General features: G+C 32.0%; 43 protein-coding genes, 4 tRNA genes and 2 pseudogenes. 28 read left to right on the top strand and 21 right to left on the bottom strand.

Features of this window, described 5'->3' with window-relative positions:
• Positions 1 to 36: 36 nt before the first annotated feature.
• A tRNA-Arg gene (locus tag WOO_RS00255) sits at positions 37 to 113 on the top strand.
• Between the two features lie 954 nt (positions 114 to 1,067).
• Here the strand turns inward: WOO_RS00255 and WOO_RS00250 are convergent.
• On the bottom strand, positions 1,068 to 1,385 hold the full coding sequence (locus WOO_RS00250; protein ID WP_014868716.1) for an NADH-ubiquinone oxidoreductase subunit NDUFA12 family protein: 318 nt from the start codon (positions 1,383 to 1,385) through the stop codon (positions 1,068 to 1,070).
• A gap of 53 nt (positions 1,386 to 1,438) precedes the next feature.
• Between WOO_RS00250 and WOO_RS00245 the strand changes: the two genes are divergently transcribed.
• The 3 genes from WOO_RS00245 to dapD all read left to right on the top strand — a co-directional run bounded on the left by WOO_RS00245 (position 1,439) and on the right by dapD (position 6,076).
• The gene (locus WOO_RS00245) at positions 1,439 to 2,914 is read left to right on the top strand and encodes a proton-conducting transporter transmembrane domain-containing protein (protein WP_014868715.1); all 1,476 of its coding nucleotides are present in this window, start codon (positions 1,439 to 1,441) and stop codon (positions 2,912 to 2,914) included.
• Between the two features lie 53 nt (positions 2,915 to 2,967).
• Positions 2,968 to 4,068, top strand: a complete 1,101-nt coding sequence (rodA, locus tag WOO_RS00240) for a rod shape-determining protein RodA (RefSeq protein ID WP_014868714.1) — start codon at positions 2,968 to 2,970, stop codon at positions 4,066 to 4,068.
• A 1,177-nt stretch (positions 4,069 to 5,245) separates the two neighbouring features.
• Positions 5,246 to 6,076 carry a 2,3,4,5-tetrahydropyridine-2,6-dicarboxylate N-succinyltransferase gene (gene dapD / locus WOO_RS00235; RefSeq protein ID WP_014868713.1) on the top strand — a complete coding sequence of 277 codons (831 nt, stop codon included), beginning with the start codon at positions 5,246 to 5,248 and terminating at the stop codon, positions 6,074 to 6,076.
• A gap of 1,113 nt (positions 6,077 to 7,189) precedes the next feature.
• On the opposite strand, the gene WOO_RS00230 is transcribed toward dapD, so the two are convergent.
• Complete coding sequence (locus WOO_RS00230) at positions 7,190 to 7,474, bottom strand: DUF2610 domain-containing protein (RefSeq protein ID WP_014868712.1); 285 nt, start codon at positions 7,472 to 7,474, stop codon at positions 7,190 to 7,192.
• Positions 7,475 to 7,849, bottom strand: a complete 375-nt coding sequence (locus WOO_RS00225) for a hypothetical protein (protein ID WP_014868711.1) — start codon at positions 7,847 to 7,849, stop codon at positions 7,475 to 7,477.
• 103 nt (positions 7,850 to 7,952) lie between these two features.
• Between WOO_RS00225 and WOO_RS00220 the strand changes: the two genes are divergently transcribed.
• Positions 7,953 to 8,996, top strand: a complete 1,044-nt coding sequence (locus tag WOO_RS00220; protein ID WP_014868710.1) for a class I SAM-dependent methyltransferase — start codon at positions 7,953 to 7,955, stop codon at positions 8,994 to 8,996.
• 30 nt (positions 8,997 to 9,026) lie between these two features.
• Here WOO_RS00220 and gltX read toward each other — a convergent pair whose 3' ends face one another.
• Complete coding sequence (gltX, locus tag WOO_RS00215) at positions 9,027 to 10,391, bottom strand: glutamate--tRNA ligase (protein ID WP_014868709.1); 1,365 nt, start codon at positions 10,389 to 10,391, stop codon at positions 9,027 to 9,029.
• 764 nt (positions 10,392 to 11,155) lie between these two features.
• On the opposite strand from gltX, the gene WOO_RS04075 reads away from it, so the two are divergent.
• On the top strand, positions 11,156 to 13,438 hold the full coding sequence (locus tag WOO_RS04075; RefSeq protein WP_014868708.1) for an ATP-binding protein: 2,283 nt from the start codon (positions 11,156 to 11,158) through the stop codon (positions 13,436 to 13,438).
• Here the strand turns inward: WOO_RS04075 and WOO_RS04070 are convergent.
• The 5 genes from WOO_RS04070 to WOO_RS00185 all read right to left on the bottom strand — a co-directional run bounded on the left by WOO_RS04070 (position 13,387) and on the right by WOO_RS00185 (position 18,163).
• Entirely contained in the window at positions 13,387 to 14,607 is a 1,221-nt protein-coding gene (locus WOO_RS04070; protein WP_014868707.1) for a COX15/CtaA family protein, read from the bottom strand. The two genes, WOO_RS04075 and WOO_RS04070, sit on opposite strands and share 52 nt — an antisense overlap.
• A gap of 1,575 nt (positions 14,608 to 16,182) precedes the next feature.
• Positions 16,183 to 16,659: a F0F1-type ATP synthase subunit B gene (locus WOO_RS00200; protein ID WP_014868706.1), complete on the bottom strand. Its 477-nt coding sequence runs from the start codon at positions 16,657 to 16,659 to the stop codon at positions 16,183 to 16,185.
• 8 nt (positions 16,660 to 16,667) lie between these two features.
• Positions 16,668 to 17,147, bottom strand: a complete 480-nt coding sequence (locus tag WOO_RS00195; RefSeq protein ID WP_014868705.1) for a F0F1 ATP synthase subunit B family protein — start codon at positions 17,145 to 17,147, stop codon at positions 16,668 to 16,670.
• Position 17,148: 1 nt separating this feature from the next.
• Positions 17,149 to 17,376 (bottom strand): F0F1 ATP synthase subunit C, encoded by a 228-nt coding sequence (locus WOO_RS00190; protein WP_014868704.1) that lies wholly within the window; start codon positions 17,374 to 17,376, stop codon positions 17,149 to 17,151.
• Between the two features lie 61 nt (positions 17,377 to 17,437).
• Positions 17,438 to 18,163, bottom strand: coding sequence for a F0F1 ATP synthase subunit A (locus WOO_RS00185; RefSeq protein ID WP_014868703.1), 726 nt, complete (start codon positions 18,161 to 18,163; stop codon positions 17,438 to 17,440).
• 991 nt (positions 18,164 to 19,154) lie between these two features.
• On the opposite strand from WOO_RS00185, the gene WOO_RS00180 reads away from it, so the two are divergent.
• Positions 19,155 to 19,228 (top strand) — tRNA-Thr (locus WOO_RS00180).
• A gap of 1,771 nt (positions 19,229 to 20,999) precedes the next feature.
• Here WOO_RS00180 and leuS read toward each other — a convergent pair.
• The 5 genes from leuS to ftsA form a co-directional block, all read right to left on the bottom strand.
• Positions 21,000 to 23,540 carry a leucine--tRNA ligase gene (gene leuS / locus WOO_RS00175; protein ID WP_014868702.1) on the bottom strand — a complete coding sequence of 847 codons (2,541 nt, stop codon included), beginning with the start codon at positions 23,538 to 23,540 and terminating at the stop codon, positions 21,000 to 21,002.
• A 12-nt stretch (positions 23,541 to 23,552) separates the two neighbouring features.
• The gene (locus WOO_RS00170; RefSeq protein WP_014868701.1) at positions 23,553 to 24,164 is read right to left on the bottom strand and encodes a murein hydrolase activator EnvC family protein; all 612 of its coding nucleotides are present in this window, start codon (positions 24,162 to 24,164) and stop codon (positions 23,553 to 23,555) included.
• Positions 24,165 to 24,412: 248 nt separating this feature from the next.
• Positions 24,413 to 24,901, bottom strand: coding sequence for a disulfide bond formation protein B (locus WOO_RS00165; protein ID WP_014868700.1), 489 nt, complete (start codon positions 24,899 to 24,901; stop codon positions 24,413 to 24,415).
• A 50-nt stretch (positions 24,902 to 24,951) separates the two neighbouring features.
• Positions 24,952 to 26,277, bottom strand: a complete 1,326-nt coding sequence (gene der, locus WOO_RS00160; protein ID WP_014868699.1) for a ribosome biogenesis GTPase Der — start codon at positions 26,275 to 26,277, stop codon at positions 24,952 to 24,954.
• Positions 26,278 to 26,698: 421 nt separating this feature from the next.
• On the bottom strand, positions 26,699 to 27,937 hold the full coding sequence (gene ftsA / locus WOO_RS00155) for a cell division protein FtsA (RefSeq protein ID WP_014868698.1): 1,239 nt from the start codon (positions 27,935 to 27,937) through the stop codon (positions 26,699 to 26,701).
• A gap of 145 nt (positions 27,938 to 28,082) precedes the next feature.
• On the opposite strand from ftsA, the gene def reads away from it, so the two are divergent.
• A complete protein-coding gene (gene def, locus WOO_RS00150) occupies positions 28,083 to 28,619 on the top strand; it encodes a peptide deformylase (protein WP_014868697.1) in 537 nt (178 codons plus the stop codon).
• Positions 28,612 to 29,397, top strand: a complete 786-nt coding sequence (locus tag WOO_RS00145; protein ID WP_014868696.1) for a uracil-DNA glycosylase — start codon at positions 28,612 to 28,614, stop codon at positions 29,395 to 29,397. The genes def and WOO_RS00145 overlap by 8 nt, the downstream gene beginning before the upstream one ends.
• 424 nt (positions 29,398 to 29,821) lie before the next feature.
• On the opposite strand, the gene guaB is transcribed toward WOO_RS00145, so the two are convergent.
• Positions 29,822 to 31,315 (bottom strand): IMP dehydrogenase, encoded by a 1,494-nt coding sequence (gene guaB / locus WOO_RS00140; protein ID WP_014868695.1) that lies wholly within the window; start codon positions 31,313 to 31,315, stop codon positions 29,822 to 29,824.
• A 947-nt stretch (positions 31,316 to 32,262) separates the two neighbouring features.
• Between guaB and WOO_RS00130 the strand changes: the two genes are divergently transcribed.
• Genes WOO_RS00130 through nuoH form a run of 3 tightly spaced genes read left to right on the top strand, consistent with a single transcriptional unit; the run spans position 32,263 to position 35,549 of the window.
• Positions 32,263 to 32,475 carry a hypothetical protein gene (locus WOO_RS00130; protein WP_014868693.1) on the top strand — a complete coding sequence of 71 codons (213 nt, stop codon included), beginning with the start codon at positions 32,263 to 32,265 and terminating at the stop codon, positions 32,473 to 32,475.
• A 13-nt stretch (positions 32,476 to 32,488) separates the two neighbouring features.
• Complete coding sequence (gene nuoG, locus WOO_RS00125; RefSeq protein WP_014868692.1) at positions 32,489 to 34,540, top strand: NADH-quinone oxidoreductase subunit NuoG; 2,052 nt, start codon at positions 32,489 to 32,491, stop codon at positions 34,538 to 34,540.
• Positions 34,524 to 35,549 carry an NADH-quinone oxidoreductase subunit NuoH gene (gene nuoH / locus WOO_RS00120; RefSeq protein WP_014868691.1) on the top strand — a complete coding sequence of 342 codons (1,026 nt, stop codon included), beginning with the start codon at positions 34,524 to 34,526 and terminating at the stop codon, positions 35,547 to 35,549. Before nuoG ends, nuoH begins: the two co-directional genes overlap by 17 nt.
• 546 nt (positions 35,550 to 36,095) lie before the next feature.
• On the opposite strand, the gene WOO_RS00115 is transcribed toward nuoH, so the two are convergent.
• Positions 36,096 to 36,167 (bottom strand) — tRNA-Asn (locus WOO_RS00115).
• Between the two features lie 167 nt (positions 36,168 to 36,334).
• On the opposite strand from WOO_RS00115, the gene WOO_RS00110 reads away from it, so the two are divergent.
• Complete coding sequence (locus WOO_RS00110; protein WP_014868690.1) at positions 36,335 to 37,534, top strand: ribonuclease D; 1,200 nt, start codon at positions 36,335 to 36,337, stop codon at positions 37,532 to 37,534.
• Here WOO_RS00110 and coaE read toward each other — a convergent pair.
• Positions 37,517 to 38,104 (bottom strand): annotated as a pseudogene (gene coaE / locus WOO_RS00105) (dephospho-CoA kinase). The gene WOO_RS00110 and the pseudogene coaE sit on opposite strands and share 18 nt — an antisense overlap.
• Before the next feature lie 167 nt (positions 38,105 to 38,271).
• On the opposite strand from coaE, the gene WOO_RS00100 reads away from it, so the two are divergent.
• From WOO_RS00100 to gmk, 8 genes are all read left to right on the top strand, one after another.
• Positions 38,272 to 39,675, top strand: coding sequence for an NAD(P)H-dependent flavin oxidoreductase (locus WOO_RS00100; protein ID WP_044135370.1), 1,404 nt, complete (start codon positions 38,272 to 38,274; stop codon positions 39,673 to 39,675).
• A 1,667-nt stretch (positions 39,676 to 41,342) separates the two neighbouring features.
• Positions 41,343 to 41,822 (top strand): demethoxyubiquinone hydroxylase family protein, encoded by a 480-nt coding sequence (locus WOO_RS00095; RefSeq protein ID WP_044135368.1) that lies wholly within the window; start codon positions 41,343 to 41,345, stop codon positions 41,820 to 41,822.
• A gap of 96 nt (positions 41,823 to 41,918) precedes the next feature.
• Complete coding sequence (gene ppa, locus WOO_RS00090; protein ID WP_014868687.1) at positions 41,919 to 42,425, top strand: inorganic diphosphatase; 507 nt, start codon at positions 41,919 to 41,921, stop codon at positions 42,423 to 42,425.
• A gap of 119 nt (positions 42,426 to 42,544) precedes the next feature.
• Positions 42,545 to 42,635 (top strand) — tRNA-Ser (locus tag WOO_RS00085).
• Between the two features lie 348 nt (positions 42,636 to 42,983).
• On the top strand, positions 42,984 to 43,238 hold the full coding sequence (locus tag WOO_RS03935; RefSeq protein WP_158309951.1) for a hypothetical protein: 255 nt from the start codon (positions 42,984 to 42,986) through the stop codon (positions 43,236 to 43,238).
• Between the two features lie 237 nt (positions 43,239 to 43,475).
• Positions 43,476 to 44,630, top strand: a complete 1,155-nt coding sequence (locus tag WOO_RS00075; RefSeq protein WP_014868684.1) for an ankyrin repeat domain-containing protein — start codon at positions 43,476 to 43,478, stop codon at positions 44,628 to 44,630.
• 80 nt (positions 44,631 to 44,710) lie between these two features.
• Positions 44,711 to 46,297 carry a pentapeptide repeat-containing protein gene (locus WOO_RS00070; RefSeq protein WP_044135453.1) on the top strand — a complete coding sequence of 529 codons (1,587 nt, stop codon included), beginning with the start codon at positions 44,711 to 44,713 and terminating at the stop codon, positions 46,295 to 46,297.
• Positions 46,298 to 46,323: 26 nt separating this feature from the next.
• Positions 46,324 to 46,914 carry a guanylate kinase gene (gene gmk / locus WOO_RS00065; RefSeq protein ID WP_014868682.1) on the top strand — a complete coding sequence of 197 codons (591 nt, stop codon included), beginning with the start codon at positions 46,324 to 46,326 and terminating at the stop codon, positions 46,912 to 46,914.
• A 30-nt stretch (positions 46,915 to 46,944) separates the two neighbouring features.
• Here gmk and WOO_RS00060 read toward each other — a convergent pair whose 3' ends face one another.
• The gene (locus WOO_RS00060) at positions 46,945 to 47,328 is read right to left on the bottom strand and encodes a TraR/DksA family transcriptional regulator (RefSeq protein WP_014868681.1); all 384 of its coding nucleotides are present in this window, start codon (positions 47,326 to 47,328) and stop codon (positions 46,945 to 46,947) included.
• Positions 47,329 to 47,434: 106 nt separating this feature from the next.
• Between WOO_RS00060 and WOO_RS00055 the strand changes: the two genes are divergently transcribed.
• Positions 47,435 to 48,082 carry a heme exporter protein CcmB gene (locus WOO_RS00055; RefSeq protein ID WP_025264222.1) on the top strand — a complete coding sequence of 216 codons (648 nt, stop codon included), beginning with the start codon at positions 47,435 to 47,437 and terminating at the stop codon, positions 48,080 to 48,082.
• An 11-nt stretch (positions 48,083 to 48,093) separates the two neighbouring features.
• Here the strand turns inward: WOO_RS00055 and WOO_RS00050 are convergent, their stop codons facing one another.
• Positions 48,094 to 48,687 carry an RlmE family RNA methyltransferase gene (locus tag WOO_RS00050; protein ID WP_014868679.1) on the bottom strand — a complete coding sequence of 198 codons (594 nt, stop codon included), beginning with the start codon at positions 48,685 to 48,687 and terminating at the stop codon, positions 48,094 to 48,096.
• A 682-nt stretch (positions 48,688 to 49,369) separates the two neighbouring features.
• Complete coding sequence (locus WOO_RS00045; RefSeq protein WP_044135452.1) at positions 49,370 to 50,605, bottom strand: TolC family protein; 1,236 nt, start codon at positions 50,603 to 50,605, stop codon at positions 49,370 to 49,372.
• Between the two features lie 130 nt (positions 50,606 to 50,735).
• On the opposite strand from WOO_RS00045, the gene rplM reads away from it, so the two are divergent.
• The 3 genes from rplM to WOO_RS00030 all read left to right on the top strand — a co-directional run bounded on the left by rplM (position 50,736) and on the right by WOO_RS00030 (position 52,115).
• A complete protein-coding gene (rplM, locus tag WOO_RS00040; RefSeq protein WP_044135449.1) occupies positions 50,736 to 51,194 on the top strand; it encodes a 50S ribosomal protein L13 in 459 nt (152 codons plus the stop codon).
• Positions 51,195 to 51,204: 10 nt separating this feature from the next.
• Entirely contained in the window at positions 51,205 to 51,651 is a 447-nt protein-coding gene (rpsI, locus tag WOO_RS00035) for a 30S ribosomal protein S9 (protein ID WP_014868676.1), read from the top strand.
• A 152-nt stretch (positions 51,652 to 51,803) separates the two neighbouring features.
• Positions 51,804 to 52,115, top strand: a complete 312-nt coding sequence (locus WOO_RS00030) for an HU family DNA-binding protein (RefSeq protein WP_014868675.1) — start codon at positions 51,804 to 51,806, stop codon at positions 52,113 to 52,115.
• Here WOO_RS00030 and WOO_RS03655 read toward each other — a convergent pair.
• A pseudogene (locus WOO_RS03655) lies at positions 52,112 to 52,815 on the bottom strand (pyridoxine 5'-phosphate synthase). The gene WOO_RS00030 and the pseudogene WOO_RS03655 sit on opposite strands and share 4 nt — an antisense overlap.
• Before the next feature lie 676 nt (positions 52,816 to 53,491).
• Here WOO_RS03655 and WOO_RS00015 point away from each other — a divergent pair.
• From WOO_RS00015 to WOO_RS04060, 3 genes are all read left to right on the top strand, one after another.
• Positions 53,492 to 54,601, top strand: a complete 1,110-nt coding sequence (locus tag WOO_RS00015; protein ID WP_014868674.1) for an outer membrane protein assembly factor BamB family protein — start codon at positions 53,492 to 53,494, stop codon at positions 54,599 to 54,601.
• Positions 54,594 to 55,982 carry a dihydrolipoyl dehydrogenase gene (gene lpdA / locus WOO_RS00010; RefSeq protein ID WP_014868673.1) on the top strand — a complete coding sequence of 463 codons (1,389 nt, stop codon included), beginning with the start codon at positions 54,594 to 54,596 and terminating at the stop codon, positions 55,980 to 55,982. Before WOO_RS00015 ends, lpdA begins: the two co-directional genes overlap by 8 nt.
• 668 nt (positions 55,983 to 56,650) lie before the next feature.
• Positions 56,651 to 56,803: a tyrosine-type recombinase/integrase gene (locus tag WOO_RS04060; RefSeq protein ID WP_410543189.1), complete on the top strand. Its 153-nt coding sequence runs from the start codon at positions 56,651 to 56,653 to the stop codon at positions 56,801 to 56,803.
• Positions 56,804 to 57,671 lie beyond the last annotated feature (868 nt).

Genomic DNA, 57,671 nt, shown 5'->3' with positions numbered 1-57,671 from the left:
GTTTTTTACTATGACCATTTGTAAGTGATAGGGAATGGGACTATAGCTCAGTAGGATAGAGCATTGGATTCCTAATCCAAAGGTCGTGCGTTCGAATCGCACTAGTCCCACCATAGTACTCTATTGATTTATTATACTATTTTACGTTTTTGGAGAAAATTATAGTCAAACCTATGGCTATATAAAGATTGCAACTTATAGGTGCAGTATAAGTGGTATTATCCAAGTGGCAGAGCTGAGATCCAAGAAAATAGATTCTAGCATTACATTCTGGAATTACGCTATTTTTTGTAAAAGCAAATGTCCATTTATAATTGGCTAATTACCACTATCTATCTCACTTATATGTTGGTATTTTAAGAGCTTTTAAGCACTTAAATAGGTACTATTTTATAGCGCTTATAGCTAGTAGATGTTAGGTCGTAATGTGAAAGACATATAGTGCACATAGTACAGAAAATTAAATATAACATGCATCAAATACATTAGTTTTTTGTCATTAGTTCACTACAGAGATTTTGCTAAGATCAATAAGTAGCTTCACTGCCATAGCAAGAAGGTTAGCAAAGTTTGTCAAGTAGTTTTTATTATTACAAGTCAAACTGTTTTGAAAATATATCAGGAATTTTATCTATTATTTCACTCATGTTCACTTCAGATTGAAGTATACTCTGTTTTACCACTTTTTAAAATTGATTTAGCACCTAATCTAAGTAATATGTTGACAAATTTGCTGTTAACCACAACTCTACTGCTGGTTGTTAGGGTTCTGAGCCATCAAACTGACAATTTTATGTCTTACTTATGCACACATATTAATCCATGTTACATAGGTACTTTTATCAAGTAAATATGCTAGTTATGTTTTTAATATTTACTCTACAAACCTTGATATTACTGTTCACTCCTATACCCATTAGTATCAGTAAAAAATCTATATATTCTATAGTAATCCTTATAGTTTTTTATATCAGATAGTTTATCAACAGCAAGGCAAATCAAAAAAATAGTAAGAATTAGTACAAACAACCTGACAGGTATTTCAAGTATACTTGATCTTCGCGTCTTTAGTTATTATTAGGATTCCAGCTTTTGTAATAATTTTTTGCTTTTTGGTTAGAATGATGTACATCTTTTGTGCTCGTCAAATTAGATGTATGTTTCACCTTTATTTTTTTGTCATTAACTGGTACTACATTATCAGTATAATGAATCCATGTGTGCCACTCTTGAGGTATTATTGTAGGTTCGGGAACACTACTATATATAACCCACCTTTTTCCTGTATCCGATTCATAGTAAAAGTTTTCACTCTTATCTCTTCCTACAAATTTACCTTTTCTTTGTAGTAAACATTTTATTGCATTAAAAATTTTAGATAACATAAAGCTATTAAAATAAAGAGTATTATATATACTAATACTTTAACAAAAATTTAATGCAATTACCAATCTTACAAGTTATTATACCAATAATTGCATCGATGTTTTGTTCTCTAGCAAGAGAACATAAGTTATCCTGGTTTATCTCTTTTACTACAACAGTAGCTACTTTTTTTATTTCATTAATACTACTTATGAAAGCTTATAATGGTGAAGTTGTAATTTATTACCTTGGAGATTGGGCTCCTACCTACGGAATAGAATTAAGGATTGATATGTTGAATTCCTTAGTTTTAACTTTAGTAAATTTTGTAGCTCTGATAAGTGTTCTTTATAGTTTTTGTGTTAACAAAAAAGAGATTAGCAAAAATAAGATAACTGATTTCTACTCTTTGTTTCTGTTATGCTTAAGTGGATTGCTTGGGATTTTGGTAACAAACGACATATTCAATCTCTATGTTTTTTTAGAAATTTCGTCTCTTTCTTCTTACGTGCTAGTTTCAATGGGAAGAGATAAGAAAGCTCTAGTTGCAGCGTTAGAATATCTGATTAGTGGAACGATAGGTGCAACGTTTTATTTGTTTGGTATTGGGCTTTTATATTCTATGACAGGTACGCTCAATATGTCTGACATGGCTGAGAGAATAGTACCGCTATATGATAATAACATCGTAAAGCTTGGCACATTATTTGTTTTTGTTGCTCTTTCAATCAAGATGGCACTATTTCCATTGGGTAAGTGGCTAGTTAATTCATACAGTGAGGCGCCAAGTTTCATTAGTATATTTTTTTCAGGCACAGTAACCAAAGTTATGATATATGTTTTTATCAGGATCTTTTATACTGTTTTTCATCAAAATTTTTTTTTATTTAAACCGCCATTAGACAACGTAATAGTTACACTTGCGCTTTGTGCTATTGTATTTGGTTCGATATTTGCAATAACTGCGAAAGACATGAAAAGGTTGCTTGCTAATTCCAGTATTAGCCAGATTGGCTATATAATTTTAATGCTGAGTTTAAACTCGAAAGCAGGTTTGTTTGCAGCAATTCTCCATACAATAAATCACAGTATAATAAAGACGTCTTTATTCATGACAGCTGGATGTATTTCTTATAAATTTGACTCAACAAAAGTAGAAAATTTGTCAGGACTTGAAAAATCAATGCCCTATATGACGTTTGCGTCTACTCTGCTTGGGTTAGCGTTAATTGGTGTGCCTTTAACAAGTGGCTTTATAAGTAAGTGGTATATGATGAAAGCAATTATTGAGTCTCATGCATGGGTTTCTCTTATAGTTTTTACTGTAAGTTCTTTTCTTGCACTAATATATGTATGGCAGATGGTAGAGAAAATGTATTTTGGAAATGATGCCACATCACGCGTTAGAATGATGCCTGGTAAGGCTAATGAGGTGCCATTACCTATGCTTTTTTGCCTGTTTTTCATGGCTATTTTAACAATAGTAATTGGGATATATAGTAATCCAATTCGTTTAGTAGGTTTAGTAGTTGAAAAATTGGTTTTTTGATTTTTACCTTTACTTTATATTTTACTATACTATAAGGTACTGGAGCTTTTGCTATGGATAGGTTGAAGAAGGTTCATTGGTTGCTGGTCATTAACGTAATAGCTCTATTTTGTATTGGCATTATTGTTCAATATTCTTCTGCTGGAAGAAAGTGGATGCCATTCGCAATTCATCAATTAGTTGTATTCTCTTCTTTTTTTTTACTGGCTATAGCTATGTCGTTCATAGAGCTGAATTTTTATTTAAAGCATGCTTATTTTTTTTATATAGCAGCAGTGATTGCATTATTAGTAGTTAATTTTTCTGGTTCGTTTATAATGGGTTCAGCAAGGTGGATAAGAATTGGGTCAGTTAGTTTACAGCCATCAGAATTTGCGAAAGTGGGATTAGTGCTTGCACTTGCTCGCTATTTTAGTAAGCAAAGTGTATATAAAATGATGGAATTTCAAAAACTATTTAAGGCGCTTATAATTATTTTTTTGCCTGTGTTCTTGGTATTAAAACAACCAAATTTAGGCACAGCTGTAATAATGTTATTTATAGGGACATCAATTATATTTACATCAATAATAAAAGGGTCACATTTAATAATTTTTGGAATATTTAGTATTTTTGTGATGCCAGTCATTTGTTTTTTTTTACGCCCTTATCACAAACAAAGGATACTATCGTTTTTGGATTCATCAACGGATCCGCTTGGAATAGGTTATAATGCACAGCAGTCTCAAATAGCTATTGGTTCAGGAGGTTTGCTTGGTAAGGGCTTTGCTAATGGAAGTCAAACTCAGCTTGGATTTTTACCGGAAAGGCGTACAGATTTTGCTTTTGCAGTACTTAGCGAAGAGTGGGGGTTTTTAGGTAGCATAGTTTTGATTCTCCTTTATACTACGTTACTTGCTATAATATTCTCTGTTGCCTACAGATCAAAAGTTTACTTTTCTAAGTTATTATCTATCGGAATTTTTGCTTTTTTTGGTGTTCATTTCTTCATAAATATTGGAATGACAATAGGTCTTTTACCTATAATAGGAGATCCATTACCATTTTTATCCTATGGAGGAAGCATAACTGCTTCAAGCTTGATATGTATAGGATTGCTACTCAATTGTATAACTTCTGAAGAAGATTTAAGGCTAAGCTCTCGATTTTATTAGTAGGAGGGCTCGTAGAGTCTAAGATATGATGATATATATTCTTGTTTTATGGGTCATTTATAGCTAACCTTTAATTATTCTTCACTGGTATAGGCTTTTGTATAATTTTTGGCAACGCTCCTAGGCATATATAACAAGTTAGAAACGAAAAATTATCGGACAAACTTTGCTAACTCCGTTACCGTAATGCGCAAAGGTATTCAGTTATCTTTAACTTGTGTAGGTTGAGTGACAGGATTATTACGTAATTGATATCTTATATTTGATTTTTTACACTATGTATACCTTGTGTCTTTATTATTTTATCTGAACTTTTAACTTTTCAAGCTGAAATACCCTTATAAGTTGTTTAATGTAGCATAAAATATCGATTTGCAAGGTTAGAGAGAGTGAAAAGCTCTACCTATCAGTTCTTTTCCCTTTTTCTGCTTAGTAAGTTTCTTGGCATTTAAGCTAAAAAGTCTATTGCAAGTTTAAGAGTCTTTAAATTGCAGTGTTTAAGACTTTTAAAAACGCTAAATTGAAAATAGATACTGATTGAGGTTTCTTTTGTCTTTTTTATCAGGTAAATTTCTTAAATATTTATAATTAAAACAATTTAAAAATTCAAAAAAATGTTATTCTAGTGCATAACGCTTGAGTCTACTGGTTTTTTAATTGATGAAATTGAAAGATTAAGTTCAGCTTAACTAGATCTTAGAGGTAAAAAAGGTAATTTTGATAAAACTTTTTTGTAGTGTAAGCCTTTTTATGCTCGAACTGTCAGTTTGCTTTTTTTATATCCTAATTTAGGACTTATTGAATCCTTATATGAACTGATTTGTTTTTATATTTTTTGTTTACTTCCTTAGGAGAGGTTAGCTGCTGCAATATATACCCTTATTACTACAACAAAAGCTCTAAAGTGGTAAACTAAACACTAGAAAATTCCTTTGTTAACTTTTTTTCTTGTGTAATAAATGGTAGCATGCACCTTACCTGGCTCTTATAAAGATTCACACCATGCGTGGTTGCAGTTTGTATGCTTTATTTTCTTCCTTCTGAATTTACTTGTTTGTCCGGAGGTAGTAAGTAAGTTTTAGTGCAGTTATTACATTGTAACTTTACATCACTTAGTGTAAAGTGGTAACAAACCTATATTATGTGAAGCTATAAACTTATTATCAATATATAATAAATGGAAAACTTGCAACTAGATAAAATGCAGAATGATGTAGAAAATATTTGGAGAAATAGAAATGAACTTATTGACTGTAATGTAAAAATAACAGCAAGAGCTCTAGTTGAAGAGATAGTTAATCTTCTTGATTGTGGTAAAATTAGAGTAGCAGAGAAGCTATCAAACGGAAAGTGGGTGGTACATATGTGGGTAAAGCAGGCAATATTATTATACTTTCTTACTGAGGAAAGTAAAGTAGTAGGCAATAACAATTGGTGGTTTGACAAGACTAACAATAAGTTTAATGGATGGAATGAGGAAAAATTTCGCCAATCAAAAATTAGAGTAGTTCCTGGATGTTTTGTTCGTCAGTCTGCTTATATAGATACAAATGTTGTTCTTATGCCAAGCTTTATTAACGTTGGTGCTTATATCGGTTCGGGTACAATGATAGATACTTGGTCAACAGTTGGTAGCTGTGCGCAAATAGGAAAGGATTGTCATATTTCTGGAGGGGTGGGAATTGGTGGAGTTTTAGAACCTATTCAAGCTTTTCCAGTTATTATAGAGGATAATTGTTTTATAGGAGCGCGTAGCGAGGTGGCTGAAAGTGTTATAATAAGAGAAGGATCAGTTTTAGGTATGGGAGTTTTTATTGGAGCATCAACAAAAATTATTGATAGAGAAACCGGTAAAGTATTTTACGGTGAAGTACCTCCTTACTCTGTAGTAGTACCAGGATCTATTTCATCTAAAAATAACATTTCAACATATTGTGCAGTTATAGTAAAAAAAGTGGATGCAAAGACAAGGTCGAAAACTTCTGTAAATGACATATTGAGGGGTTAGGTTATATCTTTATAATAGATGCTACATTATATAGTAAATGGTATCATACAACTGTAAGCAATTAGCTGTAATAATTCTCTGTTAGTTAATTTCAATTTATTAGATTGAATCTTGTCTTTTATAGTTTAAGGATCAAGTTTTTATATTACTTACTAGGTTTATATTTTCTTTCTCTATTAGAAAAACCTGTAATTTCTATAAATCCTATTTTTATCTATTTTTACAGAATAAGCTCTGTGGCTTTATGTTGCTTATGATCTGATTTACGTATAAGGTTACAGTCTAATCAAACTGGTATTTTTCCCTGTTTATATACTGTGAAACAGTCTTAAATACAATTGATATCACACACACCCTTCCTTATAAAATAATCAATCCACTAAGAACATGCTTCAGTTTGTCTTGTATAGAGTATTGTATGATGGGCATCCCTATTAATCATCGCTTTATAATAAGCTGCTAGATTTTAGCGTAATGTTCTTCCAATAAGTAAAAGTTCCTTGGTTGTATTTGCTAAGATGTAGAATTAACATAATTAGCAGTCTTATAGTATAATAGTTGTCACCTTTGGGTAGGGGGATAAATTATTATAAATTAATAATGCTTGGTATCTATGATGATTGAACATGGCACTTGTTTGCTGTCATGAATCTAATTACCATACCTAACACTCATAAGCCTTGGCATTGGTACATTCTCTGCTTCCACGAAATATGAATAATTGTTCGTGTACAAATGTCATGAATAACATTTCGTTCACATAATATGATGTTGGCTTTGCTTTAGATTTTCTACTTGCCTTATCAGGGTATGAAGTTTTTGAATGGCCTTTTCTTAGCAAGAGATACTTTCTTTACTGTTCATTGTTCAACTTGAGTTAAAACTATACAATGCCTTTGATCTTATTTTTATCTCTATGAGGGAGATAACAATTTTAAGGGCAACTGAATAGTTTAGTATAAATTTCATCAGCATTTAATTATATCTGTATTAAATTGCTTTTATGCTATGCTGATAAAATACAAGTAATGTAACGTTTTATAAATTGGAGATTTGTATGAATCTTGGTGTAAGATTTAGATAACAAAAAATAGATACTAGGAATATAATATGCTATTTTTTGCTATTGCTTGTTTTACCACTATTGTTAATCACTGTTATGGCATATGCACATAACTCTGAAAAAGAGATTCCATTTTCTTTAGATAATTTGTGCAATTTTTGCAGGCTTTCTTTTACTTTACTAGGAATATTACCTCCACGTTCTCTTACGAGCCAGGAATCTTGATGGTGAATCGGATGAGTGTCACTTTTTGGGTTTCCTATGTATATCGTAAAAGGTGAAGTTTGTCCTTTGAAGTCACATTGCACAGTAAATTTTTTTATAGAATTAGCCATCTAAAAACCTCTAATTTTCTTTTTGATTGATTTTACAGCAGGTGTAGGGGATGGCTTCTTTACAGGTTCTTGTCTGCTGGCAACATTTTCTTTACCTCTAAGAAATCGAAGAACTTCAGCTCTACTTGGTTGTGATTCTTTCGCTATTTTTGTTCCATGTTTTGCCATAATATTGGCATATGCTAGTACTTTTTTTACTACTTCTGAATCGCCGTTTAGCATTTGAACTAGTGCTTGAAATACTTCTATTAGAGTTAACCCATCAGTGCTTATAACCTTATTTTCTATAAAATTGACAGTTTCATCAAGTTTACATTCAATACTATCATCTGGGTTTATAAAAATAGTATAATTGTTAATATCCTGATCGCTCATAATCGAAGCACTATTGTTAATAAGCTCTTAAAGTTTATACTATAGATATAAATACTCTACTAATTTGTATTGTGACACGCGATGATTAAACATTTATTAATATATGCTCTCTTATATATATAAATTAATTGATCAAAACCAAGGGTCAATACCTATCAGTGACTTTATGAATGCTGTTCTATACCATAAAAAACATGGCTATTATATGAATAGGTCACCACTTGGTAAAAATAATGATTTTATCACAGCTCCTGAAATCAGTCAATTATTTGGTGAAATAATTGCAGTTTGGGTAATGTATATGTGGGAAAAATTAGGAAAGCCGCTAAAATTTTCTCTAGTTGAACTTGGGCCAGGCGAAGGAACACTTATTCACGATATAATAAGAGTCACTAAAAAACACAGTAATTTTTTTAGATCAATGGCTATTCACCTAATTGAGATCAGCCCTACTTTACAGAAGATACAGAAGGGGAAATTAAAAGAATCAAATATTAATTGGCACGTAGATATTAATGATTTGCCGGAGCAGCCAACTATTTTCTTAGCAAATGAATTCTTTGATGCTCTTCCTATAGATCAATTTGTGTATCATAATGGTGAGTGGTATGAAAATAGGATAACAAGGCGGGATGATGGGGTATTGTTTCAGTGCCTAATACTAGAATCCAGAAAGGAAAAATCCTATGTTTCACTATTAACTACTCAAATGCCGAATGAAGAGCTTTTTAATGGTGCAGTGGTGGAAATATGTTCAGCTGGAATTGAGATATTCAAAAAACTTGAAGAAAAAATAGTTAGTAACAGAGGGGCTGCTATAGTTATAGATTATGGCTATGTATATCCTACATATAAAAGCACTTTACAGTCTATCAGACAACACAGGTATGCCAATTTTCTTGAAGATGTTGGTGATAATGATATTACTGCGCTTGTGAATTTTCAAGCATTGAAGGACGCATTAAAACACATAGAGTGTGAAATTTTAACTCAAAGAGAATTTTTATATCTTTTTGGTATAAAGGAAAGGGTACAAACTTTAATCAAAAATGCAAATGATGAACATAAGAATAGAATTTTTAGTGAGTTTTTAAGGTTAACTGAAAATATGGGTACTCTTTTTAAGGCAATGTTAATCGGTAGTTAGTTAACATTCTATACGTTTAAAAGGCAAACTTCAGCTATAGTTCCGTAGTCTTCTTATACACTCGTCTCTACCAAGAGTTACCATTATATTGATGATCCCAGGTGCATCCATTGTTCCGGTTATAGGGGCGCGTAATGAGTGGTACACATCACTTATTTTAACATTATGTAACTTTGAAAACTCCTTGACTTGAGAAGGTAGAGAGTTCTTGTTCCAGTTTTCATGACTAATTCTCAAGAGAAATGACGCAAGTAATTTGATTGTATCGAGGTTAGATTTGACAATTTGCTCGGCTTCTTTGTTTAAATCAAGTGGTGGATCTTGAATATAAAACTGTGCTAAATCCAATAATTCGTTCAGGTAGCTTGCTCTTTTTTTTAGTTCCGTTAGCCCGTGTAGTAAATAGTTCTTTTTTTTATCGTTTAGAGTATTTTCTCTAAGTATTAGAGTCAGAATGTCTTTATTGCTCATGTTATTAATATAGTGATTATTTAAGTATTTCAGCTTTTTAAAATCTAGGCGTGCAGGTGAACGACCAATGTTTTCTAAATTGAACCACTCTACTGCCTGCTCACTACTGATAATCTCATCGTTTCCATGACTCCAGCCAAGTCTTAGTAAGTAGTTGCGCATTGCCTCTGGTAATATTCCCATTTTTTTATAATCGCAAATGCTTGTTGCACCATGTCTTTTAGATAGCTTATTTCCATTCTCCTGGTGAATCAGCGGTACATGTGCAAAGCGTGGGATATCAAAATCAAGGGCTTGATATATCAGTAATTGTTTAAAAGTATTAGTAAGATGGTCAGAACCACGTATTATATCAGTTATTCTAGTATCATGATCATCAATCACCACGGCAAAAATATATGTTGGAGTGTTGTCAGAACGTAAAATTACTATGTCATCAATTTGTTTGCTATTTACTTTAATTTGACCGTATATTTTATCGTTAACAACGATATCTTGTGAATCTGGGACTTTAAATCGAACAACAGGCTTTACATTTGGTGTTACATTGAAGCATTTATGCTTGTATATCTTTCCTTCTTCTCTTGCTTTTGCTTTCTTTTCTGCAACTTTATTTTCAGGGCAATAGCAGTAATACGCCTTACCTCTTTTGACTAAAAGGTTTGCAACTTCAACATACCTCTCTGTTCTTTTTGATTGGTATATTATTTCTTCATCATAATTCACATCAAGCCATTTCAGGCCGTCTATTATTGCATTAATTGCCTTTTGTGTTGATCGTTTCTTGTCAGTGTCCTCAATCCTTAGTAAAAACTTACCACCATGATGCTTTGCGTAGAGCCAATTGAATAAAGCAGTGCGAGCTCCACCAATGTGCAAAAAACCTGTTGGAGATGGAGCAAATCTAGTGATTATGCTTAGCATATTTGCTGTTACGGTAATATAAATAATTATGGCTGAAATTTATGCTTATAACAATTTATAATTTATTTATTTCAAAAGATAAAGTCATATTTTTTATGAATTATAGTATATAACTTAATATTAATTAAATATAGAAGGGCATGTTATGGTTCAATCTAATGGCTTATTGACTTAATGCTATAAGAAAAGGAGATAAAGGTAAATTTGTCAGAATTTATAAAGAGAATGTTGTTTATGTAGCTAAGTAGGCTTGATGAAAATAGTAATCCATTTTTAAATATAGTGAATAAATGACAGAATCCTACACCTACTCAAAGAGGTTATGAAAGACTTAGAAGAAGGTGCCTAAGAGTAAGGTTTAAAAGGCAGAGGAAGCTAAAAATTAAGAGGAAGTGGAAAAAATTAAAGATGGAGTATATTGAGAATATATACAAAGAAATAAAGGTTATGTTAAGGAATAATTGGAGAGTGGTGTAGCACTATTTATTTCTCAGGTATTATAAAATGGAGGGAAATTAAGTAGGCTACAAGCATAAAGAGTGGCTTCTATGTTTATATTTATATAGTAGGAGTTATAGCATGCATTACTGCCTTGTATTTGTTCTTATACTTTTTATTTTTTGGTTCTCAATATTTTGTACTAGCTTAAGTAGCTACAATAGCTTCTGAATGATCTGTATGTCTATGATATGAGGTTAGAGTTTATTTGTAGCAGCGACATAGAAATTTGCTTTCTCAATTTAAGAAAGTAGACTTATGCAGTGATGGAAAGAAAGTACTGTAAAATTTTAATAGCAAACAGGGGAGAGATTGCTTGTAGGATCATCAGAACTGCCCATAGAGTAGGTATATCTTGTGTGTGCGTGTATTCAGATGCAGATGTAAATTCTGTGCATGTAAGACAAGCAGATGAGTCGAGGTACATTGGTCCTTCGCCTTCTTATCTAAGTTATTTAAACATTGAAAAGATATGTGAAGCAGCAGTTGAAACAGGTGTGCAGGCAGTTCATCCCGGTTATGGCTTTTTGGCAGAAAACCCAGATTTTCCACGTGCTTTGCAAAGATACAGTATAGATTTTATTGGTCCAAGTGCAGAAACAATAGAAGTGATAGCTAATAAAATAACAGCAAAGGAGGCAGCAAAGAGGGCTGGGGTCAATGCGGTACCGGGATATATAGGTAAGATCAATGATGCTGCCCATGCAGCTAGCGTTGCTGAGGAGATTGGATTTCCCGTTATACTGAAAGCTGCTTTAGGTGGTGGCGGTAAAGGCATGCGAGTTGTAAGCTCCAAAAAGGAAATTGAATTAGCATTTATATCAGCAACAAACGAAGCAGAAAAAAGTTTTAAAGATAGGAGTATCTTTATAGAGAAGTATATAGAGTTATCGCGGCACATTGAAATACAGATTATAGCAGATAAATATGGAAATGTGGTGTGTCTTGGAGAAAGGGAGTGCTCAGTACAAAGAAATAATCAGAAAATAATAGAGGAAACTCCAAGCCCGTTCATCAGTGAGAGGGTAAGACAAGGAATGTATATCCAATGTGTTTCTTTAGCAAAGGAAGTTGGTTATTTTTCAGCAGGTACTGTTGAGTTTGTTGTAGATAAGAATCAAAATTTCTATTTTCTTGAGGTAAATACTAGGTTACAAGTCGAGCACCCAGTAACAGAGTTTGTTACAGGAATAGATATAGTGGAAGAAATGATTAGAACCTCTTGTGGAGAAAAATTAAGGTTTAGTCAAGATGATATTAAACTTACTGGATCTGCAATAGAGAGCAGAATTTGTGCCGAAGACCCGTCAAAAAAATTTTTTCCTTCTAGTGGAAGGATAAGGTATTACAATAAACCGGATGAAAATTTTTCTACACAACTCCCTATTATTCCAGTATCAAACACTGCTATCAAGGAAAAAAACGATTGGGTTTCGGTATCATGCGCTGGAGTGACACTGGGTAGTGTTGTTAACCTTTCATCAAAGCAATTGCTGTGTAAGGAATCTAACAACTGTGTAAGGATAGATGATGGAGTTGCTGCAGGTTCAGAAATTAGCATGTTCTATGATTCAATGATCATGAAGGTGATAACGTACGGAAAAGATAGAATAGAGGCAATCGGCAGAATGCAAAAAGCGTTGTCTGAGTGTTATATAGAAGGAGTAACAAATAATATAGAATTTCTGGAATCCATCTTTCATCATCCAAATTTTGTTGCAGCGAAACTCCATACGAGGTTTATCTCAGACCATTATCCAAATGGTTTTCACGGTGATTTTGTTACAGAAGAATATGTTAAGGTGTTTATTTTTGCTGTACTGTATGTTCATTTGGAAAATGAGGAAAAGTGCTATTATAAAGCAGTAAATGAAACGTCTTTAATGTCATTCCAGCGTGTGATACTAGAATCTAGAAAAGGAGAAGAATTAGTTCCAGTGTCATTTGCTCAGATGACACCTTGCGGTGTTAGAATGACACTTAATAATATTGGGGGAATATCTAATAATGATGGAACTACAGGCAGTCGTGCAAGAGATTTATTCATAGTGAGAATAAATAACAACGAGTACTCCATAAATGCAAAGTATCAAAATAGTGTGTTAACAACAGTATATAATCACAATACATACTCTATAATAGGTAAGTGGAAGTTAAGTTATAGGTTACTATCTATCACAATTAATGATGATACCAATATAATACTAAAGGTAGAGAAACAAGGTAGTAGATATTTTATAAGACATGCTGGGATGCAAGCTGAATGTTGTGTGTTTAAACCTCATATAGCTAGATTAAGTAAGTTCATGCTAAATAACGAAACAGAAAGAGTTGCAGTAAATGCTGTAAAATCTCCAATATCTGGTTTATTAGTTAAATTACACGTAAATGTTGGAGATCAGGTAGGAGTAGGACAACCTTTATTTGTTGTGGAAGCAATGAAGATGGAAAATATTATATGTGCTGAATCAGAAATGGTGATAAAAAATATTCCCGTTCAAGAAGGAAAAAATGTACAAGTTGGTGATGTGGTCTGCTTTCTTAAATAGCAGAAAAAATATAAACCTGATCCAAACAAGATAAACGAAAATATTTGATGGGTTACAGCAACGGCTATTGGTATGTGAAACAACAAAGTAACTATCCCTAAAATCATCTGAATAATAACGGAGAATAGCATAACATATACCGATTTTACACTGGTATTTTTTATTGTAAGTATTATTGTCAGAACTAATATTAGCAATGCTAATGCTCGGTGTATAAATTGCACTGTCGCTCTATTTTCAAAGATATTGAGCCATATAGGCTGCAAGGAAAGTAAATCTTCTGGAACGATTTGTCCATCCATTAATGGAAAAGTATTGTAAATTAAACCAGCATTTAATCCTGCAACAAAAACACCAAAGATTATTTGTATAGTAACTAGAGTCAGAATAAGTATTGTGTGATATGTACTATGACTAGTAAACTGGGATTCTATTATCCTAGTATGTAATAACATATAACTGTACAAGTACTTGCTTTTAAAAGTAAATTGCACAGTAAATGGTGTTATTCCAGTACTCGGCATTGGAGTCCAGCTTTTACTATATGGTCGCTTGACATGTTTGTTTAAGGTTAAGTCTTCTGGATCCCAGTGTTTGGGCACTGGGATGATGCCTTTTTTGGTGAAAATTACTCTTACATTGTAATGTTTGTATAGTTGTTGTGTACGTAACATTGGGATCCGTATTTGGTAATCAAAAAATTGATATGATAGTAATGCAAAAATAATTAATGCTAACAATAAGTGAAGTGCAAGCCTGTAATGACTGACATGAGGTTCAGATACTAGCCCACTTTTGACCATGTACCAACCAGCAAGAGCTTGTGATATTCCAAACAATAGTGCTGTAGATAGCCTTATTGCTGCCTTTTTAGATATTCTCTTTTTCAGCAGAAAATATATAAATGGCAGAATAAAAGCTAAACCTGTTAGCCTTGCAACCAATCTATGTATATATTCTATTAGATATAAAGTACGAAACTCCTTCATACTGATACCGTAGTTAAATATTTTATATTCAGGTGTAGCCTCGTACTTTGATTTTTCTTGCAGCCAATCTTGTTCACTCAATGGTGGTAATGTTCCAGAAAATGGTTTCCACTCTGTGATTGATAATCCTGCTTTTGAAAGTCTTGTAAACCCTCCAATCCCCACCATGATGATCACCATGATAGAGCAGAGGAAGAGCCAGATGACTACAGATTTTGATTGCTTTTGTTCCATTGCCGAGGATGAATAATTGGTTCCCACAAAGCGAGAAAGGATGTAATACTATTATGTATCTGACTGTAGGTAGGAAAAAATATTGATATTATATAAAAATATAAAGACATATTTTGCTGATTGATAGTTCTTATCAAAAGAGTCAAATTAGTCATGTACTCTATTATAGAATAATACAAAAATAATTCATTTAAAATACGAGTTAACATTAATGAAAGTAATAAAGATGGAGTAGTGAGAAGTATAAAGTTGCAGAACCAATGAAGGGGTTCAATAGCAAAATTACTTTAAATTCAGCGCATTTATTCAATGGTTTTATGTTTTTTTAATAGATAATGTAAGTTTGCACATAATATTTGATCCAGCATGTTCTTTTCTTAATCCAAACAAGTATAATAGTTAGTAATTTTTTCAATATCTCCGAATTTGTTAAGTCAGCATCTTTAGTGAGATTATAAATATTGCAGAAAAGGGCTTTTCTCAAAATTCTACAAGGAATGGTTACTGCTACTACCTAGAGGTGGTGATATGTTCATTTTTTCAAATCTAGGCAATAAATATTGAAATTAGTTCATATATTCTAGAGAAAAAGATTTTATAAGAAAACTGTAACTATAATTGTAGTTGTTTAAACTCACCTACACGCAGGCTGACTTGTTGTCGCATTTATTAAGTTCAATTAGTGTTTTTCAACTGCAGCGGATCTATCTTGTTACTTGAATCATATATTGCCGCGCACTTTTTTCTTAGCAAAGTTCATGTCATGATTGTATGACTTAGCTTTTGTTTTAGGAAAAGAATGAAACACTTTTATTACTTTAAAGTATTGCGATAAAGTATATTTTTGCTATAGTTGTAAGTGTTTCCTGATTGTACTTTTCTATAAAAAGCTTCACATCTAATTTTGATTCTGAATAATTTAAACTTTTAATACTTTCAATGAATTGTTCTACACTGTACTATTCTTTGAAAATAGGTAACAAAATAATATATACATATGGGAAAACCTTCTTCATTTAACTCATTACAATTTATTTTTTGGTTAAGAGTCACTATAGGTTAAAAAATATAGTTATAAATTAAAATAAATAGTTAGAACATCCTAATCCAAATGAAAGCATCAAAGCAAAGTATATATAATTTGCTGTTGGAATTAAAGTTGAAGTCATAAAAAAAAGCGAGAAATATCGTACTTAGTTTGATGCTCTTGGATGAGAAATTAGGGGTTCTTATACTATAAATAGTTACTCGCAAATTCTGAAATATTAAAGGTTTTGGTTAAGAGAATCTAAAACCTGTTTACACCTACCTTTATCAATACGCAGTTATCATCATAGTAACCTTTGATCCAATAGTTATTACCTTAATTTGTATTTTTAATCATAGAAAAAAGTAGTATTATTTAATCCTTACCAAGGAAAGGTATTATTTTATAATAAAAAATCTTTTCTTGCTCTTTAATGTAAACTGAAATCGAGCTTAAATTTTTCTATATCACTGGCAGAAAATTGCTGACTGAACCTAATGTAATTTTTTGTTTAGATCACGTGAAAGTGAAGATATGATTTCACTACTGCGCTTGTTATCCTGATGTACTTGTATTATTTTTTTTACGGCATCAGCTGCTATATTTGCTGTACTAGCTTGTAAATCTCCAATAGCTTTTTCAACTTGGTCAGTGACTTTCTTCAAGTGGAAGCGAGCGTTCTCATTCAACGTCTGGTCTAGTTGTTGTCTATTATACTTAATGATTCTGTTAGCCTTATCGAGTGCTTCATTTATTGTTTTATTAACCTCTGCATCTAATTTTTTGTATTTTTCAGAAGACTTTTTATAGTATTCTAACATATCTCTTTTGAATTTTTCAACCTCTTCGTTTGTAAACTTGCTCTTGTCACGTTCTCTATTAAGGATATTTTTTATTAATTTCTTTAATAATCTATATGAAAAGATAAAACCTACTGAGAAAGCAAGGCCAATGATCATTGATGTAGACATAAAAACCTCTAAAATTCTTTGAATATCAAGTTAGCAACAAATTCCTCTTCAATTTCAGAATTAGTTAACTTATTGTAGTAAATTAAAGCGATACCGATAGCTGTTTGCTTTAATTCATCGATATATTCAGATTTAAATTTTGCTACTTTTTCTTCAACAAGCTTATTTATTTTTTTATCTTCCTCTTCTATTATATTTTTTACGCTTGCTCTCATTTCTTCTACTTGAACAAGTGCATTGCTCACAACCTTTTTTGCCTGTGTTCTAGCTTTGTTTAAAGCCAAGTTGTACCTAGTAACCTGGTTTTCTGTAAGTTCTAGAAGACGAATAGAACTATTAAAAGAATCCAATACTTTCTTGTTTCTGATGTTTATTATTTCATCTAACTTTGGTAAAAATAAGTGACATACTATAAAAAAAAGCGAAGAGAAAAAAATTAAAAACCAAAAAACTTGAGAAAAGAAAGTTGAAGCGTCGAGTTGCGGCATATTAGACAACGAATATTAATAGCAATGCAAGTAGAAATGCAAATAACCCCATTGCTTCAACTAAAGCTGCTCCTGTATAGACGTATTTTTTCATCTTATCTTCTGATTCAGGGTTTCTCGCGAGTCCATTTAGCATGGTAGAAAATATATTTGCTACACCAGTACCAGCTCCAAGCATGCCAAGTACACTTAACCCGATTGCTATAAACTTTAAAGCTACTAAATCCATATATTACCTTCAACCATTTCCTTGTAGGATTAATTGTAAAATGCTCTAAAGATAAAGTCAATTACTTTACTGTATCTGACAAGTATACACATGTTAAAGAGGTGAATATATAGGCTTGTAAAATTGCAACAAACACTTCAAACCCTATTAGGGCAATTATAAACAAAAACGGTATAGGAGTTAGAGCTAAATGCATATTCACAATAAACCCTGCTATTACCTTAATAATTGTATGACCTGCAATCATATTTGCAGCAAGCCTAATTGATAAACTTATAGGTCTTGAGAGGTAAGCAAATAGCTTGATAAAAACCATCATTAGAGCAAGCCATGATGGAGTACCTTCTGGTAATAAAATACGTAGAAATTTTATTCCTCTTTCTTTGAATCCAACAACAGTTGTATAAATAAAAACTATTGTCGATAAGGCAAAAGTAACTATCACATGGCTTGTAACTGTAAAACTGTAGGGAAGGATACCAACTAAATTACACGATAAAGTGAAAATAAATGCTGTGAATATCAACGGAATATGCTTCAATCCTTTGCTTCCAGTGTTATTTTCTATTATTGAAATGACAAAATCATATACACACTCAACTGCAGCTTGTAAATATCCTGGTATTACTGACTTCTGCTTTACTCCTAAGAGCAAGAAAAGTGCAACTGATATTATTGAAATCATCATAAAAAGAGATGAGTTGGTAAAACTTATGTCGTACCCGAATAATCTAGGTAACTCTATTATTGTATATATTTTAAATTGTTCTAGCGGATTTAATGCCATTTTTATTAAAAAAACTTAAAATACATCAGTAAGTAAAGTATGAATTCTATAAAGTAAAGTCAAGGTTTAAGATTGATATATACTCTGTAGTACAGTCTTTTTTACTCACTTTTTTTGATAACTTGAATATTTTCTGTATTCTGGATCTAAAGTTACATTTATAGTAGGGTTATCACTTTCACAATCAAATTCAATTTTATTGATAGATAAATCTTTTTGGGAGTCATTTTAACATAGCTAGAATATGGTAAGCTTAAGCTATACTACTTAGTTTGTGAGAGCGACTATAATTCGGCAAAGATACAGGGCATTTTCCGTTGTTGTAGTGTTGATTCATTAATGAAGTGTTTATTGAAGTTGTCAACTATTATTAATAATTATGTTTTAGAATTTATTAATTATATTTAATTTGTAATATCTCAATTTGATATGCCATCTGACTATTAAATAGTTCTTTTTGTGTATCATTTGCTAGTAAACAAAATTTTTCTATAGTTAAGTTTTTCAAATGTTTGTTGCTACTTGGTTTGGTATCAATAGAAAAAAGCCATAATTTTTAGAATTGGGTTTTGTTATAATGTAACTTACCGCCTTCTTCTGAAACATTAATGTCAAACTTGTAGGGAACTTTATATTATTTAACCACTTTTAAAACAATGCTACCGAAAAATTATAAGGTAGGTTGCAATAATTTTGATCAGGTATTATATTAGCTTTCTTTCTACAGCAATCAGGAACTCTTGATTTATGTGCTAGCATCTTTCTTGTTAAGATATTATATTTAGAACTAATTTTGATAATATTAAAATCTTCCGGACTACCAGCTAAAAAGGACTATTTTTTGTTGTTTCGCTTAATAAAAATAAAATTTTATCCTAAAGTCTTTTTTGGTTTCAATGGAAGTTTTCTCATATTATTTTATTATGTAGTATTTTGATAATTTTAAAAATTAGTTGACGAAAATTCGTTGATAATTGTATATATACTTGAAGCCGGCTTAGCTCAATTAGGTAGAGCAACTGACTTGTAATCAGTAGGTTGTCAGTTCAAGTCCGACAGCCGGCATGTGTGCTGGATAAGAATATATGGTACATGAAATAAGTAAGAAGGAACCCATTAACAAATAAGTTCCTAAAAATATAAAAAAAGCAGAAGCTGCTAAATTTCTTCTCATTCTGCATTATAGGTAGGAAGAAGCTGTGAATAGGCTAAAAAAGGGAAAGTTTCTTAAGTAGAGTAAAATTTTGTAGCTCAGGAGTAACCTTGATATTTTTAAAAAGAAACTTAAGGTACTGAAAATAAAAGTAGTTCAAAACGGGATAATCTTCATAGGGAACAACATGTAGTTGTAGAAGGAGCAAAAGAACAAGGAAAAGCTTATGATTAAAGTTGATGTTGAGCATTAAAGTTATTCAGGCTCTCAAGGTATATAGCTATAATCTACTAGCAGGATCTTATTGGTACTTATTCTTAAGTTGTATTTATAAGGTTTTACTTAGTAAAGCGCAGTTGCTGCCGCTAGTTTGCTAAATAGTAGTGTTTTTGATAAGCAAAATGTGCCGTTATTATATGTTTTCATAACGTAAATCTGGATTAGATTTTCAGATAGGCTATTTGCTTAAATTCAGTAAACATTAGTTTTTCTATTGTGGATGTTGAAATTATAGGCCGTTAGTATTCTTGCTCTTTTGTTTTCAAAACCCGATGGTTTAGTTCTAAATACTCTAAAAAGAGTATTGGAACTGTTATTTTAAATATATAGAAACCTTTATTGCTAAATTAAGCATGGATATTCCACTATTAGCTAATATATTTCTGAATATTTTGATTGGTCATTCTTTTTATAAGAAACTATTCTAAATTTTTCCTTTATTTTTTTTGGTAAGATTATTTTAATTCGTGCATAACTTTGTCCATAGTCAAACATTTTTTAGATTGCACATAAATATTGAATAAATATTTTAATTATCCAAAAAGTTGCATTGTTACCCATAGTATATGTTTCGCTTTTAAATCACTTATTTGCAGTAATACCAATTGTGTAACTACCTGCTGAGTAATTTTGTAAAATCAACATTAACTTTCAGTTTCTAAGAATAGAATTCAGTATTTTGTCCACCAGAGGGTAGCATTTCTTTCTCATCTATTGTTACGCTTGTTATTTTTTCGTTATTGTAGGCTTTGTTTTTTCTCCCGCTAGTGGTTTTACTTTTCTTTTACTGATGATTTTTTGTTTTACCTTTCGCCGTATAGGTTTCAGTTCTTTTTTTATTGGTGACTTTTTATATTCTTTTCTTTTTTTTTAGTCTGTAATTAGGTCTTTAACAAGATCAAGCATGTCACTAAGAGTGCTTCTCATTTTTTGTGGCTCTGGTATATCTTCAGTGATACTAAAAAAAGGATATTTATTTGGAGATTTACTTATTGAACCTGTACCAACATGAAATCTCGGGTTAGTATTGGGTTAAAATAGTAAGGATAGTTTGCTAATAATCTAGCCCATATATTCTTTAGTGATTAAACCTTACTAAGAACTTTAAGTTCGAGCTGGGATTTTTGTTATAATCTGACCAAAAATAACGTTGGATTTCGTAATAAGATTATTACTCTATTTAGCACTAAAGTTTAAACCTGTATAGAGGGTATTGACCTTCTAAATCAATTACTACGTTGTTAGCTATTTGCTAAAGATAAGGTGAGCAACATAGCTAAAGTGCGTAATCTCTTCATTTTCATATATGTTCTTATACGGGGGAAAATGTATACAATGCACAAGTACATATTTTCTTATATTAAGAAATATAATTATAGAATTAAAGATGCACTACTCAGATTTTTACACAACTATGTTTACTATTTTGTTTGGTACAGTATATATAGTTCGAACTTTGTTTTGATCTATCTTATTGGATACAGAACTCATTGCTATTTTCTTCAATTCTTCTTTAGGCAGATTAATTGCTACCTCAATTATTGTACTCAATTTCCCGTTGATTTGCACTGCTACAGTTACTACGTTATCAATCAGTAGTGACTTAGCAACTTCTGGCCAAGGCTGTAGATATAGCATGCCTTCACCCCCTATTTCTTGCCATAGGCTTTCGGCTAAGTGTGGTATAAACGGTTCGATTACTCTGATTAGGGTGCATATACTTTCATCAATGAGTGATTTTCCGTTCTTTATATCTATTTCGGCTATTAAGTTCGTCATCTCACGGAATTTTGCCACTGCACAATTTAATTTGCAGGTTTCTAAGTCATCTGTAAGCCCGTGTAAGAGTTTGTGCATTTTCTTTCTATACTCTAAAAGTTTATTTGTAACATTTTTATCTGGTGTTATTTCAGTATGTGATAACATATTTCCTTTTTTGATCTCGGTGTCGGCTACTTGGATGGTAGGGGATTGATTTTGGATAACAATAGGTTTGAATTGCATTACCATACGCCATAATTTATTTATATAGCGGAAGCAGCCTTCTATACCGTTGTCTGACCATTCTATGTCTTTTTCTGGAGGAGTGTCAGACAATACAAACAAACGGGCAGTATCTGCACCGTATTTTCTTATGATAAAATTTGGATCAACTGTATTCCTTTTCGATTTGCTCATCTTCTCGACCTTACCAACTTGGATTTTTAAACCTAGTGCTACTAATTCTTTTGCTTCTTCAGGAAATAGCCATTTACCATTTTCATCTTTATAAGTTGTATGACAAACCATTCCTTGAGTGATTAAGGTAGAGAAAGGTTCCTTAATGTCAAAATAACCACATCTAGTTAAAGCGCGGCAGAAAAATCGTGAGTAAAGCAGGTGCAAGATTGCATGTTCTATTCCACCTATATAATAATCGACAGGCATAAAACGGTTGCAAGCATCCTTATTGATAAACTTATCTTCACTACAAAATGCAGCAAAATACCAAGAAGATTCAAAAAAAGTGTCAAATGTATCAGTTTCACGCTCCACTTGTTTTCCACATTTTGGGCAGTCAACAAATTTCCATGTTGGGTGTTTATCAAGTGGATTGCCACCGCTTGTAAATTCTACGTCCGGTGGTAAAGTTACAGGAAGGTCTTTTTCTGGTACTGGAATAGTACCACAATCTTTACAATATATAATAGGTATAGGGCATCCCCAATAACGTTGCCTTGAGATTCCCCAGTCATGTAAGCGATAGTTTACAGTTTTTTTACCTATTCCTTTTTCTTCAAGCTTTTTGATGACTACTTCTTTTGCTTTACTAGCCGTCAATCCATTTAAAAATTCAGAATTAAACATCACTCCATCATTGATACATGTTTTTTTTAAAGAATCTATATTTTGTGTTCCTTCTTCACAAATTACAGGAATGATTGGTAAATCATATTTTTGTGCAAATTCAAGATCACGCTGATCATGTGCAGGACACCCAAAAATTGCACCTTCTCCATATTCTGTCAATATAAAATTCGCTACATAGAGTGGCAACTCCCTATCAAGAAATGGATGTTTGACATTTAATCCAGTGTAAATTCCAATTTTTTCGTCATTTTTCCCCTTTATTTTCAGATTATCGACAAAATCTTGTATTTTTTTGTTTTTGAAATTCTTTATAATAGGGTGCTCTGCTGCCACTGCACAAAAGGAAGCTCCAAATAAAGTGTGAGGGTGAATTGTAAAGATTTTCAATTTTTTGTTTAAACCGATTATTTCAAATTCTATAGTGATGCCTTTAGATTTTCCTATCCAACTTTCTTGCATTGTTTTTACTTTTTCTGGCCAATTCTTTAAATTTTGCAAGCACTTGAGCAAATCTTCAGCAAAATCAGTAATCTTTAAAAACCACTGGGTTAACTTACGTTTTTCAACAATTGCACCTGAACGCCAGCCTTTTCCATCGATTACCTGTTCATTCGCAAGTACTGTTTGGTCTACTGGATCCCAGTTAACCCATGACTCTTTTCGGTAAGCAAGCCCATGCCTTAAAAGATCTAAAAAAAGTTTTTGCTCATGTTTACAATAATCAGGCTCACACGTGGAGAGTTCACGCTCCCAATTATAGGAAAGACCTATAGATTTCAGTTGCATACGCATATTATCTATATTCTCTTTTGTCCAAATTGCGGGGTTAATATTGTTCTCCCTTGCTGCATTTTCAGCTGGTAATCCAAATGCATCCCAGCCAATTGGGTGCAAAACCTCAAATCCACGCGCTCTCTTATAACGTGCTATTACATCTCCTATTGTATAGTTACGCAAGTGTCCCATATGAATTTTGCCAGATGGATATGGAAACATTTCCAACACATAACATTTATCTCGTTTGCTATTCTTGCTTACAGAGAAATTCCACTTATTTTGATAAAATTTTTCAACGGTTTTAAAATCATATTTCATATAAATCCAAATTTAATCACAGTTCATATGCAACGAAGGATCAATCGCTTGACCATTGCGCCTTATTGTAAAGCACATTTGTGGATCTTTATCTTGTGTACTTGATTTGCCTGCAGACCCAATAACTTGTCCTTGTTTTACTTTATCACCAATTTTAACATGTATATTTTTCAAATAGGAATATACAGTTATGTAATTATTTTTGTGTTCCATTATAATTAAGTTTCCATACCACCTAAGTCCTTTGCCTACATATATTATTTTACCAGGTGCAGAAGCAACTACATTTGTCCCGCTTTGAGCAACGATTTTTACTCCATCTTTGCATGTCTTATCAGAAAAGACAGTAGTACCTTTTACTGGCATTGTAAATTTATAGTTTGACTCATTGATTTTCACGTTTTGTGCATCATTCTTATCTCTATATATTCTATTTATAGTGGTCTTTCTATTTTCTTTTCTTGTTGAATCAGTATCATTCTTGATGAGATGGTACTCTCTTGTATATTCTAGGTCTCTTTTCCCGTAAAATTCTTCGCCTTTAAATAGTACAGGCGAAGGTTTTTGTAGACCACAACTTACTAGTGTTACCTGTAATATAAATAACAAGGTTATGCGCCACATAAGTTTATTTAAGGTAATTCAAACCATATTAAATAACATACTTTTAAAGGTAATAAGACTTTTGTTAGTGCTGATTTTATTTTTTGTTCTTGTGAATCGATCCACTACTGCTTATTCTTCTTGCAACTCACAGCTACTTCAGAACTCTACATACTTCCTATGTACTTTATAATAGATGCTCTTTTATAAAAAACATTTTACTCTTCTTTCTCTTTGCTCTTTCTGGGTAAGATCAGTCTGTAAACTCATTACTGTTGCACTTTAAGATTTCTTTTTCCTCCATAATACATTCTCCTTGATAGAAATAGAGCTGCTATAAGATAAATAAGATTCCATGTTGCTACGGAAACACCTAGAATATAACTAGGTCTGTCACAAGATGGAGAGTAATTAGGATTTAATAGCTTATTTCTAAGCTCTTCTATGCTAACATTATCACCTACTACTTGTTCTGTACAGCCTAAAATGTCATAAAATAAATGTAATTCAAGACCTATATGGTAAAAAGATATTACTGTGCCTATAAAATAGCTACAAAACATTGCATAAATTAGAATTTTGTTTTTTTTGAGCATATGCACCACTACGAGTAACCCTGTAATATAGTAAACTATCCGCTCATATATACATAGTTTGCATGGCAGCATATTAAAAAAATACTCTAGCACATATGCAAAAATTAGAGCAAAAGTACTTGATAACAAAAAAATTATAGAAACTCTAGAGTTATTATGCATAATTTAAAATGAATTATTATAAAGAGCTCTAAAAGAGTAAAGCAAAATCCTTATTTTGCATAAGGATTTTTATTCTTTTTTAAAAGTAACCTGACTGGTACGCCTTTAGTAAAGAAACTTTTTCTGAGATCGTTAGTTAAATAGCGTTTATAACTCTCATCAACACTTTTAGGTATGTTACATATTAAAGAAAAAGCAGGAGGTTTAGTACCAGTTTGGGCGATATACTTCATTTTAATTGCTCTACCTTTTACAAGTGGGTGAGGATGATTATCTAAAGCACTAATTAGCCACTTATTCAGTTTCGCTGTGCTAATTTTTTTGTTTAAGAATTGGTTTACTTCAAGGCATTTATCTATCACATTACTACAATACATACCTTTTAATGCAGAAATCGTTATCACTGACACTTCCAAAGATAACCTTGTTACTTTCTGTTGCTCTATAAATTTTATTAATTTACTCCTATCATCTTTATTTATTAAATCCCATTTATTTAAAACAATGATAATTCCTTTTCCTTCTTTGATTGCATTCTCACCAATTGATAAATTCTGTTGTTCAATACCCATAATGGAGTCTAGCATTAAAATTACTACATGAGAACGTTTTATTGATTCTATGCTTTTCTTAATGAATCTTGATTCTAAGTTGTCTACAATATTCATTTTTTTGTCGATCCCTGCGGTATCGATGAGAGTGATTAATTTTCCGTTATAATTATATATAATATCCACAGAATCACGTGTAGTTCTTGGTTCTGAACTTGTTATTAGTCTGTTTTCTGAGAGTAAACTGTTTAGAAAGGTTGACTTCCCGACATTCGAGCGGCCAATTATTGCGATTCTAAACTTACTGAACTTGTCAACCAATAGTTTGGTGCCTTGATCTAAATTTTTAATAGCACTAGATAGAGTATTATAAAGATCAACCATGCCAAGATTGTGTTCGGCTGAAATATATACTGGACCTATGAAATCAAAAAATTGCAGATAATCAACATTTTCAGATTTATGACTCTCGCATTTATTTGCTATGAGTATTACAGGTTTATTTGTTTTTCTTTTCAGCCATTTTGCAAACTTTTTATTTTGCTCATCTTGCACTTTTGCGTCAACAAGAAAGAAAATTATGTCTGAATCAGATAAGGAAAATTCGATTTGTTCAATAACTTGTAATGAAAAGTTAGTTCGGTCGTTCCATCCTCCTGTATCTATAACTTTAAATTCCAAATCACTAATTCTTCCAGCTTCTTCACGTCTGTCTCTTGTTACTCCTGGAATGTTGCTAACTACTGCTGCTTTTCTTCCCACCAGCCTATTAAATAAGGTTGACTTGCCAGTGTTTGGCAGTCCTACTATAGTGATTTTCAGCATAAATTTAAAAGCCTCAAGGTAAATTATAATCAGAATTTTTCAGTTTACTATTGACTTTATTGATATATCAATACCTTAAAATAATAATTTTTTATCTTAATTTTATTATGTGAAAGCGAGAGGTGATTATACTAATCTTTGAATAGATGATAAAAATTATGGAATTTTCTTACAACATTATGAAACATTAAAAAAGCACTACGTATAGAAAGGATTGTTAATAAAGCCAAAAGTTTTGTTGAAGGAAAAGTTAGAAATAAAGTGAGTCGTTTGGCGTTCTAGGTGAAGTTAGTGCATTGATTGTGGTCACTACTTTTAGGTTAAAGTTCTAATTATTATATCATATCATTGCATGTAGCAATGGTATATGCCTTTCTATGAAGCGAGTTATCTTTCTCTTCACTTTCTCTTGATAAGGTCACTAAGCTGTAATCTTTGATTTTACCCAGTGGTATAATTTACCTATTTTACTATCGTGATTGAGCATTCTAGCATTATTTTTGTAAAAAGTGTCAATTATAAGTTTTATGGAACCTATAGCAGCAGAAAATATGGGATTTTTATTGTATTCATCTTCGAGACCATTACAAGATTCAGGATACCCAATACGGACTTGTTTATTGAATACGTAGCTTGCAATCTCTTTCATGCTTGTGAGCTGACTTGTTCCTCCTGTGATGATTACTTTATTAATTAGGTTTTTCTGTTCTTGAAATTGCTCTTTTACTAGTTCGAGTATTTCTTCAACTCTTGGTCTTACGATATCAACAAGTTTGTACTTGGGCACTTGAATTGGTTCATCATTTTCATTATTTTGCACTGTAATATATTCGTTTTTATCTATTGAGGTTATAATAGTGTTACCATACAATATTTTTATACGTTCTGCATATTCTATACTTGTGCATAGCCCATAAGCTATATCTCGAGTGATATGAACACCGCCGATTGGAATACTGCTTGCATATATGGGCTTGCCTCGCTTGAAAATTCCGACTGCAGTATATCCACCCCCTATATCAACAATAGCAGTTCCGAGCTCTTTTTCATCTTCACTTAGACAAGCAAAACCAGCAGAATACGCAGAAGCAACACAACCAGCCATACTTATTCCGTCATTATTGATTATACAATTTTCAATGTTGGTAAGTGCCGGACGCGAAGCAGTAACAACATTCATGTCAGCAGATAGTTTTTTCCCATATAAACCACTGACCTCCTTTATATCAGTCATGTCGTCTAATTGATATTTCAGTGGTATATTGTGAATGATAATGTTTTCTTCAATGTATTTCTCAAATGTTTGAGAGACTACACGTTTTATGTCTCGGTCAGAAATTTCATGATTAGCTGTAATAATTTCGTTATGTGTATTGAAAGATGAGATTCCGCATCCAGCAACATTAACGTATATTTGGTCTATGGTTTTCTCTGATATTTGTTTAGCCAGAGCTATAGTTGATGAGATAGAGCAATTTGCATGTTTTATATCAGTTACTGATCCACCATTTATACCTTCTGCAATCTTATAACCTGTTCCTGTTATTTTGTAGTTAAGGTTTCCACTGATCTCAACAATTAGGCAAATAATCTTTGTTGTACCTATATCTAAAACAGCAAAAGTGTTTCTTTTTGGTTTTACTATTACTGCAGAGTACATTAGTTAATCTTATTATAGAATTTCATTTAAATTGTAGCTTGCTTTAATAATTTATATTTCTATTGTAATTGTAGGAGTACAGCAACATTTTAATATACCTTAAATACTGGACAAGAGAAAAAATAAAATATAAAATTATAGCCTTATGCCTAAACTGCCAATTATAATTGCCCCCGATGGAAAGTTAACTATACGTGCTAGTGAAGTAATAGATATAAACGATGAAATTAGAGAATTAGTAAACGACATGTTTGAAACTATGTATGATGCAGAGGGTTTTGGCCTTGCTGCAGTGCAAGTTGGAGTGTTGAAGAGGGTTTTTGTTATGGATGTCCAGTTAGAAGATGTTGAAAGTGGGTTAGCAGGACATGAATCAACCGGTGAATTTTGTATGATTAATCCTGAAATTATAGAGTTATCTGATGAGCAAATAATTCTTAAAGAAGGATGTCTTTCAATTCCTGAGCAAAATTATGAAATCAGACGTCCAAAATATTTAACTGTAAAGTATAAAGATTTAAATAATGAAGGGCAGATGCTAAAAGCTGGTGGTTGGCTTGCAAGATGTATTCAACACGAGATAGATCATTTAAATGGTATATTATATATTAGACATTTATCTAAATTAAAGTATGATATAGCTATGAAAAAAGCACAAAAGGTTAAGAGGCGCTATGAGTAATGAAGATCTGGAATTATTGAGATTCTACTACGAAGAGGGTATTGATTGTACGTTAACAGAGAGCGAAGAGGAAAAGGAAGTAAAGGAAGAAAAAGAAAGTAAGTTTATACAGTCCACTACCATTCAGGCTGAAACCCAAAGAAAAGGGCAACAATTTATGTTTCCAAGTGATTGGGTAATTGAGGCGAGAAAGCTTGCAAGCAAGTGTAATAGTGTAAGTGAACTAAGAAGTGTAGTTACATCGTTTGAAGGTTGTGAGATAAAAAAAACTGCAACTAATACTGTTTTTTCCGATGGTAATCCAAATGCAAAAATTATGCTTATTGGTGAAGCTCCAGGTGCAAGTGAAGACCTGCAAGGCATACCATTTTGTGGCGCAAGTGGAATGCTGCTTGATAAAATGTTAAATGCAATAAACCTCGACCGCACTAAAGTATATATAAGCAATGTTGTATTTTGGCGTCCACCAGGTAATAGAAAACCAACTAACTTAGAGCTTGATATATGTAGGCCATTTGTCGAAAAACATATTGTACTGATTTCACCGAAGATTCTGGTTTTAGTTGGGGGAATCGCGTGTTATAGTCTTCTTGATAACACGAAAATTATATCAACCTTACGTGGTAGATTTCATACTTATACTAACCAATATTTATTCCATTCAATTACTACAATTGCTATATTTCATCCAGCTTACCTACTTCGTCAACCATCGCAAAAACGTTTAGCTTGGGAAGACTTAAAGAAGATCAGAGAGTATCTTGATGCTAATATTTAGCAAAATGATTGTTAGTGGAAAGTAGCTAACTGCCATGGAAGTTACTTAACGAAGTCTAGCAACCTTATTTTCTTAGAGTTAAGAGTGTTTCTAATTCTAAAATTTCTTTTTGATCTGCAGATTCAGTAATAAAATTCAGTAAAAAACTTAAGGTATTTTTTTGCAAGTTACATAAAATTATAGTAGCTATATGTTTTCAAAAGTTTTTCTATATTTAGCCAAACCTCACTTAAGTTAAGTGTAAGAAAGAATGTTAGCTTTAATTATAATTAGAGAGCTAAAACCAACACTATGGTTTTTTACATTTTCTCTTTTTTTTGGTAAATTTCTTAACATTTATAATTAGTGTGGACTGGATAAATCGAACTTACCACTGGTGCTAAAGACATTAGCTTAATATGATTAACTACACAACTATATAACTTCACTCTGAGTTGGCTGATAAATTAGATGCTTGGTGAGAGTAGTTTGGAGGCTCTTGTGTAATGATTATATCATGAGCATGACTTTCTCTTAATCCTGATGAAGTGATAGTAACGAATTTACAGTTTTTTCTCATTTCTTCTATACTCCTATTACCAGTGTATCCCATTGCAGCTTGTAGTCCACCAATTAATTGATGAATTACTCCTGAAGCTGGACCTTTAGATGGAACTCTTCCCTCTACTCCTTGTGGGACTAATTTTAGCTTTGAGTCTTTGTCTTGAAAATAACGGCTAGCTGAGCCTCTTTTCATTGCGCTAATAGATCCCATTCCTCGGTAGCATTTGTATGTTCTACCCTTATATGTGATAATTTCACCTGGACTTTCGTCAGTGCCTGCAAAAAGTGAACCAATCATTACAGAGTCAGCGCCAGCTGCAATAGCTTTTGCAACGTCTCCTGAGTACTTTATACCACCATCGGCAATTAATCTTACTTTTCTTGCCTTACATACTTCTGCAACATTTTGAATTGCGGAAAATTGTGGTACACCAACACCTGTAACTATTCTAGTTGTACAGATTGATCCAGGTCCTATGCCAACCTTTACTGCATCAACGCCCACATCAATTAACGCTTCAGCAGCCTCTTTTGTAGCAATGTTTCCACCTACTAACTGTGTGTTTGGGTACATAGCTTTTATTTCCCTAATGGTATTAATAACATTTTCAGAATGACCATGAGCAGTATCTATAATAATTACGTCAATTTCTTTTCCAATTAAAGCTTCACACCTTTCAATGCCATCCTTTTTACCAGTGCCAATTGCAGCAGCAACTCTTAGTCGTCCTTTGCTGTCTTTGCATGAGTTGGGGTACTTATTGTATTTTTCAATGTCCTTAATTGTAATTAATCCTATACAACAAGAGTTCTCATCTATGACTAAAAGTTTCTCTATTCTATTTTCATGTAACAATTTCATTGCTGAAGCACTGTTCACTTCTTGCTCCCGCACCGTAATTAACTTATCTTTTGTCATTACTTCAGAGACTTTTATATTTATGTTCCGGTCTTCAATAAACCTTAAATCTCGGTTAGTGAGGATGCCAACTAACCTATGTTGGTCAACTACAGGAATACCGGAGTAGTTATACTCTTTCATTAATAAAATTGCTTCCGCAACTGTTTTATCTGGGGAAATTGTAATAGGATTGTATACAATCCAACTTTCATATTTTTTTACCCTTCTAACCTCTGAAACTTGTTCATCTATTGATAGGTTTTTATGTATGCAGCCTATTCCACCATGCTGAGCAATAGTTATTGCAAAGTCTGATTCGGTAACAGTATCCATTGCAGAGGATATAAGAGGGATGTTGAGTTCTATATTGTTTGTTAAATAAGTTTTTGTATCCGTATCACAAGGCAATATATTAGAATGAGCTGGTAAAAGAAGTATATCGTCAAACGAATAACAAACTTCCATTTTTTTCATAGGCTTTATTTAAAGCTTATACGTCAATTAATTGAATTGCAATATAGTTTTCTGCAAAATTTTAGCTATAGTTAACTCAAGCAAGGTTCTTCTACGTTATATGTTGACGCAGTATTGTATTTTACTTATTGTAATACCATTTGTTTTAGTAGTAGGTTTCTTGCTCATGCATCTAATAAAAGATAATATGATACAGTAGATCGTCGACGTTGCTAATCACCAAGAATGTCATCTGAGTACTTTATATAAAGATAAGGGTGCTTACAATTATTTAATAACATATCTTTCTTTATTCTAGTTTAAACATCGTAAGATATATAAAGTTTATGGATATTGAAATATGAGTTATTCAGGAATTTTGACACTATCTTTAGTATTTGTAATTGGTATTGTTCTATAGCAAGAATAGTATTTGTGCAAGTTTTTTCTATTTTTTCTACATTATTCACCTGCGTTATATAATAATACAATGATACTTAAAACTGGTTATCTGTATGATCATGCTTGTGATACTACTATTAGTGTAATATTTTAATATATTAATGGCAGCAAAGCTTAGTGGCCCTTCAGGAAAGTTACTGCGTGGTATATATAAAAAAATGCGGATATACTCTTATAAACATCATTCTGATGTAAACAACAATAAAATCTTTTTAAAAAATGGTATTTGGGCTATTTATAATTTTCTGTTTTATACTATATTCTTACTATGTTTCTGGATGCCTTTATAATTGTACTAATTCAACCATAGTATTTATAAAACTTAATCAGCGTAAGCAGACTTTTTATGGTGAAATTATAAAAATGCTAGCCGTAGCTTATAAGCCTAGCTGATATTTTTCTTTGGTTACTAGTGGTTGCTTATTAATTAAAACTTTAAAGTTATTTAATATTGACGTTATATACTCAAGTGTTAAAATGAAAATAAAGAATTTTTAGGAGTCTATATGGTAATAGGCGGAAAAGAAAAAACAGCTAGTAAAAATAATCCTACTCAGCGTAAAAAAGCTGAACAAAAAATGTATAAAGATAAACCAGTAAAACCAGTCAGATATATAGATCGTGATTCACGTGTAAATTATATGTCTGCTCAATATGACGATGGTAATTTGGTTGAAGATGAAATAAGTGGTAGCCCTATAAAATGGGAAGCTATATAGTGGGTTTAAATTTGTGGTTAAGATTACCATTAATTCTAAGGAATGTAAAGTAGAGCCTGGGTTTACTATAATTCAAGCTTGCGAAACCGTAGGTGTTGAAATTCCGCGCTTTTGTTATCATGAGCGTTTAATAATTGCTGGCAACTGTAGAATGTGTCTGGTTGAAGTTGAGGGAGGACCTCCAAAACCGATAGCTTCTTGCGCAACACCAGTTGTAGAAGGTATGGTTATCCACACTGATACTCCGAAAGTTAAAAAAGCACGTGAAGGTGTGCTTGAGTTTTTGCTTATTAACCATCCACTTGACTGTCCAATTTGTGATCAAGGTGGTGAATGTGACCTACAAGATATAACAATGGTTTATGGAAAAGGAATAAGTAGATTTGATGAATATAAAAGGGCCGTACAAAAAAAATATTTTGGGCCACTGATTGAAACTGCAATGAATAGATGTATTCATTGTACTCGGTGCATTAGGTTTTTGTCTGATGTAGCAGGTACAAATGAACTTGGAGGAATTGGTAGAGGAGAAAAGATGGAGATTAGTACTTATGTGAAAAGGTACATCAGCTCTGAATTATCTGGAAATATCATAGATCTCTGTCCTGTAGGGGCTTTAACTTCGAAGCCTTACTTGTTTAAGGCCCGTTCATGGGAGCTATCACATTGTGAAACTATAGATGTACTTGATGCTGTAGGAAGTGCAATCAGGGTTGACTATCGCGGTCTTGAAATTATGCGAATATTACCGAGACTTAATGAAGAAATCAATGAAGAATGGATATCAGATAAAACTCGTTTTGCTTACGATGGACTAAAAGTGCAACGTCTCGATCAACCTTATATAAAGAGAAATGGTAAATTAGTTTCAGTTGATTGGAATGAAGCATTAACAGTTGCTGCAAAAAAGCTAAAGAGTACAGAACCAAGTAAAATAGCTGCAGTTGCAGGTGATTTAGCAGATTGTGAATCTATGCTTTTACTAAAGGAAATGATGCATAAGCTTGGATCAGCAAATTTAGATTGTAGACAGGATGGAGCAAAACTTATATCAGACAATCGTGGATCATATGTGTTTAACACCACCATTGAGGATATAGAAAATGCAGACTTATGTTTACTTATAAATACAAATCCTAAAGTAGAGGCCCCAATTATTAATGCACGTATAAGAAAAAGATACTTACAAGGGAATTTCCCTATTGCAAGCGTTGGTCCTGATGTTGAGTATTTATATTGTGTTGAAAAGTTAGGTAATAATCCTAATATCTTGAATGAAATAGTAAATGGAGATCATAAATTTTGCGAGCTATTGAGTGCTGCCCAAAACCCTATGCTTATTGTAGGTCAAGACGCATTAACAAGAAGTGATTCCGAGTCAATTTTAGCTTTAGCCATTTCAATTGCAGAAAAATTTAATATGGTTAAAGATGACTGGAATGGTTTTAATGTTTTGCATAAAGCCGCAGCAAGAGTTGGTGGATTAGATATTGGATTTGTCCCTAAAAATGGTGGAAAAGACATCAACCAAATATTAAAGCAAGCAGAGAGTGGTGAGATAGAAGTTGTTTATCTTCTTGGTGCGGATGAAATCGACACATCAAAGTTAGGGAATACATTTGTAATTTATCAAGGTCATCATGGCGATAGAGGAGCACATGTAGCAGATATTATTTTACCTGGGGCTGCGTACACAGAGAAATATGCAACTTACGTGAATACTGAAGGTCGAGCCCAAAGAACGAATTTAGCTGTACTTCCCCCTGGCGAAGCAAAGGAAGATTGGTTAATCATCAAGAATTTATCCCAATATTTGGGTTTCCCCTTGCCATATGATAGTTTATTTGATGTGAGAAAAAAATTAGATACTATCGGTCCACAGTTTAGGAATGCTGATCAAGTGGTAAAAAACAAGTTAATTTTAACTAATTGCAGTAAAAAAATAATCTTAAGCAGTAAACCTTTTACTTTAAAAGAGTGTAATTTTTATATGACAGATCCAATAAGTCGCGCTTCAAAAATAATGGCAGATTGTACTAAAGCCTTTTATGAGCACGCTAGTTAACATCTTATTCATTTTGGTGCAGCTACTGCTTTCAGTTGCGTATTTAGTGTATTTTGAGCGCAAAGTTATTGGTGCAATTCAACTACGACATGGTCCAAGTGTTGTTGGACCTTTTGGACTATTACAACCATTTGCAGATGCTATTAAGTTACTAACCAAAGAGCCAATAATACCGTCTAGAGCAAATACCATATTATTCATCATGGCTCCGATTCTTACCTTTGTTTTAGCATTAATTGCATGGGCAGTGGTACCATTTGGTGCTAAAGTAATTATAGAAAATGGGCAGCAAGTAGTAATTCCTAAGGCAATGGCAAATATTAATGTCGGAGTGCTCTATGTCCTAGCTATATCCTCCTTGGGAATATATGGTATCATTATTGCAGGCTGGTCTAGTAATTCTAATTATGCATTTTTAGGTAGCATAAGGTCAGCTGCTCAAATGATCTCATATGAAGTTTCAATAGGCCTTATAGCTGCTACAATTGTTATTATAACTGGTACACTAAATCTCGGAGAAATGGTAGTGGTAAAGCATAATATGCCATTTTGGGTTGATATGTTATTAATGCCTATAGCAATAGTGTTTTTTATTTCACTTCTTGCAGAAACTAATCGCCACCCTTTTGATTTACCGGAAGCTGAAGCAGAGCTTGTTTCTGGATATAACGTTGAGTATTCATCAATGCCTTTTGCTCTTTTCTTTCTTGGAGAATATGCTAACATGATTTTAGCAAGTGCTATGATGACAATATTTTTTCTAGGAGGGTGGTATCCTCCTATGAAATTTAATTTGCTGTATAAAATACCAGGTTTAGTTTGGTTCGTTTTGAAGATAGTTTTACTATTATTCATATTTATTTGGGTTAGGGCAACTGTACCTCGTTATCGGTATGATCAACTAATGCGTCTTGGTTGGAAAGTGTTTCTACCAATATCGGTACTTTGGGTAATACTCACTTCAGGAGTACTTCTCTTTACTAAAAATTTACCAAGTTTAGAGTTATAAATATATTACTGATTTTGACATTGAATTTTTTTTGATAAATCTTGTATTATAATATACAGGATTAAGGCTCTTGTGGTTATGGCTCCTTCTAAATTTTTTGATTTAAGGTTGTGATCAGCCTTTTAAAAAGAATTTTTGGTATATAAAAAGTAAAAGTGTTCTTCCTTGATATACGTTTAGTAAGTAATTCAAGTGTTGCTATAAAGAGCTAGGGCAGATTGTAGTTATACAATTCTTCTAATCTACAATTAGATAAATAATGGTGGCTAAAGTCTATTTTTTTCATATTAAATATTAAAAAATCTTAATTAGATTAACTATATTTATGCAGAAAACGGTTCTCCTAGCGTTGCAAAAATTCATTTATTTACTTTCCTCAAAATTGTAAAGAAGCACCTAATTTTCTGAGAAAAACAGTAGAAAATTAACAAATTGTGGAAAGAAGATGGAATTTTTAGCTAGTAATTAAAAGCAGAAGACTGTATGTATAAGCGATGAAAATAAGCTACCGTAACAAATTTATATTTTATTAAAGTTTTAGCATGACTCCCCGGGCCGGATTCGAACCAGCGGCCAATTGGTTAACAGCCAACTGCTCTACCACTGAGCTACCGAGGAATAAACTGTTTTTAATTTATCAGGTTAAGCTTTGATTGTAAATAGTTTTCATGTGCTTTAACTAAGACTTTTATGGGGGAATATAAGCGATAGAAAGTTCTACCAGAAGTCACTGGTTGCAAAAATTTAATTCAAGCGGTAAAATCGCATTATTAAATGAAAAATATATGCTAATTAGCACAATGTCGGATCTGAATAATATATGTAGGGAGCTAATAGCGAAAAAGCCAAAATTTATAGCTGTTGACACAGAGTTCGTTAGAAATAACTTAACCTATTATCCTAAATTGTCATTAATTCAAATTTCTTATAAGGAAAGGAGTTTTGTTATAGATGTGTTAGCGCCAGAGATTGATTTATCATTTGTTAAGAAAGTCATGCTTGATCGAGAAATAATTAAAGTATTTCACAGCTGTCGGCAAGACATAGAATCTTTATTTACTGTATTTAAGTGTATACCTGCTCCCATTTTTGATACCCAAGTTGCTGCTATGTTTTGTCATTATTACTATAATTTTATTGGTTACTCAAAAGTAGTGGAACAATATCAGGGAATAGTGCTGAATAAGGTTAAAGCTAAAAATTCAGACTGGTTGAAGCGTCCATTGTCCGAAGATCAGTTAAACTATGCAGTAAGTGATGTAGTTCATCTATATGATCTACATCAAATATTGCACGATAAGCTTGAAGAAAAGAATAGAATGGGCTGGTTTCGAGAAGAGATGGAATCAGTGGTTGATATAAATAAGTATTTGCAAAGTCCAAAAGATGCATGGAAGAGAATTAAGTTTAATCATGGAGTAAATCCGAGATTAACGTTGACTGTTAAAGCAGTTAGTGAATGGCAAGAGACCTTAGCACAGCGCTATAATACGAATCGTAATAAAATAATTAATAATTCTATAATAGCTGGGTTTATTGAGAGAAACGTAGAGCGTGTTGATGAGATTTTAGAAAATCTCAAGAAGAACGCAAAAAATGTAAAGGAGAAAGATTTGTTAGAATTTGTAGATATTTTCAATGAGAATGAAAAAGATTTTATACAACAAAATTATACTTCGTTAAACAGTCATGATAGGTCTGTGTTTGATATACTTTCAGTTATTCTAGAGAGCAAGTGTAAAGAAAATAACATATCAAGAAAATTGGTTTCTTCAAAGGATGAATTAGTTGGTTCGATATCTGGACAAATGGATAAACTATTTAAAGGGTGGAGGTATGACTTTTTCGGTAAGTCAGTTGAATCATTTTTGAATGCAAGCTCAAAGTTTGAAATCTCGGTAGTGAAATTTACGAATAATATAACTGAAATTCGGAGTAATTTGATAAATACAGGTTGTAAGTTGAAGTCAACTGCTGGAATTTAACAAATCCATTATATTTTTTCTTTGAAAAAGAACATACTCTTTGTTTGTACTGGTATTAATAGCAAAGTCACTTATCCTTCTTTTTTCTTAATAGATAATTGAATATTAGAAATCAGATTCAGATTTTCTTTGTCTATGTTGTGTTGAATTAGCCTTTGAACTTGTATAATGTTGTCTGCATGGATAAGAACAATAGAGTCGCAATATAAACAAAGTTTTGTTTCTAACAAAAGAGGAATATCCAAAATTAAAAGTTTCTTATCAGTCTTCTTTTCCTGAGCAATAGAGAATCACAGTTCATTTTGCACAGTAGATGAACTAAAGATTGAAATTGCTTTCAATTTTCATCATAAGCTAGAAGATATTTAGATAGTACTGTTTTTTATCTATTTCACCATTTACTACCACTATAGGAAAATTTTCTTCTGTGTAACTTATTATGCCCTTATTTACTTTGTAAAGCTGGTATACGATAAAATTAGTGTTAAACACAACGGCACAAAATTTTTTAAAGCAATTAGCTACAAAACTCTTTCTTACTTCAATTTCACCTGCTAAACCTATAACCATATGCTAAAAATATATTAGTAAAGCTATATATCTACAGTAGTTGTTTTTTATATGTCCATTTAAAACTCAAATTTGTTTGCGTAGACTTTAATTATGTTAAGAGAAAATAAACAGCTATTGTTTTTTTAGTAATTAAGTAGAATAGAACGAAAAATTATGAGGAAGACTTGAAAAATAAGATAAAAAAAATAATGATTTCAGGACAGGAAGTATGGCCAATCATTGAGGGTGGTAAAGGTATTGCAATTAGTGACGGAAGATCAAGCGGGGCGTTTGCTGCGGCTGGTGCTGTTGGTACATTTTCTGGTGTAAATGCTAAGCTTATTGATGACAATGGTGAGTTGGTACCGCTAATTTATAAAGGCAAAACAAGAAATGAAAAACATGAAGAATTGATTGAATACAGCATTGAAGCTGGAATTAGTCAGGCAAAAATAGCGAATGAAATATCACAAGGCTGTGGAAGGGTACATATGAATGTGCTGTGGGAAATGGGGGCAGCAGAACGTGTACTTCATGGCATATTAGAAAAAGCGAGAGGTTTAGTGCATGGTATTACTTGTGGTGCTGGTATGCCTTACAGGCTTGGAGAAATTGCAGCCAAATATCAGGTCTATTATTACCCTATTATTTCATCGGTACGTGCTTTTAAAGCATTATGGAAGCGTGCTTACCAAAAAGTATCTTCTTTTTTGCTTGGTGGAGTGGTGTATGAGGATCCATGGCTTGCTGGGGGACATAATGGGCTTAGTAGTAGTGAAGACCCGACGCTACCACAAGCTCCGTTTGAAAGGGTTGCAGAACTTAGATCTTTTATGAGTGAGGTCGGTCTTTCTAAAGCGCCGATTGTTATGGCAGGAGGAGTATGGCATTTAAAAGATTGGGAACACTGGCTTGACAATTTGCAAATCGGACCAATAGCTTTTCAGTTTGGTACTCGTTCACTTTTGACTAAGGAAAGCCCAATTTCTTTGAAGTGGAAGAATAAGTTGTTAACTTTAGAAGAAGGTGACGTATTTTTAAATAAGTTTAGTCCAACAGGATTTTACTCATCTGCACTGAAAAATAATTTCATACGTGAATTGCAGGAGCGGAACTTACGTCAAGTGAAATTTTCAGAAAATGCCAGTGAAGAATTTAGTAGTGAATTTGTAGTTGGTGCAAGGGGTAGAAAAATCTATTTGACTGCAAAAGATAAAAAACTGGTAAATGCATGGACTGAAGCAGGATATACAAAAGCAATGAAAACTCCAGATACAACTGTTATTTTTGTAACACCAGATAAATTTGCGAAAATAAGACAAGATCAAATTAATTGTATGGGATGTTTGAGTCATTGTTTGTTTAGTAATTGGAAAGATCATGGTAATCATTCAACAGGTCGAAAGCCAGATCCACGAAGTTTCTGTATACAAAAGACACTGCAAAGCATTATGCATGACGGTGATATTGAAAATGAACTCATGTTTTCTGGGCATAATGTATACAAATTCAAGCAAGATCCATTTTATGAAAATGGTTACATACCAACAGTAAGAGAATTGGTGGAAAGAATGCTAACTGGATATTAAATTATATTCAAGTTGATAAAAGAATATTACTTTATTAAAGTAAGTATTTATTAATTTTAGAAAAAGTGTTTACGTTAGTGGATAATAGTACTTTAAAGATATGCGTCAGCTTATGTGAAAAAGTCAGATAGTAGCGATGATGTTCAAAGTTTTTATGGTTTCATGATACGCAAAAACATCCCAGATTGGGATGAGCAGAAAGTTTAGAGGGTTTGTGTAAAAGAATTTGCTATGCAGGGCCTAAACTCAACTAATGGACACAGTCCAGGAAATAGAAATGATTAGTATAATGCAAAGAATAACAGGTAACTTGAAAATTTTTAAATTATACATGTATTTAGTGATGAAGATTTAGATTTTTGGAGTTTTTTGTCATTATGATATATTATATTAATTCTTTGTTTGGTAGATATGCTCACATTTTAATATGACAAATTTAACTATGATAATAACAACTATTAAAGTAAAAAAGACAGGAAAAAAGTTTCAAAAGACAGTAGAAAATTATTAGCTTTAGATATATAGCAAGTTGTAGTTAATGTGTTACTTTCGATGGTTTTATATGTATTATTTTCTATCATAGTAGTAAAGAAAAAGCTAGAAAACTAGATTAAGGTAGATTATCTGGATAATGAACTTAAAAGTGTTCAGGAATATAAAAATTGTAGTTGGTATTATTCCTTTACCAGCTCTGATAGATAGGTTGCGTTATTAATTCAGTTTCACTAAAGTGGAGTTTAGTCATTCTTGATGTTAACTCTTTTATATATTTAACTGGTAGCTTTGCTTTTAGAAAAAACGCGATAAAGAGTCTGAGGATATTGAGAAGGCTAAGGAAGTGGTAGAAAGCTATAGAAATAAAGATCTGAGTTTAATTATGAGTCACTACTTTCTTCTTTCTTTGCCAGCTAAACGCTCTTTTTGTTGACAGTAGCTGAGTTTCTTCTGGTTAGTTTTATAATTATGATGTAATAGAACAAGGACTAAAAATTACATAGGGTAGACTTATCCTAAACCTAGAGCTGTAGAGAACATTTTGGTTTTAGTTTACAGAAAGCTACTATTTAGGCAGCAGGTACTAAAATCCAGAAAAAAAAAAGAAATATAGGTGTTCCAACATCATGCACTAAAATGACACCATTTGTTACGAAAACAAATGTTTTTTTATAATTGAATTGATAATAAATATTAAGGAGTCTACAAAGTAGAAAAAGGTAAAAGAAATTCTATGATCAATGGTTGTTCACTCCAATTATCTTATAAGTTGGTATTCTATAATGTCTTCGATGACTATAAGTGCGTTTTAGTTTGAGAATTTAGAGATCTTTAGGTAAAATTAATAAAGGTATGAGGTAAATATAATGTAAAAAATTATATATAAGATATCAACTGTATAGTATTCTCATCATCAACCTGTGCAGGTTAAAGGTAACTGTAAGCACCTTTAATCTCATGATGAGAGTGGTTGAGAAAGATTGTTGAGTGGTTTTATAGACAGACTTGAATTTCTGAAAGTTACAATATTCATGCAGTTGTCACACATGAAATTTTATTTACTCTATAACACGTTTACTTATAATAGTGTTGATACAGAGATAAATGGAGTAAGTGTTGAAAAAAGAAAGTTCTAATATTAAGAAAATAAAAAAAAATTTTTAGAACAAGCAATTAGGGTAAACCATGCTGGCGAGTATGGAGCTATTTGTATTTATTCTGGTCAAAAATTTATTCTTAAAGAATCTTCTATAATCAATAAAATAATTAAAATGGAAGAACAAGAAAAGAAGCATTTTCGCTATTTTAGTGAGAAAATCAAAAAACAAAAAATTCGTCCTACCGTTTTATTGCCAATTTGGTGTGTGTTAGGAGTATCACTTGGTGTTGCAACGGCTATTATGGGTAAAAAAGCTGCTATGGCTTGTACTGCTGCGGTTGAAGAAGTGATCGAAGAGCACTATAAAGAGCAAATTTCACGTTTAGAAGATGGAGAATTAAGAGAAACTATAAGTAAATTTCGCGATGAAGAGCTGGAACACAGGGATATTGCAATTGGGCATAACGCTGAAAGCGCATTCGGTTATAATGTTTTATCTTCATTCATAAAAACAGGCTGCAAAGCTGCTATTTACTTATCTAAATTAATTTAATTGTTTTTTTCTAAGTAGTTTTTTGTTTGCAATGGTATAAATATAATAACTGGGAATATATATTGTATAATATTTATTCTTAGTAAGAGGTAGTTTATGAATTTGAGTAAAATTACTGTAACATCGGATATGATAAGTGTAATAATTGAAATAGGTGCAAATGCTGAACCTGTAAAGTATGAGTTTGATAAGGAATTAGGACTGTTACAAGTTGACAGGTTTCTATCTACTGCAATGGTTTATCCTTGTAATTATGGATTTGTACCAAATACCTGTGCAGGTGATGGTGATCCTGTAGATGTTTTGGTGTTAACCCAATATTCCTTAGTATCTGGTGTTTTAATATCGGTGCGTCCAATAGGTGCTTTGCTTACTAAGGATGAGAAAGGAGAAGATGAAAAGGTGTTAGCTGTACCTATTTCCAGTGTTGATAGTTATTATGATAATGTGAAAAATTATTCTGATCTACCTAAGAAACTGCTAGATAAAATTGCTCATTTCTTTTCACATTATAAAGACCTAGAGGAAGGAAAAACAGTAATAGTTGGAGAGTGGATTGGTGTAGAAGAAGCTAAAAAGATCATTAAGAGTGCTATTAAGTAAGGTTTTTAATATAACTGATTTCCTGTTGTTATTTTATTTAGTGTAAAAGTATCGCTATTGAAAGTGTTAGACAGGTTGTGAAGTCTTGGTATTATATGTAAACTTGAAACTTAGGGTTTGGAGAGATGGCCGAGCGGCTGAAGGCGACGGTTTGCTAAACCGTTATATGATTGAAAAGTCATATCGAGGGTTCGAATCCCTCTCTCTCCGTGTACTGTTGATATGATACATAATTAGTCATTTTAGACTATTTTGCTCTTATTTAGATATATAAGTTTACTTAACTTTATTGAAATTTTTGTAGTGCTAGTTTGTGATATTGCCATTGAGTTGTTTACTCTATTTTTATTGATCAAGTTACAGTAGATTAAAGTGAATGTTAGTATTTTCACATAAAATATGAAAAATATGTGAATATTTTACTTTTTTGCTAAAATATGTGATAGTTAGGCTATATTATTTTTTAATAGAAGAGAATTATAGGATCAAGTAAGTTGGGAGTAGAGGAGATAATTAGCTTTAGCGAATGATAAAAGTAACTTAAATGGTAGTATGTAATTGGAAAAATTTAAACGAAGGATTTGGTTCTATATTAAAAGCGAGAGGAAGGTCAATTTGACGAAAATTACTTATTTACCGAATAGAATAGCTGCTTTAACATATATTGTGAAGAAATTATATATTATATTGTATGTGACTACTATAGTTAGCGCTACAAATTTGGTAAGATCTTTGTTAGAAGTAGAAGGGAATAGTGTTGATACTAAGTGCGGAAATGGAAAGATTGTAGTTATTGTGGATGACTTTAACTAACTACTTACAAGATCTTAAAAAAGCGAAACCTCAAAAGTCTAAGAATAAAAAGTCAAATAATATAACGTCTGATTGTGCTACTGTCTTTTATGTAAAGTATATATTCTACATACCTCAATACACTAAGGAGGTTATGTTCATTGTGAAAGTTTCACTACCATCATGCTTGTTTTTTGTTATGGATTAATTATTTGATTATAGTATCATCTTAATTGAACTTATTGCTTAGGGATATTTATGAAGAGTATTTTATGCTTTACGTTGGTATTTATTGTGTTTGGCTCAATTGGTCTATTTGCTATGGAGCAACTTGAAGAAGAGAAATTTAGTTTAGATAGATCAATGGATTCTGTGAGTGAAGATATGGATATAAAGAAAGATCTAAAACAAGGTTTATCACAAAGCATAATCCAGCAGAGGAACAATCTAGAGTCTATCAAAAGCGAAGTTGATAAGTTAAATGTTGAAAAAGTACAAAATATTAAAACTGGAAAAGGAGAAAGTAAAGAAGAGCTACAACATGATAAGAATAAAACTTCTATATTAGAAAAGGCTATGAGTGAAATAGGGAGGAATAGTGAAGATTTGTCAGAACTTAGTGATGATCTGTTAAAGGAAAATAGAGGTGAGGGAGATGAAGTTACTCCGGATTTACCAAATGTGACTGATAAAGAAGTTAATGGAAACCTTATTTTTTCTCCAAGTGTTAGTTTAAGCGAAAATGTAACTGACCTGCAAAAAGATCTACAAGTTAATAAAAAGGTTGATGTAGAGAAGAATAAGCCTTCAGAAAATAATATAGATAAATTATTAGAAGGAAAAAAGTTAGAGGGCCAAGTTAGAAAAGAAAAGGTGAAAAAATTATCTAAAAGCCATAATATAGAAAAACCTATCATTAAAAAGGATGAAAAAAGTAAACAGGAGAAAGAGAAAAATTTACAAAGGTTGGCAAAGTTAAACAATGAGTCAGTAAAAAAGTGGCATCATAGAAATACACAAGATGAGTTAATATATAAGCGGCAATATAGTAATCTTAATCAGCATCTTCCGGCAACTATATTTGTTGATGACTATAGTAAACGTCTTTTTTATTGTATTAAAAAGAACAACTTGATTTGTTTGAGAGGGATAATAAATAAATTAGAAAAGCTTGGATTGACAGTTCAAGAGGTGCTTAAGTTTAGGAATAAACTTGGAGATACCCCTCTAATTTATGCAGTTAAGCAAGGTGGGATAGATATAGTGCGCTTTTTCTTATTACAAGGTGCTGATCCTAAAGTGGTCAATTATAATCTTCAGTCTCCCATTGATATAGCGATTGAAAGAGAGCGGGTTGATATGATAAATGCAATTGCTGAAATGATGCCATATTTTTTGGAGTATAAAAAATAATAGGTAATAAAGAAGATCTAGAAATATATAATTGGGTCTGAGGACAAAAGAAGATAGTGAATTGCGGTGTAATAAAGAAAATGATTAGGTTTTTGATATTGATTTTAGTTGGTCATTTGTGTTATGGAGATGAAGTAAATAAAAGAAAAGATCTGGTCAGTGATTTTTTGAACACTTTGCATAAAGTAAAATATGTCTTTTATGACAAAGAAGACTTTGCTAAGTTTCTGATGAAATGCCACAAAGAAGGTGTGCCAGAAGATTTTGGAAAAGGTTTTGGCCCTAATTTGAATGGAGCTGATTTTAGTCGATTGTACCTAAATGGATCCATTTTTGATGGAGTCAGTCTAATTGGTGCTGACTTTTCTTATACTGACTTGTCAGGTGTATCTTTTATTAATGCTGATTTACGTGGGGCTAATTTTTCTAATGCTAATTTACGGGATATAAGAATAGAAAGTACAAATTTAAGTTTTACAAAATTTGTTTCTGCAAATTTGATGGATATTATGCTTAGCCAGTCTGATGTTAGCCATGCTGAGTTTATTAATTCTGATCTTAAGAAAGTGAGGATGCACAACATGACCGGGTTATATACTAACTTCTCAAATGTAAAAATGAATCTTTCTAGTTTGTTAAGCTCGAATGTTGATTATGTAAACTTTAGCGATAGTGAAATAAGTAATACTGTTGTGCAAAGAAGCAATCTTGATAATGCAAATTTTTTTGGAGTGGATTCATATAAGTTAAAAGTACAATTTTCCTCATTGGAGAATGCTAATATATATGGTGCAGAAATAAAGGAATCAGATTTTACGGGTAGTAATCTTTCTAATGTTTGTCTTAATTCTTCTGCTATAATTAGTAGTAACTTTAATATGGCTAATTTAAGTAATACGCAAATTTCCTATGTAAGTAGTGATAGTTCAAGCTTTGTTCAGTCTATACTGAATAGTTCTAAAGTAAAACACTCGTATGTTTCTGATATAACTCTTCAGGATGCTGACTTATCTAACATTGATTTTAGTTTTAGCGAACTACATCAAGTTAATGTTTCTGATTCTGATATTCGTCATGGGAAGTTTGATAATACTAAAGTTGCAAATTCTAATATAAATGGCTCGTTTTTTGACTACTCATTATTTACTTCTGCAGAAATAAAAAATACAGACCTTTCTACAGTTTCAATGTACAAGGTTAAAGTACAGGGTTCTCAAATTTGTAATAGTAAACTACTTTGTCATAGCATTGATTCTAGTGAAATAGAAAACTCAATGTTTTTTAATTTGATAGCGGATAACTCAAACTGGTCTAATCTAAAAGTAACTAATTCGAATTTTGTTAAGAATAGTTTCAAGTCTTCTTTGCTTCACGATAATACCTTTAAGAAAACAGGCTTTTTTCTCAGCAATTTCAGTAATTCAGCAATTGATAATACGTCTTTCTATTCTTCAAGAATATATAATGCTATAACCTCGATTAAAGGTTTGCAAGAAGAAATATCGCAGAATAAAAGATTTGATGCAAATTATGCTTACTTTGAATTTAAGGACATGAATCTAGAAAATGCTGATTTTTCTGGTTCAGTGTTGAGTAGAACAAAGTTTGTAAGTGTTAATTTAAATAAGGCAGCTTTTGAAAAAAGTGATTTACGCTATGCTATATAATGTTCTCTTGTTGAGTTATTTTTTTTATGATCACAAGAGGTGAGGGTGTATTGTTAGTTTTATCTTCTCCTTCTGGAGCTGGAAAAACTACTATATTAGAGAGGCTACTTGATCAATCAACTGACCTAGTTAAATCTGTTTCTGTAACTACGCGTAAACCTCGTTTTGGTGAAATAAATGGAAAAGACTATTTTTTCGTTACCGAAGAGAGATTTCACGAGTTATGCAGAACTGACCAGATGCTTGAGTACGCTAAGGTTTTTGAAAATTTCTATGGTATACCAAAAGATTTTATAAAACAGAATCTAAGTAGTGGAGTAAGTGTTTTGCTTAGTATAGATTGGCAAGGAGCATTTCATTTATTTAAGCTCATGAGGAAAAAAGTTGTAAGCATTTTTATCCTTCCTCCTTCAATGGAAGAGCTTAGGCTGCGTTTGCAAAAACGTAATACTGATAGTGCAAGCGAAATAGAATGTAGGTTGGCTGAAGCTCAAAAGGAGATAAGTAAACGAAATAAATATGATTATATAATTATCAATGATAATATTGATAAAAGTGTCGAAGAGATAAGCTCTATATTAAAAAAAGAAAAGCTTAAAAGATTTAAAAAAAATTAAGTTAACAGTTTTATTAAACATATTTTAAAGTTAATCTTCGATGTTATATGCATTTTTTTCTTTTTCTAATCTCTCTTGCTCTTCAATGCAATATGTAGCAAGCGGATTGGCTTTAAGCCTTTCGGTTCCTATTTCTTCTCCTGTTCTTTCACAATAGCCGTAGGTGCCTAATTTTATTTTTTTTAATGCCTCCTTGATTTTTTCTTTTCTTTCTTTTCTGCGCCTAATTAGTTTTTCATTTCCACTATCTTCATCAGAATAGTATGCGCTGTCTTCTAATTCTTGCTTCTCCATTTCAACAAGCATTGATTGCAATTTTAAGCTAAAGTATTCCAATTGCTTCACGTTCATGTATTCTTCATCCTCTGAAGGAGTATAATCTTCTGGTAATTTTATTTTTGGTAACTCTTTCATAATTGCATTACTTGTTAAATAATAAAACCTGTGTAATTTATGAATAAGAAATTACACTATCTCAAAGTAAACACTATAATTTATAATAAATATTTAAAAGCCTAATATGATCAGCTCAATAAAAAAATTAGTGATAAGTAATAGTGATTTTACCTATATAATATGTATCTTTATTGTAATGTTAAGCTTATCTTCGTTTACACTTGGAAATAACAGTGAACGAGAAATTATGTTAGCATTAATATGGATATGTGCTACTTTTGTTCTGCAAATTTCTACAAGTGATTTATTTTCTTCTGATTATCGTGACGGAATATTAGAGCAAATCTTCATACAGCCACTTTCCTCTAAATTTATAATTGCTTATAAAATTCTTGCTCACTGGATATTATTCGGTTTACCAATTTCAGCAATTTCTTCCATATTCAGCTTTGTAGTTCTGGGCAGTGATATTAAATACTCAATAGTAGCTGGCTTGTCTTTGTTACTCAATATGCTGATAGTAACTAATATTTCAGCTACTGGAAGTGCATTAATGATTGGTCGAAATAACTTAGCATCAGGAATACCACAAATTCTTGTTTTACCAATCATAATGCCAACCTTTGTGTATTTTAAATTACTGATTCAGTTTGAAAGTTTATCTTTGAATATTCATATATTGCTTATTACTGTTTTAGTTTTTGCTATTTTGCTGATTAATAGTACTATAGCTACCCACATAGTATTGAAATTTGCTGTAGAGCAGGACTAGAAAGCTTACCATTACTCTACATAAGATCTGCTGCCGGTAAAGCCTAAACTTACTAAATATATTTCTGTAGATTCAGGTCTACTTGATCTTGGTTTAAAATATTTTGCTGTTTTGAACGTTTTTTTTAGCTCGTTGCAAAAATCTTTGTCAAATTCTCCTTGAAAGATTTTTACTACAAACTTTCCATTATAATTTAGGAAGTGCTTTGCAAGATTTAGTGCTGCTTTACATAGAAACATGATTCTGATATGGTCTAACGACTTTATACCACAAGATTCTGGAGCCATATCAGATAAAATTACGTCAAACTTTTGATCTTCAAACCTTTCCTTTAAAGTTTCAAGTTCATTTATAATATCGCATTGCATATGTTGTACTCCATTAATCGAGTTTACTGGCTTTATGTCAATTGCAACTATATTAGCTCCTTTTTGAGATGCAACTTGTGACCATCCACCAGGGAAAGCACCAAGATCAATGATTTTTTGCCCTTTTTGGAGTAATTTAAATTTATTATCTATCTCTATCAACTTATACGCCGAGCGCGATCTGTAGCCATCTTTATTAGTTTTTTGTACATACTTGTCATTTAGATGACGGTACAACCACTTGGTTGAAGATAATTTTCTGCCTTTAGCTGTTTTTACTCTAGTTTTTATTGTTGGTACCTGTATGTAATCATACTATTGATTATATCTTTTAGCTTTTTTTTTGACTACTTCTTTTACTAGTGTATATAAGTATTTGTTAGCCATTCTGATAGCTGGGGTTTTAAAAAAGATGTAACTAACTCTTCAATACTAGTAGTAAGGTTTGCTTTTTTTTTATTGCTTATGTTGCAATTAGTTTTTCACCTTTTTAAGAACCTTTTAATCTACTCTATATTTTTCTTTTGAGAACGACTGATCATTATTTTTTGCTTGTGAATTACTATTATCTATTTTGTTATTACTAATTTGAGTATTGTACTTGTAGGTAAACATCTTTTTCCCTTTTTAAATCATGATTGTAGTCGTTAAGTTTATAGTATTATTTTTGAAAACATTTATTTGCTCTGATTATCATTGTTAATATTTTTCTTCTTGTTATTCTCCTCTTTACTAGCTTCTTCTAAATTTTCTAAATATTCTTCTTGAAGGTATAGAACATTGTTATCTTCTTTTTCCTTTTCTATTTCTACTTTTTATCATTACTTACATTTTTAGTACTACTTTTATATCTTCTAGAATATCTTTTACGATTGATTATTTTTGTTTTTAGCACTCATAATTGCTAATACCATTAAATTTAGAAATTTATGCTGTTTATTGTAAAAAGCAACTTATAAGCACTGATTGCATAGTTGCTTTTTGCTTCAACTAAATCTGAACGTGCTTTAAATAATGCATCTTCAGTGTTTAAAAGTTCGGTTGTGCTTTTTAAATTTGAGTTAACTTCTTGCTTGACTCCTTCTAATGCTAGAGCTGCTGCTTTTTCAGCCTTTTGACTTGCTTTAATAATAGCTTTTGCTGTCATAACGTTATTCCAAGCGTTCATAACCTCTCTTTCTATGTTTTTTACTGTCTCATAATAATCATAGGCGGATTTTTTTGCATACATTCTAGCTCTATTTATATCAAAAGTATTAATTCCTCTTTTAAAGATTGGAATATCAAGAGTAAAAGTAATATTAGTAGTGCCTAAAAGCGTATCAAGACTAACGCTTTCATTTAAACTTTTACTCGCACTGAGATTTAAAGAAGGTAGCCACTTAGAAGTTTCAGCAATCACTGCCATTCCATCTGCCTTTTTTTTATAAACTGCTGCTTTTAAGGACAGGTTGTTGGTTCTTGCTAGCTGTAAGCATTCGTTTAGATCTGGGATATAGGGTAATTTATCATTAACTTCGGAGAGCTCATCAGGATCTTCGCCAATTAAGTGAAAGTAAGCAACGTTTGCTAATTTTAGTTTACCTTCAGCATCGACTCTTTCCAGCCTTGAAGATGAAAATTTTGCTTTCGCCAGTGAAACTTCAGCATTGGTAACCTCTCCAAGGGAAAGGCGCTTCTTCATTGCAGACAAGTTCTCCAAAGAAACATGTTCTTTGTGTTCTCTCAATTTTAATATTGCTGTCCTTCTTAGAACATCAACGTATACTTTCACAGCGTCAAGTGCAACCTCTTGCTTTGATTGTTGAAAGTGCATCTTTTCTGCTTTGAGAAGATGACTTGATCGGTTGAATGTAGCAAAAGCACTGCCGCCATCTATTATTCTCTGACTTAATGTAACGCATTTTCCAGGTAAGTTATGTTTGTCATTATAAAGATTAAAATTACTATCGAAGTTATATTGTAAATTAATATCTGGCAAAAATCCACTTAATCCTGAAGATTTCAGTTGTTTTTCTGTGCTTTTATACTGATAAAATTGAGATTTTAACTTTAAACTATTTTTTATGGCTTTACTTATAGCTTGTTCGAGATCGATTGCATAGCAACTTATACTACTAAACACGACCATGAACGTAATGATCAATTGAAACACTTTATTCCTATATGTATCAGGATATGCAACTAAATTATTAGTACAAATTGCTTTAATAATCAATAACTAATATTGTTGACTTTGTTTAGAGGTTGGGTGTATCATGACCTACTATTGTGTAGTTAAAATTATGAAGACTTTTTTCTTGAAAGAAAAACAAATCAATAAAAGATGGTTTATCATAGATGCGGATGGGTTAACAGTAGGAAGGCTTTCAGCATTTGTGGCAACTTTATTGCGTGGAAAGCATAAACCTGAGTATACACCTCATATGGATTGTGGTGATAATGTAATTATTATTAACGCAGAAAAGGTGCATTTTACTGGAAAGAAACTTAAAGAAAAAATTTACTATAAACATACAGGTTATCCCGGTGGTTTAAAAAAAACTACTCCAGATAATATCTTGAATAGTAAATTTCCTGAGCGTGTAATAGAAATGGCAGTAAAAAGGATGCTTGATGATGGTCCTATGGCACGTAAACGTTTTGGAAATTTATACGTTTACTCTGGTTCAAAACATAAGCATCAGGGACAGCAACCTAAGGAAATAGATTTTGCTTCTTTGAATCGAAAAAACAAAAAATAATGGAGTGAAGATGGAAAATCATATAATAAATCAATCAGAAATGGTAACTAAGCCAGTAGTTGATTTATTAGGTCGTTTATATGCTACGGGTCGGAGAAAGGAATCTGTAGCAAGAGTATGGATAAAGCCAGGCAATGGAAAGTTTAGTATTAATCAGCAAGATAAGTTATTCTCTTACTTTAAAAGAGAATCAGTATGTCAAATGGTAAGGATGCCACTTATTATAACGTCTGTGCTAGATAAATATGATGTGTTTGCAACTGTAAGAGGTGGAGGGTTATCTAGTCAAGCTGGTGCTTTAGCCCATGGGATAAGTAGAGCTTTAAGTAAGATAAGTCAAGGCTTGCATTCTGTGCTACGCAATAAGGGATTCCTGACGCGAGATTCACGTGTTGTTGAGCGTAAGAAGTATGGTCAGCATAAAGCTCGTAAAAAATGTCAATTTTCTAAGAGATAGTTATTTTTTAGTGATGCTTTTTGTAGGCGTGATACAAATGTTTAAAGGGTATATAGTTATGGTATATCCTAATTTTCACGGTAAATTTAGTTGACTATCGGTGTGAACTGAATATGCTGTTTGTGTAATTTTTTTCAATATTAAGGTAATTTATGAGTAAAGAAAGTATAGTAAAACAAATGCACGAAGATTTGTCTAATCAGGGTATAGACATAACAATGTTGAATTTGGGCAAAATCCATGATGCATGGATAAAAAGAATAAAAGGTGATTTGAAGAGGATAGGTAAAGTACGTCTGCATAGATTAGGTACATTGTCTACTGCTGTAAGTCGGAAGAAACAGTGTCGTAATCCTCAAAATGGTAAGATTATGACTGTTCCTGAAAAGATAAGAGTAAGATTTAAAGCAAGCCAGAATCTTTTGGGTCTTTTAAATAAAGAGGAGGAAGAAGTAGTTAGTTAGGATATTATCATTTTCATTGTTTTTACTGTGTTGTGCAAAGCTGTAAAATATAGCTTCGCTGATTAAAAGTGACCTACATTAAGAGCTAAGATATGAGATATCTCTTTTATTTTTTTAGCGTGTGTACAGGTTATGCTATGTCCTACGTAGTACTCTATTTTTAGCTTATTTATGCACTCTATAGCATTAGTAATTAGTTTTAATTTTTTCTCTGATGGACTATTGCAGTAATCTCCCGTGTGAATTTCTATTATGTCAGGCTTTTTTTCTAGTTTCTCAAGATATTTTAGTTGATTGATGCTTGGATTAATAAACAGTGAAACCTTTATGCCAGTGCTATGCATTTCTTCTATTATGCTAGAAAGTTTATTGTACGTGTTAATTATGTCTAAACCACTTTCTGTTGTTAATTCTTTTCTTTTTTCTGGCACAATACTAATCGAATAGGGTTTTACCTTTTTTGCTATTTTGAGCATTTCTTCTGTGGCTGCAATTTCAAGATTGAGCTCAGTTTCAATGTTTTTTTTAGATTAAACACATCTCCATCCTTGATGTGTTTTCTGTCTTCCCGTAAGTGAACGGTGATAAAATCTTCTCCAGCTTCAATAGCTATTTTTGCTGCTTTTAATAGATTTGGGTAAGAAATTCTCCATGCATTGCGAAGAGTTGCAATATGGTCAATGTTAACACCTAATTTCATACCACTCAAAAATCATTTATAGATTATACATGGTATTAGTCTTTTTACATAGTTATTATCTGACTAATCAGTGCAATAAATAAGTAACCGAAAGATGATACTGAAAATTACTTAATAAGTCTTGTTAATTTTCTTATTAAATAATAAAACTATTTAGTAATCTATATGTAGGTTGTGTGATACAAGTATTACATAGTTAATGTTTTATGTATAGTTTTTTGCACTATGTTTACTTCATGTCTTTACTAATTTTATCTATAGGCTTCTAAGCTTTTTAAGCTGAAACGCGCTATGAAAGATGGTATAAGATGTGGTTTAGGGTTAGAAGGTAAATAATTATTTACCGCGGAGGTTTTTTACTTTTATCTTTTTTCACTTAGTAAACTTCTTGATACTTGAATCAAAGGTTAGTTGTAAGAGATCTAATGGATATTTTTACCACTAAAGTGGAACATTATTTTTATTTTTTAGCTTTTTTGAAAATAACGTAAATTAAAGTGGCTGAATTTATCAATGACTTTTAATCAATTGTTATTCTGGCATGTTAGAAGTGTTTTTACATAACAATATAATTTTCTTTTATAAATGAATGCCTACAATATACAATAAAAATATTTTCGTTGTGGTTGAGATTTCTGATATGTATATTATTAATAAGTCTTGTATTTAACAAGCAATGAAAGTAATGGTTGTTATGATAGTGTTGTTGTGTAGTAGTTGCACAATAGCAAGTGAGTGGATAAACATAGTGGATAAAAAATTATCTCAAGGATATGTGGCTCCAGTTCTTGTAGAAAATAGTGTTATTTTAGTAGACAAGCACGGTACCTTATATTCCGTTGATGTTGATAATTTAAAGGTTATGAATTGGAAATTGCACCTTTCGCACAAAAAAAAAATTGGTAATATGAGTCTATCACATCATGGAGGAAATGTTTTTTTTATAGCAAATAATATTCTATATGCGATAGATGTAAAAACTGGTGAGATTCAATGGGAAAAGGAACTGAGAGCTCCAATAAGAGGAAAAGCAGTAGTAATACATAATAAATTGGTAGTATTAACTATTGATAATTTTCTATATGCCCTTAATATAAAAGACGGTAGCCCAATTTGGGCTCACCAAAATGGAGTTAGTGAAGTACGAGGTTTATATTCCATATCACCTGCAGTTTCTGATAATAAAATAATAGCGCCATTTTCAAATGGTGAACTAATAGCTTTTGATGAAGGTGGTGAAAAATTATGGAGTCAAAAATTGGCTATAAACCTTTTAGATACACAGATTACAGATATAACTACTACACCAAGAGTACTCGATAATATTTTAGTTGTTACAAACAGTTCTTATGTTTATGGTATTGATGTAAAGTCAGGGAACATTCTATGGTCAAAACCACTGCAAACAAAAAGTGTATCAAACATTGTGCCATATTATAATTCTTCTATTCTTACAAAAGAGCAAAGAGCCGGTGGTAGAATTTTTTTAATTACTAGAGATAATAAAATAGTTGGCATTGATGTACGAAATGGAAAAACAATCTGGACATCTGATTCAATAGAAAATACGCAGTTGTTTACTTTAATTATGCATGCCAATACGTTATGGATAACAAGCAATAAAGGTTTAATGTTTGCTTTTTCTGAATCTGAAAATGCATGGAAAGCAATCAAAATATCAGGTAATGTGTTTCACACTCCAGTGTTCATTCGTGATAAGATATATATAACGACTGAAGGGAATGGTGCTTTTTATTTAGAAAATAGGTTTATTTTTTATGACTGATCATGATCTGATTATTATAGGCGGTGGTTCAGGTGGTTATAAATGTGCTATTTTAGCTGCAAAGCTTGGGATGAAGGTTACTTGCATAGATAAGAATAGCATTCTTGGTGGGACATGTTTGCGAGTTGGGTGTATACCTTCTAAAACGTTACTTCACTCTTCTTATGAATATATCCATACGAAAAACGATCTATCAAAACTTGGTATAAAAGTTAAGGATGCAAGTTTTAATCTAAAAGAAATGCTAGAATATAAGGACGCCAAAGTTAAAGAATTGGGACAAGGAATAGAGTATCTCTTTGACCTTCATAAGATTACTAGGATTACTGGACTTGGGAAAATTACTTCTTTTGATCAAGGTAATCTTGAAGTTTCGGTTGAAGGTAAGACGCTGAAAACAAAAAATATAGTAATCGCAACCGGTTCTGATGTCATCTCCTTACCAAGAGTTAATATTGATGAGAAAAACATTATTTCATCCACCGGCGCGTTATCTCTAACTGAAGTACCAAGAAGACTTGTTGTAATTGGAGCTGGAGCAATAGGACTTGAAATGTCTTCTATATGGAAAAGGTTAGGGTCTGAAGTTACTGTAGTAGAGTTTCTCGATAGAATCGCTACAACAATGGATGTAGAATTGAGTAAGTCTTTATTTTCCAGTTTGCAAAAACAAGGAATAAAACTTTTACTTAGCACTAAAGTTGAGGAAATAAAACAAAATAGTGATTTTTTAAGTGTAAAAGTTTGCTCTGTTCAAGGCAGCCAAGTAAATACTATAGAGGCAGATAAAGTGCTCATTGCAGTAGGTCGTAAACCATATACTGATGGTCTTGACATTGATGGTAAAATAGAAAGAGATAGCCGTGGCTTTATTCAAGTTGATAATAAGTATGAGACCAATATAAAAAGAATATTTGCTATTGGTGATTCAATCGGTGGGGCAATGCTTGCTCATAAGGCGGAAGAAGAAGGAGTGGCAGTTGCAGAAATAATAGCAGGGCAGTCACCTCATATTAATTATGAAATTATACCATTTGTTATTTATACCCATCCTGCGGTTTCTTCAATTGGCAAAACTGAAGAGGAACTCAGAAATGCTGGTTGGAAGTATAAAGTTGGTAAATGTCAGTTTGCTGCAAATGGTAGGGCAAAAATTATTGATGATGCTGAAGGATTTGTAAAAGTACTAACTTGTAGCAAGACAGATACAATACTAGGTGTGCATATCATAGGGGCATATGCTGATACGCTAATTAATGAAGCAGCAGTTGCAATGGCATATGGTGCAGCAGCAGAGGATATATATAGAATTTGTCACTCTCATCCTGATGTAAATGAAACCTTCCGTGATGCATGCACTGATGCATTCTTTAAAAAGTAACTATTGAACTTAGGTTCAATTATTGAAAGTTGATATGAATAGTGAGGTACAAGTCTTGTTTGCTCAACACTTTGTAAAATGATATATGAGAGACCTAAAAGACATGATAAGTTTTCTTAGTACTCACATTGTATGAGAAGTAGATATTTTCTCTTTGGAAAGATTGAGCGTGCGCGAGCTTAGAAATTGGTTTACCTTTTGTTATACAAGAGGTGTAAATGTGGGATCGAATACTCGTGCATTGTCAGTAATTAGAAATTTTTTCAAGTATATAAAAAGCAATTGTGAAATAAACAATGAGACTATATTTTCCTTATCTAGGCCAATTTAGAGAAGAACTTTACCAAGAGCATTAATCAATATCTGATGTAAGAACTTTAATGAAAGAATGAAACTGTCTGACCTAGGTGAACCTTGGGTGATAAAAAAAGGAATTGCGATTATTATTCTACTTATATGGCACAGGGTTAAGGATCGGTGAGAAGCATTTAAGGTTAGTAATAATTAATAATGGAAGTTTAACAGTCATAGTAAGGGGGGGACAAAGCGAAGGCAGGTGTGTTGTTTTTCTCAGTAGTAAAAAAGTGCATGCAAGAGTACGTAAAAGCTTTTCTTTACCTTAGCGTTAATAATGAAGTACGATATCTATTTATGAAACTAAGAGGAAATTGAAAAGAACTTATGTTGTTAATCGTCTAGAAAAAGTAAAGAAAATGTTAAATTTGTCAGAAATCTTATCCACGCATGTATTACGTCATAGTTTTGTTACTCATTTGCTTTTAAAAAACATTGATATAAGCTTAATACAGCGACCTGCTTAGCCATTTAAGGTCTTGAAACTGCTTAAATCTACACTCATTTGAATTATTAAGATGTTTTCAATATGTATAAAGATACTTAATGGAGTTTTAAAAAGAAATAGAAACCTTTGTAACTCTAAAAGAGTCGGTGGTACCATTAAGTTCTACTTCTTTGTTCATTTTTTTATACAAAAAAAGCATCCTGCTTCTAAAATGCCCAATGCAAATACAACAAGAAAAGTGCTTATCGCTTATCTCTAGTATAATTATTCATTATTAAATATACACCTTCAAACAATACAAAAAATGTAGAAGTGAAGTACCTTACACTGGAGCTCTATCTCTGAAGATCTTGGTTTTTTTTTAATCTTGGTTTTGAGCTTAAAGTGGAGTGTTTTTCATTAACGAGTTGAACTTCCCTGATCAGGGGAATTGATTATTGTTTACTGATTTAATTTTTCTTTTTTTATATATTTCTAACTTTTTCCCTTGTAAGTTGAATATCTTTCTCCTTTAAATTCACCTAAAAGGTTCTATGCAAATTGTTCATTATTTGTCTTTCTAGGAAATTTTTTACTTAAGCGTTTTTAATAGTGCTTAATCAGATCGTGAATGTTCCTCAACATAACAGCAATAACTGCATAATTTATGAAACAGCTATCTTTCACCAATTTTTTCATATTACTTAAACCTCTTTACTATAGAAGAAGTTAATTGTTTCTTAATAGCAAGTTTAACTAATTTATCTTAATCGTATGTTTTATTGCTCTATTGTAGGCGTTGATTTTATTTGATAATCTAGATTTTATGTTTTTAAAAGTTTAGTCAATACTTCTTTTTTTATTTTCTATTCTTTCTTCTAATGAGGTCGGAATAGCTTGTGCTTTTT

The organism is Wolbachia endosymbiont of Onchocerca ochengi (assembly GCF_000306885.1).
Taxonomy (GTDB): Bacteria; Pseudomonadota; Alphaproteobacteria; order Rickettsiales; family Anaplasmataceae; genus Wolbachia.
The sequence above is the reverse complement of the archived record's forward strand: the minus strand, read 5'-3'. Positions and strand labels throughout refer to the sequence as shown.

Bases quoted from the DNA above. Each gene is read 5' to 3' on its own strand.
- WOO_RS00195 (WP_014868705.1), bottom strand. From the start codon at position 17,147: ATGCCGCAACTCGACGCTTCAACTTTCTTTTCTCAAGTTTTTTGGTTT.
- WOO_RS00220 (WP_014868710.1), top strand. From the start codon at position 7,953: ATGCTCTCTTATATATATAAATTAATTGATCAAAACCAAGGGTCAATA.
- WOO_RS00225 (WP_014868711.1), bottom strand. From the start codon at position 7,849: ATGAGCGATCAGGATATTAACAATTATACTATTTTTATAAACCCAGAT.
- WOO_RS00015 (WP_014868674.1), top strand. From the start codon at position 53,492: ATGAAAGTAATGGTTGTTATGATAGTGTTGTTGTGTAGTAGTTGCACA.
- dapD (WP_014868713.1), top strand. From the start codon at position 5,246: ATGGAAAACTTGCAACTAGATAAAATGCAGAATGATGTAGAAAATATT.
- gmk (WP_014868682.1), top strand. From the start codon at position 46,324: ATGATCACAAGAGGTGAGGGTGTATTGTTAGTTTTATCTTCTCCTTCT.
- guaB (WP_014868695.1), bottom strand. From the start codon at position 31,315: ATGAAAAAAATGGAAGTTTGTTATTCGTTTGACGATATACTTCTTTTA.
- WOO_RS04075 (WP_014868708.1), top strand. From the start codon at position 11,156: ATGGAAAGAAAGTACTGTAAAATTTTAATAGCAAACAGGGGAGAGATT.
- WOO_RS00185 (WP_014868703.1), bottom strand. From the start codon at position 18,163: ATGGCATTAAATCCGCTAGAACAATTTAAAATATATACAATAATAGAG.
- WOO_RS00060 (WP_014868681.1), bottom strand. From the start codon at position 47,328: ATGAAAGAGTTACCAAAAATAAAATTACCAGAAGATTATACTCCTTCA.
- WOO_RS00070 (WP_044135453.1), top strand. From the start codon at position 44,711: ATGATTAGGTTTTTGATATTGATTTTAGTTGGTCATTTGTGTTATGGA.
- WOO_RS00055 (WP_025264222.1), top strand. From the start codon at position 47,435: ATGATCAGCTCAATAAAAAAATTAGTGATAAGTAATAGTGATTTTACC.
- WOO_RS00145 (WP_014868696.1), top strand. From the start codon at position 28,612: ATGAGTAATGAAGATCTGGAATTATTGAGATTCTACTACGAAGAGGGT.
- WOO_RS00130 (WP_014868693.1), top strand. From the start codon at position 32,263: ATGGTAATAGGCGGAAAAGAAAAAACAGCTAGTAAAAATAATCCTACT.
- WOO_RS00230 (WP_014868712.1), bottom strand. From the start codon at position 7,474: ATGGCTAATTCTATAAAAAAATTTACTGTGCAATGTGACTTCAAAGGA.
- rodA (WP_014868714.1), top strand. From the start codon at position 2,968: ATGGATAGGTTGAAGAAGGTTCATTGGTTGCTGGTCATTAACGTAATA.
- ppa (WP_014868687.1), top strand. From the start codon at position 41,919: ATGAATTTGAGTAAAATTACTGTAACATCGGATATGATAAGTGTAATA.
- der (WP_014868699.1), bottom strand. From the start codon at position 26,277: ATGCTGAAAATCACTATAGTAGGACTGCCAAACACTGGCAAGTCAACC.
- WOO_RS00030 (WP_014868675.1), top strand. From the start codon at position 51,804: ATGAGTAAAGAAAGTATAGTAAAACAAATGCACGAAGATTTGTCTAAT.
- rplM (WP_044135449.1), top strand. From the start codon at position 50,736: ATGAAGACTTTTTTCTTGAAAGAAAAACAAATCAATAAAAGATGGTTT.
- def (WP_014868697.1), top strand. From the start codon at position 28,083: ATGCCTAAACTGCCAATTATAATTGCCCCCGATGGAAAGTTAACTATA.
- nuoH (WP_014868691.1), top strand. From the start codon at position 34,524: ATGAGCACGCTAGTTAACATCTTATTCATTTTGGTGCAGCTACTGCTT.
- WOO_RS00200 (WP_014868706.1), bottom strand. From the start codon at position 16,659: ATGTCTACATCAATGATCATTGGCCTTGCTTTCTCAGTAGGTTTTATC.
- WOO_RS00170 (WP_014868701.1), bottom strand. From the start codon at position 24,164: ATGTGGCGCATAACCTTGTTATTTATATTACAGGTAACACTAGTAAGT.
- WOO_RS00190 (WP_014868704.1), bottom strand. From the start codon at position 17,376: ATGGATTTAGTAGCTTTAAAGTTTATAGCAATCGGGTTAAGTGTACTT.
- WOO_RS00165 (WP_014868700.1), bottom strand. From the start codon at position 24,901: ATGCATAATAACTCTAGAGTTTCTATAATTTTTTTGTTATCAAGTACT.
- WOO_RS00250 (WP_014868716.1), bottom strand. From the start codon at position 1,385: ATGTTATCTAAAATTTTTAATGCAATAAAATGTTTACTACAAAGAAAA.
- lpdA (WP_014868673.1), top strand. From the start codon at position 54,594: ATGACTGATCATGATCTGATTATTATAGGCGGTGGTTCAGGTGGTTAT.
- ftsA (WP_014868698.1), bottom strand. From the start codon at position 27,937: ATGTACTCTGCAGTAATAGTAAAACCAAAAAGAAACACTTTTGCTGTT.
- WOO_RS00245 (WP_014868715.1), top strand. From the start codon at position 1,439: ATGCAATTACCAATCTTACAAGTTATTATACCAATAATTGCATCGATG.
- WOO_RS00075 (WP_014868684.1), top strand. From the start codon at position 43,476: ATGAAGAGTATTTTATGCTTTACGTTGGTATTTATTGTGTTTGGCTCA.
- leuS (WP_014868702.1), bottom strand. From the start codon at position 23,540: ATGAAATATGATTTTAAAACCGTTGAAAAATTTTATCAAAATAAGTGG.
- rpsI (WP_014868676.1), top strand. From the start codon at position 51,205: ATGGAAAATCATATAATAAATCAATCAGAAATGGTAACTAAGCCAGTA.
- WOO_RS00110 (WP_014868690.1), top strand. From the start codon at position 36,335: ATGCTAATTAGCACAATGTCGGATCTGAATAATATATGTAGGGAGCTA.
- WOO_RS04070 (WP_014868707.1), bottom strand. From the start codon at position 14,607: ATGGTGATCATCATGGTGGGGATTGGAGGGTTTACAAGACTTTCAAAA.
- gltX (WP_014868709.1), bottom strand. From the start codon at position 10,391: ATGCTAAGCATAATCACTAGATTTGCTCCATCTCCAACAGGTTTTTTG.